This is a genomic window from Stenotrophomonas sp. YJH_SMC_6 (assembly GCF_059371335.1).
In genome coordinates, this window is record NZ_JCAFUM010000015.1 from 53,418 (window position 1) to 111,088 (window position 57,671).

The 57,671-nt window shown below is 65.4% G+C and carries 49 protein-coding genes and 1 pseudogene (2 of these 50 cut by a window edge); 38 read left to right on the plus strand and 12 right to left on the minus strand.

Annotated elements, in window-relative coordinates; genetic code table 11:
* The 24 genes and pseudogenes from AC5P9N_RS17305 to AC5P9N_RS17420 form a co-directional block, all read left to right on the plus strand.
* Positions 1–1,607: the 3' portion of a DUF5906 domain-containing protein gene (locus tag AC5P9N_RS17305; RefSeq protein ID WP_495223857.1), read on the plus strand. Its footprint begins 787 nt before the window's first position; the window shows 1,607 of its 2,394 coding nt (coding positions 788–2,394); its start codon lies off the left edge, out of view; it ends in the stop codon at positions 1,605–1,607.
* A gap of 342 nt (positions 1,608–1,949) precedes the next feature.
* On the plus strand, positions 1,950–2,594 hold the full coding sequence (locus AC5P9N_RS17310; RefSeq protein ID WP_495223858.1) for a hypothetical protein: 645 nt from the start codon (positions 1,950–1,952) through the stop codon (positions 2,592–2,594).
* Positions 2,591–4,516, plus strand: coding sequence for a phage terminase large subunit family protein (locus tag AC5P9N_RS17315; RefSeq protein ID WP_495223859.1), 1,926 nt, complete (start codon positions 2,591–2,593; stop codon positions 4,514–4,516). The genes AC5P9N_RS17310 and AC5P9N_RS17315 overlap by 4 nt, the downstream gene beginning before the upstream one ends.
* A complete protein-coding gene (locus AC5P9N_RS17320; RefSeq protein ID WP_199157845.1) occupies positions 4,513–4,830 on the plus strand; it encodes a helix-turn-helix domain-containing protein in 318 nt (105 codons plus the stop codon). Before AC5P9N_RS17315 ends, AC5P9N_RS17320 begins: the two co-directional genes overlap by 4 nt.
* A 79-nt stretch (positions 4,831–4,909) precedes the next feature.
* Positions 4,910–5,125 (plus strand): phage head-tail joining protein, encoded by a 216-nt coding sequence (locus AC5P9N_RS17325; protein ID WP_053451656.1) that lies wholly within the window; start codon positions 4,910–4,912, stop codon positions 5,123–5,125.
* Between the two features lies 1 nt (position 5,126).
* A complete protein-coding gene (locus AC5P9N_RS17330) occupies positions 5,127–6,617 on the plus strand; it encodes a phage portal protein (RefSeq protein ID WP_154348799.1) in 1,491 nt (496 codons plus the stop codon).
* Between the two features lie 2 nt (positions 6,618–6,619).
* Positions 6,620–8,596 (plus strand): prohead protease/major capsid protein fusion protein, encoded by a 1,977-nt coding sequence (locus AC5P9N_RS17335; protein ID WP_495223860.1) that lies wholly within the window; start codon positions 6,620–6,622, stop codon positions 8,594–8,596.
* Positions 8,597–8,618: 22 nt separating this feature from the next.
* Complete coding sequence (locus AC5P9N_RS17340) at positions 8,619–8,984, plus strand: capsid cement protein (protein ID WP_495223861.1); 366 nt, start codon at positions 8,619–8,621, stop codon at positions 8,982–8,984.
* 80 nt (positions 8,985–9,064) lie between these two features.
* The gene (locus tag AC5P9N_RS17345) at positions 9,065–9,496 is read left to right on the plus strand and encodes a structural protein P5 (protein WP_169448233.1); all 432 of its coding nucleotides are present in this window, start codon (positions 9,065–9,067) and stop codon (positions 9,494–9,496) included.
* Positions 9,493–9,831 (plus strand): hypothetical protein, encoded by a 339-nt coding sequence (locus AC5P9N_RS17350; protein ID WP_169448234.1) that lies wholly within the window; start codon positions 9,493–9,495, stop codon positions 9,829–9,831. Before AC5P9N_RS17345 ends, AC5P9N_RS17350 begins: the two co-directional genes overlap by 4 nt.
* Entirely contained in the window at positions 9,828–10,319 is a 492-nt protein-coding gene (locus AC5P9N_RS17355; protein WP_495223862.1) for a lysis system spanin subunit, read from the plus strand. The genes AC5P9N_RS17350 and AC5P9N_RS17355 overlap by 4 nt, the downstream gene beginning before the upstream one ends.
* Positions 10,316–10,660 carry a hypothetical protein gene (locus tag AC5P9N_RS17360; RefSeq protein WP_053451663.1) on the plus strand — a complete coding sequence of 115 codons (345 nt, stop codon included), beginning with the start codon at positions 10,316–10,318 and terminating at the stop codon, positions 10,658–10,660. The genes AC5P9N_RS17355 and AC5P9N_RS17360 overlap by 4 nt, the downstream gene beginning before the upstream one ends.
* Positions 10,653–11,135 carry a hypothetical protein gene (locus AC5P9N_RS17365; RefSeq protein ID WP_053451664.1) on the plus strand — a complete coding sequence of 161 codons (483 nt, stop codon included), beginning with the start codon at positions 10,653–10,655 and terminating at the stop codon, positions 11,133–11,135. Before AC5P9N_RS17360 ends, AC5P9N_RS17365 begins: the two co-directional genes overlap by 8 nt.
* Positions 11,136–11,148: 13 nt before the next feature.
* Complete coding sequence (locus AC5P9N_RS17370) at positions 11,149–11,949, plus strand: phage tail tube protein (protein WP_495223863.1); 801 nt, start codon at positions 11,149–11,151, stop codon at positions 11,947–11,949.
* Between the two features lie 71 nt (positions 11,950–12,020).
* A complete protein-coding gene (locus AC5P9N_RS17375; protein WP_169448236.1) occupies positions 12,021–12,671 on the plus strand; it encodes a hypothetical protein in 651 nt (216 codons plus the stop codon).
* On the plus strand, positions 12,664–16,413 hold the full coding sequence (locus tag AC5P9N_RS17380) for a Laminin subunit alpha-2 (RefSeq protein ID WP_495223864.1): 3,750 nt from the start codon (positions 12,664–12,666) through the stop codon (positions 16,411–16,413). Before AC5P9N_RS17375 ends, AC5P9N_RS17380 begins: the two co-directional genes overlap by 8 nt.
* Positions 16,413–16,829, plus strand: coding sequence for a hypothetical protein (locus tag AC5P9N_RS17385; RefSeq protein WP_053451668.1), 417 nt, complete (start codon positions 16,413–16,415; stop codon positions 16,827–16,829). Before AC5P9N_RS17380 ends, AC5P9N_RS17385 begins: the two co-directional genes overlap by 1 nt.
* 3 nt (positions 16,830–16,832) lie before the next feature.
* Positions 16,833–20,438, plus strand: a complete 3,606-nt coding sequence (locus AC5P9N_RS17390; RefSeq protein ID WP_495223865.1) for a hypothetical protein — start codon at positions 16,833–16,835, stop codon at positions 20,436–20,438.
* Positions 20,435–21,430, plus strand: coding sequence for a hypothetical protein (locus AC5P9N_RS17395; protein WP_495223866.1), 996 nt, complete (start codon positions 20,435–20,437; stop codon positions 21,428–21,430). The genes AC5P9N_RS17390 and AC5P9N_RS17395 overlap by 4 nt, the downstream gene beginning before the upstream one ends.
* A 1,169-nt stretch (positions 21,431–22,599) precedes the next feature.
* Positions 22,600–23,625 carry a hypothetical protein gene (locus tag AC5P9N_RS17400; RefSeq protein ID WP_495223867.1) on the plus strand — a complete coding sequence of 342 codons (1,026 nt, stop codon included), beginning with the start codon at positions 22,600–22,602 and terminating at the stop codon, positions 23,623–23,625.
* Positions 23,615–23,848, plus strand: coding sequence for a hypothetical protein (locus AC5P9N_RS17405; protein ID WP_495223868.1), 234 nt, complete (start codon positions 23,615–23,617; stop codon positions 23,846–23,848). The genes AC5P9N_RS17400 and AC5P9N_RS17405 overlap by 11 nt, the downstream gene beginning before the upstream one ends.
* A gap of 255 nt (positions 23,849–24,103) precedes the next feature.
* Complete coding sequence (locus AC5P9N_RS17410; RefSeq protein WP_495223869.1) at positions 24,104–24,757, plus strand: hypothetical protein; 654 nt, start codon at positions 24,104–24,106, stop codon at positions 24,755–24,757.
* Positions 24,754–24,942 (plus strand): annotated as a pseudogene (locus AC5P9N_RS17415) (helix-turn-helix domain-containing protein); the annotation flags it as partial. The gene AC5P9N_RS17410 and the pseudogene AC5P9N_RS17415, both read left to right, overlap by 4 nt.
* Before the next feature lie 102 nt (positions 24,943–25,044).
* Positions 25,045–25,962 (plus strand): ImmA/IrrE family metallo-endopeptidase, encoded by a 918-nt coding sequence (locus AC5P9N_RS17420; protein WP_495223870.1) that lies wholly within the window; start codon positions 25,045–25,047, stop codon positions 25,960–25,962.
* A gap of 295 nt (positions 25,963–26,257) precedes the next feature.
* Here AC5P9N_RS17420 and AC5P9N_RS17425 read toward each other — a convergent pair whose 3' ends face one another.
* Complete coding sequence (locus AC5P9N_RS17425) at positions 26,258–26,596, minus strand: hypothetical protein (RefSeq protein ID WP_043035103.1); 339 nt, start codon at positions 26,594–26,596, stop codon at positions 26,258–26,260.
* A 174-nt stretch (positions 26,597–26,770) separates the two neighbouring features.
* On the opposite strand from AC5P9N_RS17425, the gene AC5P9N_RS17430 reads away from it, so the two are divergent.
* Both AC5P9N_RS17430 and AC5P9N_RS17435 read left to right on the plus strand, forming a co-directional pair.
* Positions 26,771–27,613, plus strand: a complete 843-nt coding sequence (locus tag AC5P9N_RS17430) for an alpha/beta hydrolase (RefSeq protein WP_043035102.1) — start codon at positions 26,771–26,773, stop codon at positions 27,611–27,613.
* Between the two features lie 82 nt (positions 27,614–27,695).
* Complete coding sequence (locus AC5P9N_RS17435; protein ID WP_099484105.1) at positions 27,696–28,634, plus strand: alpha/beta hydrolase; 939 nt, start codon at positions 27,696–27,698, stop codon at positions 28,632–28,634.
* A gap of 8 nt (positions 28,635–28,642) precedes the next feature.
* On the opposite strand, the gene AC5P9N_RS17440 is transcribed toward AC5P9N_RS17435, so the two are convergent.
* A complete protein-coding gene (locus AC5P9N_RS17440) occupies positions 28,643–29,065 on the minus strand; it encodes a response regulator (protein ID WP_005414268.1) in 423 nt (140 codons plus the stop codon).
* A gap of 92 nt (positions 29,066–29,157) precedes the next feature.
* On the minus strand, positions 29,158–29,925 hold the full coding sequence (locus AC5P9N_RS17445) for a CPBP family glutamic-type intramembrane protease (RefSeq protein WP_099484104.1): 768 nt from the start codon (positions 29,923–29,925) through the stop codon (positions 29,158–29,160).
* Between the two features lie 149 nt (positions 29,926–30,074).
* Between AC5P9N_RS17445 and AC5P9N_RS17450 the strand changes: the two genes are divergently transcribed.
* The gene (locus AC5P9N_RS17450; RefSeq protein WP_043035098.1) at positions 30,075–30,383 is read left to right on the plus strand and encodes a TFIIB-type zinc ribbon-containing protein; all 309 of its coding nucleotides are present in this window, start codon (positions 30,075–30,077) and stop codon (positions 30,381–30,383) included.
* Positions 30,384–30,456: 73 nt separating this feature from the next.
* On the opposite strand, the gene AC5P9N_RS17455 is transcribed toward AC5P9N_RS17450, so the two are convergent.
* The 6 genes from AC5P9N_RS17455 to AC5P9N_RS17480 form a co-directional block, all read right to left on the minus strand.
* Entirely contained in the window at positions 30,457–30,969 is a 513-nt protein-coding gene (locus AC5P9N_RS17455; RefSeq protein ID WP_043035097.1) for a GNAT family N-acetyltransferase, read from the minus strand.
* A gap of 81 nt (positions 30,970–31,050) precedes the next feature.
* Complete coding sequence (locus tag AC5P9N_RS17460) at positions 31,051–32,076, minus strand: copper resistance protein B (RefSeq protein ID WP_043035096.1); 1,026 nt, start codon at positions 32,074–32,076, stop codon at positions 31,051–31,053.
* Positions 32,073–33,881: a copper resistance system multicopper oxidase gene (locus tag AC5P9N_RS17465; RefSeq protein ID WP_099484103.1), complete on the minus strand. Its 1,809-nt coding sequence runs from the start codon at positions 33,879–33,881 to the stop codon at positions 32,073–32,075. Before AC5P9N_RS17465 ends, AC5P9N_RS17460 begins: the two co-directional genes overlap by 4 nt.
* Before the next feature lie 75 nt (positions 33,882–33,956).
* Positions 33,957–34,337, minus strand: coding sequence for a CopL family metal-binding regulatory protein (locus AC5P9N_RS17470; protein ID WP_099484102.1), 381 nt, complete (start codon positions 34,335–34,337; stop codon positions 33,957–33,959).
* 154 nt (positions 34,338–34,491) lie between these two features.
* On the minus strand, positions 34,492–36,297 hold the full coding sequence (gene recQ / locus AC5P9N_RS17475) for a DNA helicase RecQ (RefSeq protein ID WP_043035090.1): 1,806 nt from the start codon (positions 36,295–36,297) through the stop codon (positions 34,492–34,494).
* A gap of 561 nt (positions 36,298–36,858) precedes the next feature.
* Positions 36,859–37,407 (minus strand): Dps family protein, encoded by a 549-nt coding sequence (locus tag AC5P9N_RS17480; RefSeq protein WP_005410730.1) that lies wholly within the window; start codon positions 37,405–37,407, stop codon positions 36,859–36,861.
* 86 nt (positions 37,408–37,493) lie between these two features.
* Here AC5P9N_RS17480 and hrpA point away from each other — a divergent pair, with 86 nt between their 5' ends.
* On the plus strand, positions 37,494–41,579 hold the full coding sequence (gene hrpA / locus AC5P9N_RS17485; RefSeq protein ID WP_043035706.1) for an ATP-dependent RNA helicase HrpA: 4,086 nt from the start codon (positions 37,494–37,496) through the stop codon (positions 41,577–41,579).
* Positions 41,580–41,652: 73 nt separating this feature from the next.
* On the opposite strand, the gene AC5P9N_RS17490 is transcribed toward hrpA, so the two are convergent.
* Positions 41,653–42,189 carry a hypothetical protein gene (locus AC5P9N_RS17490; protein WP_005410728.1) on the minus strand — a complete coding sequence of 179 codons (537 nt, stop codon included), beginning with the start codon at positions 42,187–42,189 and terminating at the stop codon, positions 41,653–41,655.
* Positions 42,190–42,319: 130 nt separating this feature from the next.
* On the opposite strand from AC5P9N_RS17490, the gene AC5P9N_RS17495 reads away from it, so the two are divergent.
* From AC5P9N_RS17495 to tsaB, 8 genes are all read left to right on the plus strand, one after another.
* Positions 42,320–44,476 (plus strand): bifunctional (p)ppGpp synthetase/guanosine-3',5'-bis(diphosphate) 3'-pyrophosphohydrolase, encoded by a 2,157-nt coding sequence (locus tag AC5P9N_RS17495; RefSeq protein ID WP_032965949.1) that lies wholly within the window; start codon positions 42,320–42,322, stop codon positions 44,474–44,476.
* Between the two features lie 30 nt (positions 44,477–44,506).
* Positions 44,507–46,078, plus strand: a complete 1,572-nt coding sequence (locus AC5P9N_RS17500) for a hypothetical protein (RefSeq protein WP_099484100.1) — start codon at positions 44,507–44,509, stop codon at positions 46,076–46,078.
* A 63-nt stretch (positions 46,079–46,141) separates the two neighbouring features.
* Complete coding sequence (locus AC5P9N_RS17505; protein WP_043035703.1) at positions 46,142–47,032, plus strand: SDR family oxidoreductase; 891 nt, start codon at positions 46,142–46,144, stop codon at positions 47,030–47,032.
* A gap of 73 nt (positions 47,033–47,105) precedes the next feature.
* Entirely contained in the window at positions 47,106–48,158 is a 1,053-nt protein-coding gene (locus AC5P9N_RS17510; RefSeq protein ID WP_209536382.1) for a glycosyltransferase family 2 protein, read from the plus strand.
* Between the two features lie 84 nt (positions 48,159–48,242).
* Positions 48,243–50,678 (plus strand): penicillin-binding protein 1B, encoded by a 2,436-nt coding sequence (mrcB, locus tag AC5P9N_RS17515; protein ID WP_024958764.1) that lies wholly within the window; start codon positions 48,243–48,245, stop codon positions 50,676–50,678.
* On the plus strand, positions 50,675–51,211 hold the full coding sequence (locus AC5P9N_RS17520; RefSeq protein WP_005414256.1) for a hypothetical protein: 537 nt from the start codon (positions 50,675–50,677) through the stop codon (positions 51,209–51,211). The genes mrcB and AC5P9N_RS17520 overlap by 4 nt, the downstream gene beginning before the upstream one ends.
* Before the next feature lie 592 nt (positions 51,212–51,803).
* The gene (gene yoaA, locus AC5P9N_RS17525; RefSeq protein WP_164212763.1) at positions 51,804–53,852 is read left to right on the plus strand and encodes a DNA repair helicase YoaA; all 2,049 of its coding nucleotides are present in this window, start codon (positions 51,804–51,806) and stop codon (positions 53,850–53,852) included.
* 9 nt (positions 53,853–53,861) lie between these two features.
* A complete protein-coding gene (tsaB, locus tag AC5P9N_RS17530) occupies positions 53,862–54,575 on the plus strand; it encodes a tRNA (adenosine(37)-N6)-threonylcarbamoyltransferase complex dimerization subunit type 1 TsaB (RefSeq protein ID WP_076739940.1) in 714 nt (237 codons plus the stop codon).
* Positions 54,576–55,080: 505 nt separating this feature from the next.
* Here tsaB and AC5P9N_RS17535 read toward each other — a convergent pair.
* Together AC5P9N_RS17535 and gshB are read right to left on the minus strand one after the other, a co-directional pair.
* Entirely contained in the window at positions 55,081–55,965 is an 885-nt protein-coding gene (locus AC5P9N_RS17535; RefSeq protein ID WP_005410719.1) for an energy transducer TonB family protein, read from the minus strand.
* Complete coding sequence (gene gshB, locus AC5P9N_RS17540; RefSeq protein WP_005410718.1) at positions 55,965–56,912, minus strand: glutathione synthase; 948 nt, start codon at positions 56,910–56,912, stop codon at positions 55,965–55,967. Before gshB ends, AC5P9N_RS17535 begins: the two co-directional genes overlap by 1 nt.
* Before the next feature lie 240 nt (positions 56,913–57,152).
* On the opposite strand from gshB, the gene pilG reads away from it, so the two are divergent.
* Positions 57,153–57,554: a twitching motility response regulator PilG gene (gene pilG / locus AC5P9N_RS17545; RefSeq protein ID WP_005418455.1), complete on the plus strand. Its 402-nt coding sequence runs from the start codon at positions 57,153–57,155 to the stop codon at positions 57,552–57,554.
* An 18-nt stretch (positions 57,555–57,572) separates the two neighbouring features.
* Positions 57,573–57,671 carry the 5' portion of a response regulator gene (locus tag AC5P9N_RS17550; protein WP_005410717.1) on the plus strand. It continues 264 nt past the right edge of the window, so 99 of the gene's 363 nt are visible here — the first part of the coding sequence; the start codon lies at positions 57,573–57,575; its stop codon lies off the right edge, out of view.

Consider the following 57,671-nt stretch of genomic DNA (forward strand, 5'->3'; position numbering starts at 1 on the left):
TGGTGCTGGCCGACCATCCGCAGTTCTGCCCATCGTGCGCGCAGCCGCATGGCGCGTCGAATGCCGGCCTGCTCGGTGCAGAGGCCGCTGCGCTAGACGTGGGCGGCGCGGTGCTGCACCCGGTCTTCGCCGACGAGACGGCCAGGCGTGATCGCTTCATCGACAACGGCCGTAAGGTCAGCGACTTCAACGATCTGCACGCACAAGAGGGCCTGCATGTCGTGCGGGCGCAGGTCGAAGCCCGTCTCACGGAGCTTTCATGGCGGGTGCCTGCAGAAAAACGCGCGCCTTCCATCACCAACGACGGGGGCGAGGGGAATGATCGCTTGGCCCCCATCCATTCGCTAACCGAGCTGCTCGAGCGCTTCGCGCTTGTCTATGGGCAAGGCGGCACGGTGTTCGACCACAAAGAACACATGCTGGTTGCCCTGGGCGACATGCGCGATGCCTGCGCGCGTAAGGAACTGCATCGGGCATGGATGGAGCACTCGGATCGGTCCATCGTACGTGTGCGGGAAGTGGACTTTGACCCGTCGTGCGAGAAACCTGGGGTGACCTGCAATCTCTTCGCCGGGTGGCCGACCGTACCGCAGGAGGGCAACTGCGATCGGCTGTTGCAGCTGCTCTGGCACATGTGCGGAAACGAGGCCAACCAGAAGGCGCTGTACGACTGGGTGGTCAAGTGGCTTGCGTACCCGCTGCAGCATCCTGGCGCCAAGATGAAATCGACCATCGTCATTCATGGTCCGCAGGGTACCGGTAAGAACATGTTCTTCGATGAGTACATGAAGCTCTACGGTGACTACGGTCGCGTGCTTGACCAGGCGGCGCTGGAAGACAAGTTCAATGACTGGGCAAGCCGTAAGCTGTTCCTGCTGGCCGATGAGGTGGTTGCACGCACCGAGGTGTACCACCTCAAGAACAAACTCAAGGCGCTGATCACTGGCGACCGCATCCGCATCAACCCGAAGAACATCCAGGCCTACGAGGAGGACAACCACGCGAACCTGGTGTTCCTCTCCAACGAGGCGATGCCTGTCGTGCTGGAGGAGGATGACCGGCGCCACGCAGTGATCTGGACGCCGGACAAGCTCAGTCAAGAGTTCTACGCCGAGGTGCTGGCCGAAATCCGCAATGGCGCCACGGCTGCGCTGCACCACTACTTGTTGCAGGTGGATCTGACCGGCTTCACCAATGGCACCAACCCGCCGATGACCCAGGCGAAAGAGGAGCTGATTGGCCTGAGCCAGGATAGCCCGCAGCGATTCCTGGACGAGCTCTACGGCGATGACATCCCGGGGTTAAAGCCCATGCCAGCGCTGTCGAAAGAGTGGTACGAGGTCTACAAGGCCTGGTGCGCGCGTGAGGGCTTGCCGCGCCCGGCACCTTCGCCAAAGTTCATCAATGCGCTGGTGCGCAAGCGCCAGATCATCCACCCGGACAGAGCGCGGAAGCGCTACCAGATCGAGCAGAGCGTGAACGGGCCTCACGGCTTCCTGATGCTCGGCAACTGCACCGTGCCAGACGGCAAGACAGAGGCGGCATGGCTGGGTGATCAGGTCGTGTCGTTCCGTCGCATGTTCTCCGACTACAAGGGGCGCGCGTGATCCCTATGGCCATCAATGTGCGGTGTGTGCGGGATGTGCGGGCAGATGTGCGGGCACTGAATTGCTGTGAATCGCTTGCAGCAGTATGCGCGTGCGGGACGTGCGGGCATCGGCCTACATGGGCGTGCGCGGGCGCGAACGGGTATCCAACTGCCACATCAGGATGCGCCTCGCGTGCGTATGTAGGTGGCCGCACATCCCGCACACGCCGCACACGCCTTGTGTCACAGCAATCTGGCGTTCGTCGTGTCCCGCACACGCCGCCGCACAGCCCGCACATGCTCGTGCGCGCGCAATTTTCCGTTTTAGCGGTCTTCGAAGGAAATGGAGTAGGGGGTAGCAATGGCTGAGGATGACGTGACGATCACTGGGAAAGAGCTGGCCTCCCTGATCGGCTGCAAGCCGTCCTACGTGGTCGAGCTCAGGAAGAAGGGAAGGGTGGTGGTGGGTGCTGGCGGGAAGGGATTCCTGAAGAACGCCTCCCTGGAGCTCTACGCTCGCACCGCTGATCCGGTCTATGCCGGCGTAGCCCAGCGCCACGCAGATGAGCGTGGCAGCTCGCTGGTGGGGAGCATGGAGGGTGCAAATGCCCTCGACGCCGACATCGACGACGATGAAGAGGACGGTGACGACGACGATGCCAGGCCACCGCGCCCCGGCCGCCCACAAACACCGGATTCCGCGCGCAAGGCCAAGGCGCTGGCTGACAAGGCCGAGACCGACGCGCACATGGCCCACATCGCGCTGCAGAAGGAGCTGGGGCTGCTGCTGCCCCGCGCAGACGTGGAGGCTTTCCTCGCTGAGCATGCAACGACGTTCCGGGGTGCGATGGAACGTCTGGCCGACACGCTGGCGCCACAGCTCGCGGCAACGCTGGATGAGGCCGGTTGCCGGCGCCTGGTCTGGGATGAGGTGAGCCATGCCTTGGAGGAGCTGAGCCAGGGCTTCCGAACGCTGGCGGCCAAGGCGGCGGAGGCTGCGGAATGATGGAGGCACAGAGCTGCCTGGCGTCGGTGCTGGCGCGCTCGCTGCAGCCGCGGCGGCCGATGAGCGTGTCTCAGTGGTGCGATGAGCACATGCGGTTGTCCACCAAGAGCGGCAGCAAGCCTGGCCGGTGGGTGACGGATCGGAATCCGCCGCTGCGGGAGCCGATGGACAACATGTCCGCCCGCAGCCCGGTACATGACCAGGTCTGCATGTTCCCGATCCAGTTCGGCAAGAGCCAGCTGGCGACTAATGCCATGGCCTACTGGATGGACTATGCGCCAGGCCCGATGATGTACGCGCTACCGGGTGAGGTGTCCATGAACAAGTGGATCGCCCAGAAACTCAACCCGATGATCGAGGTGTGCGCAGCGGTCAAGAAGGCACTGACCAGCACTGCCAGCCGCGACAGCGCCAACCAGCGCACGTTCAAGGACTTCGCAGGCGGCCAGCTGTTCGTGGAGCACATGGGTAGCCCGCAGCGCCTGAAGTCATCGACGGTGAAGTACCTGCAGGTGGATGAGATCGATGAGGCGCCGCAGCAGCTCTCCACGGGCGACGATCCTGTGAAGATGCTGGACGGCCGCACGTCGTCCTTCCCGACGACCTACAAGCGGCAGTACATCAGCACGCCTGGCATCGCCGGGCTCAGCCGCATTGCCAAGCTGTACGACAAGAGCGATCAGCGCCGGTATCACGTGCCGTGCCCCCACTGCGGCCATTTTCAGGCGCTGCAGTGGAGTGGCCTGGTGTGGTCGCCCGACAAGAGCCACGCATGGTATGCGTGCTGCGAGTGCGGCGTCGCCATCGAGGAACACTTCAAGACCGAGATGATCGCCAACGGGCGCTGGGTCCCGGCCAATCCTGACTCGCCCATTCGCGGCTACACCATCAACTGCCTCTACTACCAGTTCGGCCTGGGGCCGCGCTGGTTGGACCTGGTGAAGGAATGGCTGGAGGCGCAGGGCGATCCAGCTTCCCTAAAGACCTTCGTCAATGATCGCCTGGCCGAGACGTGGGAAGACCCTGCAATGCGGGCAGTGAAGCACAACGTCATCAAAGATCGTGCCGAGCCCTATGCGCTTCGCTCGGCTCCGCAAGGTGTGCTGGCTATCACCGTAGGTGTCGATACGCAGGACAACCGTCTTGCTGTTCACGTCGTCGGCTGGGGACGGGGTATGACCGCATGGACGTTGGACTATGTGGAGCTGCAGGGCGATCCAGCCGAGGAAGCGGTGTGGGTAGCCCTGACGGATTTGCTCAACCGCGCAATCGAGCGCGAAGATGGCGCGCTGCTCCGGCCGATGGCAGTGGCCATCGACGCTGGTGGCCACCGCACCGAGGCCGTCAAGAACTACGTCCGTCAGCGGCGCATCACCCGACCAATGTGCATCTTTGGTGCTGTACCCAACAACGCTCCCGTGCTGTCCAAGGGCAAGCTGGCTGACGTCACCTGGAAGGGCAAGACTGACAAGCGCGGCATCACCATCAACCACGTGGGTACCGTTGCGGCCAAGCACTACCTCTACAGCCGCCTCTCGGCTGATGCAGAGCGCAAGCCCGAGAATCGGATGGTCCACCTCAGCGACCAGTTGCCGGAAGAGTTCTTCCCGGGCCTGGTGTCTGAGGTCTACAACCCTGTGAAGAATCGCTTTGAGAAGAAAGTGACTAGAAATGAGCCTTTGGACACATGGGTCTATGCCTACGCTGCGACCCATCACCCAGAGGTTCGAATCAACCGCTTCACGCGTGCGGATTGGGATTTGCTGGAACAGAGGCTCGCCGGCCCTTCTAGCGTGAACGTTCCACGCGAAACGCCCCCCGAAGTGACTGACGACGCCGCGCGTGCCGATTCCCGTGAAACATCGAGCTTGCCTCGCCGGCAACGTCCCGCGCAGCCTCGCAGCACGGGGAGGCAGTGGTGAGCAGGAACACGGTCCGAAACAAGGTACGAATCAGTGAGCTGACGGAGGAGCTCGCGGTCGGCGCCGCGCTGCGCCTGCGATGTGACAGCGACGATATACGCAGCGTAGTGGAGGCCGTGGTGGCCTACCTTGTCGAGGAGTACCCAGCACAAGACCTGTACATCCCTGCCAGCATGCAGATCAGTGCCTACCCTGTGGATGAGATCCGAAAAGGGATGCAGGAACAGGAGTCTGTACGGTCGCTGTGCAGGAGGTTCAGGATTGACAGACGGACGCTGTACCGCTTGCTTGATGAGCCTTGCGCCAATGAGTAGGGGGTGCGGGTGAGTTCCCCGAGACTCACCCGCACTTGATCAGGAAACTGGCATCCATGATTTCGCGGATGCCTCACTGATGAGCTGGACCAAAGACGATGTGCAGAGGCTGAAGGCCGCCATCGCCAGCGGTCAGTTGTCCGTTCGGCATGGTGATCGTCAGATCACGTATCAGTCCGTCGAAGCCATGTTGACGGCATTGGACCGCATGGAAGCTGAGGTTGCCGTCACGACGGCTGGCCGACGGAAGTCGGCCACACGCCGCTACCGCTTCACGACGCTGAGGGGCTTCTGACATGGCGGCCTCGCTGCTGGACAGGGTCATCGGCGCCATTTCTCCGCAGGCAGCCCTGAAGCGTCACCGCGCCAGGGCAACGCTGGATGCGGTGCGTGCCTACGAGGGCGCCTCGCGCACTGACGGTTGGCGTGTTCGTAGGGCGGGGGCCAGCGCGAACACCGATCACCTGGCAGACGCCCGCGAGCTGCGCAACCGCGCTCGGGCGCTGGTGCAGAACGTTCCGTACTGCGCGCGGTCCCTCCAGGTGCTGGTGAGCGCAACGATCGGGACCGGCATTACTCCCAAGGCCGAAGGCCCAAACGCTTCCGCGCTGGACATCCTGTGGGGCCGCTGGGCTGATGTGGCGGACGCTGATGGAAAGTCGGACATCTACGGCCTCATGGCTACCGCGTATCGCGCGATGGAGCAGGACGGTGAGGTCATGATTCGCCGCCGCACCAGGCGTCAGTCGGACGGTCTGGCAGTCCCGCTGCAGCTTCAGGTACTGGAGATCGACTGGCTGGACGGGAACAAGAACGGGTCTGCGTCGGGCGGTGGTCAGATCATCAACGGCATTGAGTACGACGCGATCGGTCGGATTCGCGGCTACTGGTTGTTCGGAGCGCATCCCGGTGAGGCTGTGCGTGGCTCTGTACGCTTGAGCAGTTCGTTGGTGCCGGCATCCGACATCATCCACCTCTACAACCCCGTCCGCCCCGGGCAGGGACGCGGCATTACGCGCTTCGCCCCGGTGATCGCGCGAGTGCGCGACCTGATGCTGTACGAAGACGCCGAGCTGGCGCGGAAGAATCTGGAAGCGCGGCTTGGTGTGATCGTTAGTGGCGACATCGACTCGATGTCCAACGCGGACGATGACGGCCCTTCGCAGCTCGGCTCAGATCGCGACCAGGTCACCGACCTTGGGCCACTGCCCAGCGGTGGCGTCACCCACATCACTGGTGCAACAGCCTTCCAGACTGTCGAGCCAAAGCCGGCAGGGGGCTACGTCGAATATTGCAAGTTTAACGCGCACATCATTACTGCCGGCATCGGTGTCCCGTACGAGTCGGCCACCGGTGATATGCGTGAGGTGAACTTCTCCAGTGCCCGCATCCGGCAGATGGAGTTCCGTCGTGATTGCGAGCAGATGCAGTGGCTGGTGCTAGTCCCGCAGATGTGTAAGCCAATCTGGCGCTGGTTTGACGAAGCAGCTGCGCTTGGCGGTGGGGTGCGTTCCACGGGAAGCACTGCCGACTGGAGCACGCCCCGCTGGGACTACGTCAACCCCAAGCAGGACATCGAGTCGGAAATCGCAGCGATGGGCGCCGGTCTCAACTCACCCAGTGAAGCGCTGCGTCGGCGTGGCTACGACCCGGATGCGGTCTATGTCGAGATGGGCAAGGACTTCAAGCGGATGAAAGAGACCGGCGCCCTCGGTCTGATGACTTTCCTTCAATCCAGTGGCGCCCGGACCGGCCTGGTCGACGCCTCAACAACCAACGAGGAATGACCATGCCCCAGCCAATCCAGGCTTTGACGCAGGACGGTACGACACGCCTCATGCCCCCGCAGTTGCGTGAGGCCGAGTTGCAGCCGACCAGCTTCGATAGCGAGGCACGCACGATCGAACTCCAGTGGACCGCCGGTACCCGGGTGCGCCGCTATGACTGGTGGAACGACACGTACTACTGGGAGGAGCTGGTCGTTGATGAGGCTGCCTGCAACATGGAACGTCTGTCGTCTGGCGCTGCACCGGTCCTGGACAGCCATAACACCTGGGGCATCGGCTCACAGATGGGAGTGGTTGATCGCGCCTGGCTCTCCAATGGTGCAGGCCACGCCCTTATCCGTCTCTCCGGTCGCGAGGAGTTGGCCGGCGTAATCGCCGATATCGGTGCAGGAATCATTCGCAATATCTCGGTTGGTTACACCGTGCAGCGCTATGAGATCGAGCGCGCGGTCAACCCCGGTGATTTGCCGATCTACCGCGCAGTGGAGTGGACGCCGAGCGAGATCAGCTTCGTCACTGTGCCGGCCGACCCGGCAGCAGGTACCCGCAGCAATCAAACCGCACAGGGGACCCCCTGTGTATTCACCCGTAGCGCATCGTCGCAGGAGCACACCATGCCTCAGCCCGCCGCCCGCGCCGCCGAATCGGCGGTCCAGCAGGAACCCATCAACAACACCCCGGCTCCGGTAGCGCCGGCCGCAGCTCAGGCTCCGGAAGGTGACACGCGCGCAGCCGACATCGTGGAGCTGGCAACCCGCCACGGCCAGAGCGAGCATGCAGCTGGCTGGATTCGCGCTGGTCACTCGGTCGACCACGTGCGTGGCCTGATCTTGACCACGTTGGAGCAGCGCGACGCTGCTGCTGGCGGCAACATCAACCGCATCAGCGTCACCGAGGACGAGCAGGATCTGCAGCGCTCCGCTGTGACGCACGCGCTGCTGCACCGAGCCCAGGTTATCGATCCCGCAACCAAGCGGATCTTCGCGCTCACCGGTGACAATCCAGTGCGCGGCCTGACCCTGATGGACCTGGCTCGTCGTAGCCTGGAGCACTGCGGTGTACGCACCGATGGCATGGCGAAACTGGAGCTGGTCGGCCGCGCGTTCACGCAGAGCGGTAGTGACTTCCCGGTGCTGCTCGAAAGCACGATGCACAAGGCGCTGCAGGCGGCCTACGCGGTTGCGCCGGACACCTGGTCCCGCTGGTGCGTCACCGGCACCGTCAGTGATTTCCGCGAGCATTCGCGCTATCGCGTGGGCAGCATTGGCAACCTGGACAAGCTGACCGAGTCTGGCGAGTTCAAGAACAAGAAGATCCCGGACGGCGAGAAAGCAACGATCACCGCTGGCACTAAGGGCAACACCATCAACCTGACGCGTCAGGCGATCATCAACGACGACCTGGGTGCGTTCCTCGGCTTGGCGACCGCCTTCGGTCGGGCCGCAAAGCGGACCATTGAGGCCGACGCGTATGCGTTCCTCGCCAGCAATCCGAAGCTCGATTCCAACAAGACGCTGTTCCACGCCGACCACGGCAACATCCTGGCGGCAGCAGTGCCGAGCGTCGCCTCGGTCGACGCGATGCGCGTCCAACTGGCCCAGCAGAAGGACGTGGGCGGGAATGATGTGCTGGATCTGTCGCCGGCACTCTGGCTCGGTCCGACCAGGTACGGCAGTGCCGCGCGTGTCACCAACAAGGCCGAGTACGACCCTGACGCTGAGGGGAAGCTCCAGCGCCCGAACGCGGTGCAGGGTCTCTTCCGCGACATCGTCGACACCGCGCGCATCAAGGACGACAAGTGGTACCTGTTCGCCGATCCGAACGACTGCCCGGCCATCGAGGTCGCATTCCTCGATGGGATCACCGAGCCCTTCCTGGACTACGAGGAAGGATTCACCGTCGACGGTGTGCGCTGGAAGGCTCGCCTCGACTTCGGCATCGCTGCCCTCGACTATCGCGGCGTGCAGCGCTGCGGCTGATCCCCAACTGGAGCACTGAGACATGGCACAGAACTTCGTATCCGATGGGGACGTGATCCCCTGGACCAACACCACCGAACAGCAGGTTGCATCGGGTCAGGCGGTTGTCGTCGGTCATCAGCTGGGGGTTGCCCTGGTCAACATCGCGGTCGGTGCAACCGGTAGCGTGGCCCTGGGCGGCGTGTTCACGTTGCCGAAGGTGCAGACGGCAGTCTTCGAACAGGGTGAAAAACTCTTGTGGAGCGCAAGCGCCAAGGCATTCGACGGAAGCGCTGCGACAGCTGCTTCCGGCGACATCACTGGTGCGGCGTTTGCCTGGGCTGCCGGCTCCGCCGGTCAGGCGACGGCCGAGGTGCGGCTCTCGCCGGGCAACGCCACAAAGGCGTAACCGAACAGACCGGCACCGCTCAGAAATGCCAAGGAGGCGAGAGCGGTGCCGGTTCTTCCACAGCGACAACGGGGAATCGCATGGTCACCACCAGCACGCCGCGCGGCGTACGCAACAACAATCCTGGCAACATCGACCGTACCAGCACGCCGTGGCAAGGTGAGGATCGTTCCGTCGCCGCTATCGCCCGCGAGCAGCGCTTCTGCGTGTTCCTGACTCCGCAGGCCGGGTTCCGTGCTTTGGGGAAGACCCTTCTGACCTACCAGCGCAAGCACGGCCTGCGCACGGTGAAGGAGATCATCGGTCGCTGGGCCCCCCCTGTGGAGAACGACACCGGTGCCTACGTCCAGCAGGTTGCCACTGCAGTAGGTGTGTCGCCGTCCGAAGTCATTCGCCTGGACAATCCGGTGACATTGGGGCGCCTCGCGACCGCCATCGCAAAGCATGAGAACGGTGGCATGTACTGGAACAATGACGTGGTTGCGGCAGGCATCGCCGAGGCGCTCAAGTGATCGGGGGAGTCGAAGGAAACGGCGCTCCTTGGTGGCTGGCTGCCAGCGCAGTCGCGCTGTGGCTGCTCAGGGAGACGTGGGGCGCCATTCTGGCGCGCCGGAAAGAGCGCACCGAAACCGATGCCAATGTGGATCTGCTCAACGGGCTCGTTGAGCGGGTGAAGTCCCTGGAGACCTCCCAGGCGGAGGTGGTGAAGCAGTACAACGAGGAGGTTCGCTTGCGCATGAAGGCGCAGGAGGACGCTCATCGGTTGAGGCTTCGCGTCATCTCGCTGGAGTCAGCTCTGAAGCAGTTGGGAGTAGTCGTCCCGCCTGTCGAGGAGCCTGTGTCATGAATCGGGTGATTCTGGCGCTGCTGCTTGGCTTGAGTGCCCTGGTCATCTGGCAAAGGGGTTCGGTTGCCCAAGCGCACCGAGCTGCCGATATCGCCTCGGCTGCCCGAGACAAAGCTCGTGATGAGCTTGACGCCGCTGCGGCAGCACTGGCTGATGCAAACGCTGTGCTGGCGCTGGAGCGTGCAAGTGCTCAAGCAGCCAATCGCCTGGCTGCCACATACGAAAAGGAAAAGGACGATGCACAGAAAGACTCTGATCGCCTTGTCGCTGACCTCCGCGCTGGCAATCAGCGCTTGCACCAGCGCTGGCAAGCGGTCGTCGCCACCGCCGAGCTGTCCGCAGCCGCCGCTGCCGCCAGCCAGCCTGATGGTCGAGCCGACGACCGAATTGAGAGTGCGGGCAGAGCTATTGGCGCCGCAGCCCAGTGCGACGCACAGGTGAGGGCGCTGCAGGCATACGCGCTGCTCTGCACGGGAGGTTCAAAGTGAGCGAAGTCGAGTTCCTGCGGGATCTGGATGCTTCCCTGCATGCAGCTTTCGCCGTTGCCGGCATGGCATCGATTGGTACGCATACAGCGAAGAAGGACGGTGCGGTGACGGCAAACGTCCGCGTCTACATCGCCCGTGACGTTGAGACCATCGGAGAGCTTCGTCAGTTCGTTGCCGGGCGGGTCGAGATCGCTTACCTGCGTGCTGACGTTGAGCCAGAGCAGGGCGACCGCCTGGAAGTGGGAGTAGCAGGGAGCGGGCTTGGCGTGGAGGTGTTCGTGAACAGCAAGAAGCTCAGCGACGACGGCTCCCGCAGCCGGTGGCTGGTGAACCGTGGTTGACCTGGCCGAGCCGCTGTCCTGGCAGCTGGTCGAGTTCCTGCGCGGCCGCGTGGAGCTGATCCGGGAGAGTGCTGGCTTCCGCACCGACATCGGCACCGGCTTGATCGTCGTTGACGACAGCGAAGTTGATGAAGACTTCGAGGGCCCGGCCACATTGATCTCTGTCAGGCAACTGTCGCGAAGTGGTGGGGGAAGCGCGCAGGTTACCTCGGATGCCGCGATCACCATCGAGTTCGAAGTCCCGCGTACCAGCAACCTCGCGAATCCGCGGCTGCTAGTGCACCGTGCCAGGCACGACTTGATCCGCGCGCTTACGTTCAACGTGAAGACGCTGCCCAAGGGCATTACCAGTTTCGATCTGCTTGAAACCCAGATGGCATCCCTGGAAGACGACGCAGGGCATTCCGCTGTCGTCGCTCAGATCACCGCGCGGGCTGGTCTGACCGAGACCTTTGAGCCCGTCCCCAACCCGTAGGAGAAGCACCACCATGGCACAGCCCAAGGTCCGTAAATTCGCAGGCGATCTGCGCTTCTGGGAGCACGGCGCGAACGGCGCCAGGATTCCCGTCATCCCCGAGCCCACTGACAAGTTCGGCAATCAGCCCCTGGAGCAGTCGTCGTTGACGTTCAGCTATGAAGCTGGCGACTCGGTGGAGATCAAGAGCAAGCGCCGTGATGCGCGCTATCAGCAGATCATCCACAAGGATTCCAACCCCGGCGTCACCAGCGTTTCGATCACCGCGTTGGAAGTGCCGCCGGCCATCCTGGCCCGCATGTTGTACGGCACGTTGGTGGCCACCCAGGTTGCGGCCGGCACCGCCGCCGACGTTTCCGTGGCCGTGGGTAGCGTGGACACGCCGGTGAAGCTGCCGCACAACTTCCTTCTGGCCGACACCGAGCCGACTTTCAAGAAGGGGGCCATCGACCTGGTCAAGGGCACCGATTACACCCTCGATCCGGCGCACGGCCTGCTGATTCCGAAGTTCGGCGGCCAGTTGCAAGCGGGCGATACCGTTGTGGCGAACTACAAGTACGACGCGTACCTGGAAACCGCCATCAGCGGCGGCACCACGCCGAGCAAATCCTTCCAGATCCTGGGCGACATGCAGGACCGCATCAGCGGTGACGAGGGTCTGCTGACCATCCCGAACGTCGACCTGACCGTGGACGGTGACGTGGACTGGTTCAGTGATGAGCCAATCCAGGTGACCCTGACCGGCCCGGTGATCTTCCAGGCCGGCGAGATCGACCTGTACACCTTCAAGATCGCGGCGCTGGCAGCCGGCTGATCGCCGGGTTGACTTCAGCATGAGGAGGGCGCCAGTACGGCGCCCTCCGGATTCGAACCAGGAAGGGTGCCATGGCGTCCAATCGCAACAACAACCTGCTCAAGTTTTTCGTCAGCGGGCGCCGTGCGAAGGGCCTCCATGGCTTGACCAATCTTGCTGGCGACGTTCTCAACCGCTACGACCTGTCAGTGCAAAGGGCCTTCATCGGCCTGCAGCGACGGGCAGGCCCTGCGACCACGCAAGAGGTGCGGGGGTCCTACAACATCCGCGCGGCCGCGCTGAGGGGGAAGTACCGCGTGGAGACCGGTGAGCGCGGCTACTCGACGGGCAAGCGCGGTAGGGATGACTTCCTTTCGATCTGGGCGAGCACCCGGCAAATCTCGCTTCTCGAATTCGGTGGCCGTTGGGCTGGCAGGCGATCGGTCGGCGCAACGGCCAGCATCGGTCTCGGCGAGACCAGAACTTATGACGGAGCGTTCATCGCCACAATCAAGGGCCGAAGGGCCATTCGAGTGCGAAGTTGGGACCGTGCGACCCAAAGGCGGGCGGGGCGAGGCCCTGTTCGGATTCTTCGGGGCCCAAGCCCCTTCGAGATGCTCTCAGGCGCTGACGGCAACAGCCGGGCTCTCGCAGCGCGCAGACGCTTGATCGAACGTTTTCATACCACGTACCTGACTGAGTTGCGCCGCCAGTGGCGCGTCAATGGAAAGAGCAATGGCTGACCGGCTGGAAGAAGCAATCAGGGTTGTCATTGAAACCCAGGGGCGCGAAGGTGTGGATGACCTGCGCTCGGCATTTGGCGAGCTGGGTGATGTCTCGGTCGAGACGGCGGGAAAGACTTCTAAGCTGCTCGATTCTCTGACGGGCTTGACCTCAGCGGCGGCAAAGGCCGACGCATTCGAGGCGATGCTGGACCAGTTGGGCGAGCTGGAGCGGGAGTTCAACGCCAACCAGCGGGCGGCGCTTGAGCTGAGCCTCAGCATCGGTGAGATGGAGAAGCCGTCGCGCGAGGTGTTGGCGTCACAGCGCGATCTGCGCAAGGAAGGGGAGCGCCTGAAGAGGGCGCTGAACGAGCAGTGGGCCGAAGTTAGCAAGGCAGATTCGGAGTTGGCGGCGCTGGGGGTCAGTACAGCCGACCTGGCCGGCAGCCAGCAGCGCCTGCGGTCTGAGGCAGCGCGGACCACAGCGGCGCTGAGCGCGCAGGCAAAGGCAGTCAGCGATGAGGCGACCGCCAACCGCCGTCGCACGCAGCAACTCGCGGAAGGCGACGCCGCGATGCGCAAGCAAGCGGAGACGACTCGCGCAGCGCAGAGGGCTCTGGCGGAGTACCGCGAGCGTGCTGACGATGCTGCTGCTGGGAGCGCAAACCTGGCCGGTGCGACCGAAGGCGCGGCAGGCTGGCTGGGTAAGCTGAAGGGCCTTGCCGCCGGCGCGATCGCGTTCGTCGGCTTGAACCGAGTGGTTGACGGCATCAAGTCGATCATCAAGGAAGGAAGTGACGCGGAGCAGGAGGTCAACCAGCTCGATGCCGCCATCCAGGCAGCTGGTCGTAGCAGTGAGTTCACTGCTGAAAAGCTGCTTCAGCTTGGTAAGCAACTGCAGACTGGCCTTTTCGACGGAGGGCAGGTCAACAGCGCGATGGTGCGCATGTTGTCCTATACCAACATCGTCGGCGATCAGTTCCCCGCCGCGATGCAGATCACCATTGACCAGGCACAACGTCTTGGCTTGTCACTGGAGTCGTCGGCGGAGATCGTAGGCAAGGCGCTGCAGACGCCATCGAAGGCGATGGAGAGTCTTAGCAAGCAAGGCTTCACCCTGTCCGACAGCCAGAAGGAGTTGATCAAGAACCTCGAGGCAACCGGTCGCGTTGCAGAGGCGCAAACCATCATTCTCGACCTTCTCACCGAGTCCTACGGTGGCGCAGCGGCGGCAGCCAAGGTCGGAACGATCGCGGGCCTCTGGAAGGAGGCCACCGATCGCTTCAAGGACTGGAAGCAGGAGGTCGCGGACCAGGGCGTGCTTGCCTACTTCAAGGATCAGCTGACGACACTTCTGGCGACGCTGGATCGTTTGGCGCAGGATGGGAGCCTTACCCGCTGGGCCAAGCAGACCTCGCAGGCCATTATCGGGATGGCGGAGGTGGTCAAGGGGGCTACGCGATGGGTGGCTGACCATGCGCGTGTAATTGGCCTCATGGCTGCGGCCTACGCCCAGTTCAAGGTCGTAGGCGCGCTGCTTCAGCTGAACGCGTGGAGGGCGGCGTTGCTTGCGACCACGCGCGCGCAGCTGGCAAACAACGCTGCAGTTGCCGCCGGCAGTTCTGGCATCGGGCGCTTTGGGCTGTTGCTCAGGGGCCTACCGAAGGCGGTTCCTATCGCGGTATCGGTGCTGGGGCTGGAGGCCGCGATGGGTGGCCTTGGCGTGCTCAAGACTGTTGCTCAGGACATCTGGAAGCAGCACGATCCTGCCCTGAAGCGAGCCGGCGAGGCACAGCGTGCGTACATCAGCCAGGTTCGGGACTCCGCATTGGAGCTTCGCCGCCAGGCCGTCTCGTTCATTGAGTACCGCGACGTGGTGGTTAAGACCACTGAGGAAGTCGCTCGAATGGGGCAGGCTGAGCGGGAAGCCTATGCACAGCGCCTGGCAGGGCTTGAGCAGTACCTGACAGCCCAAGAGGGATTCCTGCTGATGCAGCAAAAGGCGGGCGTTGCTACGGCCGCTCAACTGCAGGAACTTGGCCTTGTGACGCAGCAGCTGCTGGCCGTGTCTACGGGGTACGCAGGACTCTCCAAGGCGGTGAACATCGCTGCGGATGCCATGAAGAGTGGTATCGGGGGCGCGGCACAGCTGGTGGTCGAACAGCTTCAGGGCGTGCAGAGCAATGCGCGCCTCGCCACCGATTCGATCAGCAAGATGATGGCGGGGCTCAATTTTGCTGACACGGGTAGCTTGGCCGCCGTTGGCACGGCGCTGGGGTATGTGGCGTCGCAGGGCGCTGCTGCGGAGCGCAATGTTCGGGATGGGCTCCTGGAATCACTGCGGAAGCTCTCCGGTGAGGAGTTGGCAAGGTTTCAGGCTGCATCCCAGGCGGCATTTGAGGCGCTGCCTCAAGGTGCTGCCAATGCAGCCGCAGTCCTGCAGACGACGTTGCTTGCCGCGATGGAGAAGCTGGGCGTCTCCGCATCCAGATTGGGTGTGCAGTTCACCGGAGCCGGCCGGGACGCGATCGCCGCGTTCGGTGCCGTAACCGAGAGCGCTGTTGCGACTGGTGTTCAGATCGAAGAGGCGTTCAAGGCAGCCCTTGGGAAGGTCGCTACGCTGGACGAGGCGAGGGCCTTGGGCGCCCTGCTAGAAGCAGCGGGAACGCAGGGCAAGATCGGGTTCGACGCGGCGGCGCGTTCTGCTGCGGCACTCAACGCCCGAATTCGTGACATCCAGGCATCGGTGAACCCTCTGGCCGATGAGTTCGCCCGCCTCGGCATTCAGTCGCAAGAATCCCTGAACAATGCCCGTGATTCTGCGAAGGCAGCGTTTGAGGCGATCCAACGGGGCGCTTCGCAGGGCAAGGCCAGCATTGAGGACGTCCGCCGAGCATTCGAGGCCTATGCGAGCACTGCTCGCGCAGCGGTGGCCGATAGTGATAGCTGGCGCCGGGGTCAGGTGGAGTCACAGCTCGAGGTGCAGGGGAAGATCCTTCAGACCGGGCAGCACCTGAAGGAGATGGGCGGAAGCGGAAAGTCTGCAATGCAGCAGGTCCAGGCCGGCGCACAGGAAGGTAAGCAGGCCGTGGGGCAGTTGGCTCAGGAAACGTCCCAAGCTGGCAATCAGATGGAGAACCTCGGCAATCGAGCGGAGAAGTCTGGACAGCAGATGGGCAGCGCTGGGAAGGCGGCCCAGAGCATGGCGTTCAGCATCGGCGAGGTTTCCGATGCAGCGCTCAAGGCGATGCGCAACCTGAGTGGTCCGAATCCGCTTCAACAGTTTGCGAATGCCCTGAATAAGGTCACCGCCCAGCGCAAGCAGTTGGCGGCGTACAAGAAAGAGCTTCAGGGATTGGCGGAGACCGAGGACGAGTTTGCCTCCTCCGCAAAGAGCCGATTGGAGTATCAGTACGACTTCCTCGGCAAACAGGAGGTTGCCGAGGTCGCGGCGCTGGAAGCCCAGGTGCAAAGAAAGCGTGCCGAGCAGGATCGTGCGGCCGCTGATGCGATGAAGGAGCGGCGCAGGGCCGCTCAGGCCGAGGCAGATGCGCAGGCGAAGCTCGATGCGGGGCGGATACAGGCAGGCGCCGACAAGGAACAAGTGCTGATCATCGACTGGAAAGTGCCCAGCAAAGAAGTGGTGGCCGGGGCGACCGCCCAAGAGCTCCAGCAGGCCCAGAGGATCGCGAACTTGGTGACGCCGATGGTGCTGACTGCTGTCCAGAAAAGCCGCTCGGTTTCGGTCAGGGGGCGGCGCTGATGACCCGCATTCTGCTCGCCGGGATTGAGCTGCCGGCCGATCTCCAGTGGACCGATGAGTTCACAGCATGGAGGGTGGGGCAGCAGGTTCGAAACAGCCTCAATGGGGCAATGATCGTGCAGGAGTCCGCGCGGCAGGCCGGTCGCCCCATCACGCTGCAGACAACCCGCGACGGCACTGCGTACGTCGGTGTGGTTGCCTTGCCCATCGTCCGCGCACTTCAGGCCAGTGAGAGCGAGGCGCGCCTGTCGCCTCTGGAGTTGGTCATGCCTGCCCATAACGGCGGCGATCGCACTTTCCAGGTTCGGTGGCGCCGTGTCGATGGGCCAGCTATCGAGGTCGAGCCCACTCGATTCGCTGTTCCCGCGCTGGATTCGGATCTTTTCTCAATCACTCTTCGCCTCATGACGGTGTAACTAATGCCCATTTCCGCAACCGACATCAAGCTCCGCCAGTCGCAGCGCCTCACAGACAATCCGGATGGTGGTGGCCGGATGATCCAGGCTGAAGTTCAGGACGGCGCCATGAACAATCTTTTCCCTGACATCGGCGATGAGGAGCGGACGACCGGTCGTGCCACGCTGCGCAAGATGTTCGTGCACGTGGACACTTCGAACGTTGATGTGCTGAAAGATGCTATCGGCGTCCTCATTGAGCCGCCGTCTGACCCGAAGGTGACGGTGAGCATGTTCGCAACGGGGTCCTACAGTGATGTGCGCTTGGACGCCAAGAACAGGGTTGAGAGCTACATCACCCGTGGAACCGAGTCGCGATTCATTCTGATGGGGAACCACTTCATCGGCCAGATGACGCTGCTGGTGTACACGACCGCAGATGCGCCAAGCCCTGACATCAATGACAACCTGTCGCTGTTGACGCCCGCCAGCTCGGGGCATGATGAGGGCGAGCAGTACGTGCGGGTAAAGTCGGTGCTCTCGCGCACGACCCGAACCTTCACGGACGATCAGGGTGCTTTCGAGCGGGACGTTCTGGTCATTGAGCTGGTGAATGCCCTGCTGCGGAATTTCTACGGTCAGGAAGTCGTCCGCTACACCGCAAGCAAGCCGGCCACCCGTGTCTACGAGACGAACGTGGTGGATGCCAACAGTTATCACAGCGTGAAGCGCCTTACTGCTGCCGGCAAGCCTGGCGATCTCTCCGTTCTGGTGGATACGCCGTACGTTCCGATCGTACCCACGTCTACCGCTGAAACCCCGGTGAGCGACGTGCTTGCCGGTCTGGGCATGATGAGTTTCGTTCCTTCCGGCGCGGCGGGAAGCCTGGCGCTCAACTTCGCGTCCAGCTTCCAGGCAGGCGTACCGGTCACCCGCTACCTGGGCACAGGAATGGCAGTCGGCAGCGTGAAGGTAGTTGCCGGGAGCGTGGAGCTGTCCGACGATGGTTCCGGATCGTTGACCTCGGTGGCGGTCACGCCCTGGGGCGGAACGGTCGACTATCAGGCTGGCGTGATATCCGTCACCCATGCTTCTGGTGCGAGCGCAACCTCCATCAGTGTCACGGCGACCCCGGCCGGCGCGATCCCCATGCAGGGCTTTACCGACGAGATCGCGGTGACGCAGAACAACCAGGGCATGGTGTGGCTGATCCAAGCCACGCCATTGCCCGCACCTGGAACGGTGATCGTCGACTACCGGGCACTCGGTCGCTGGATACGCCTGACCGACAATGGTCGCGGGCAGCTTGTTGGCAAGCCGGGGCAGGGTAGTGGCACGGTCAATTATTCGACTGGGTCCATCGTGCTCACTGCCGGTGCGTTGCCCGATCTGAAAAGCAGCATCATTGCCGCGTGGGGTACGCCTGTGATCGCTGAATCCCGTGTGGGGGATGCGGCCATCCAGCCGCCGGCATTGCACTTCGTTCTGGGCGAGGGCTCGGCTGTCCCGGGCACCGTCAGCATGACCCTGCGGATCGGTGGTGCAGACGTCGCGGTCACCGACAATGGGGTGGGCGGCATGCTGATCGGCGGTCAGGTGCGCGGGTCAATCGCGTACTCGACGGGTGAGGTATCGCTGCGGCCTGGCACCCTGCCGGATGCCGACAGTCGCCTGGCAATTACCTACGATTGGGGGCAGCCGCTACATGCTGCTCCGCAGCCGGTACCGGACGCGTCAGGCATCGTCTCCTTCACCTTGCCGCAGGGGCCGGTGCGCGCCGGCTCCGTTCTTCTCGATTGGTTGATCAGCGTTACCCGTGATCGGGACGACCTGACCTCTGCTCCTCAGCCGATGCGCGTTGTTGCCAAGGACGATGGGAACGGCAACATCGTGGCCGTGTCAGTGGGCGACACCGCATCCACGACGGTGCTCGGGTCCGTGAACTACAGCACCGGCGCGGTGTCCGTGCAGGCCGGAAAGTTCATGGTGCGCCAGGTTTCCTATCCGCAGTACGAGAACAGGTCCGGGCGGCTCAGAGTTGTAGGGTACGGCCGACTGGACGTGCTTTCACAGTTCTCGGCAGGCACGATCATGTCTGCGGCGTGGCTGCTTGCAGGGGAGAGTTCGCAGCAGGCGCAGGAATCATTGCCGCTGCCCGCCATGCAGCTGCAGCTGACACCGACTATCAGCGACAGTGTTGTGCCCGGCAGCGTGCGCTTTGGCTTCCGTGGCAGGACCTACATCGACCGGAGCGGTGGGCTGTACCACAGCATCGACCCACAGACTGGTGCCGGCGTCTACGCCGGCACTGTGGACTACACGTCGGGTATCGTGAACCTCACTCAGTGGCAGCCAGGTGGCGGCAACACCGTACAGGTGCTTTCGCTGCTGACCCGGATCGCCGACCCGGGCGTGGCGTTCTCTTTCTTCCGCGCGCCAGGCTCACCGCTTCGTCCGGGTATGTTCACTCTGCGTGCCAACCGACTGGACGGCGAACTGCTGACGGCGACAGCCGACATCAACGGTGACATCACCAGCGCCCAGATCCGCGGCCACGTGGATTGGGAAAGCGGCGTTGCGAAGGTGAAGTTCGGTCAGCTGGTGCCGGTCGCCGGTAATGAAGGCCAGCCGTGGTTTGATCCCGGCCAAGTGGAAGGCGACCAGGTCTGGCGCCCGGCTCTCGTACTAGCCGGCTCAATCTACATGGGGGCGGTGGTTTACCGGTCCATTCCGCTCTCCGAGGTGGTAATCGGCCTGTCGTCGGTCCGCTTGCCCAGTGATGGACGTGTGCCGGCATTCAAGCCCGGCCAAACGGTGCTGATTCATCACACCGCCAAGCACAGCGTCACGTCGCCGCAGGCGGGCCAGGTCGTGTCTTTCGGACGCACGCGAATCGCCGGTGTCGAGGTTAGGGACTCCAAGGGGGCTCCGGTCGACAGTGCTTGGTATGCAGTGGATCCCGCGTTGGGTCGGCTGACCTTCAGCGACCCTCTGAATCTGTCCGCCTACACCCTGCCCATCGTGATCAGCGAGCGTGTCGAGGATCGCCGGCTGGTAGTCCAGCCTCAGATCACAGGGGAAATCGAGATCAACAGTGGGCTGACGCATGATTTCCCGGCCGGGGAGGCCATGATCAGTGCTGCGCTACGACTTGGCGAGGCCAACGGATCACTGGATCTGCAGGCACGCACGGTGAACCTGTTCGACCAGGCGGCCTGGACTGGTGTGTGGAGCGACCTGCTTATCGGCAGCGCGGCACCTGGCACGTTCAACGACACCGACTACCCGCTGTTGGTCACCAACGCGGACGCCATTACCGAACGGTGGGCCATCCGCTTCAACAGTTCAACGACGTTTGAGGTGATGGGGGAGACAGTTGGCACCATCACGACAGGGGCGGTTACTTCTGACTGCGCGCCCATCAATCCACGCACGGGGCGTCCCTACTTCACCATTCCGCGCTCAGGTTGGGGCTCCGGGTGGTCGACCAACAATGTTGTTCGCTTTAACACAGTCGGCGGCTTGGCGCCGATCTGGATGGTGCGGACCACCCTCCCAGGTACGCCTGAAAGCGTCGTGGATTCGACTCGCTTCCAGGTCATTGGCAACGTCGCAGGAGTTCAAGCATGAGTCTCGTTCCAACTGTTTATCGAAGCACCGATGTGGGTGCCCCCCTGCTTTCCGGTGTGCCCGGCGCAATGCTTGCGCTGCTGGATGCCATCTTGGTCAATGGCTACGGCACCGGCGCCGGACGAAAGGATGGGCTCGGCTGGACAAAGGAGTTCGGGGCCGTCAACGTGCGTGTCTACCGCAACTCGCCTGTCTCGGGCACGGGCTACTACTTGAGGGTGGATGACACGGCTGCAAAGTCATGCTTGCTCCGTGGGTACTCGTCAATGAGCGACGTTAATACTGGCGAGGATGCCACGCCTTCGCTGGCGCTCAAGGCAAGCGGGTCGATGTGGGAGAAGGCGAACTCTGCCAGTAGTGCGATCCGTCATTGGATCGCGATCGGCACTGAGCGGTTCTTCTATCTCTTTGTGGATACGGCTGGCTACTACGGAACCCAGGGCATGGCTGGTGCGCACGGCCACTACGCCGGCGATATCGCATCGATGAAACCTGGCGACAGGCACCACTTTGTTGTGTCGTATAAGGGGAGCGACTCCGAGGGGAGCAGTTCGGTTGGATATGCGTTCAAAGCTCGCTCCTGGAATGACTTCGGCAATGCGGATACCCAGACGGCGGCCTTCATTGGTCGTTCTATGTCGGGCATGCCAGGGTCGGTTCGTTCGTTTGTCTCTGCTGCAGCCATAACTGCAAACGTGGCACTGGGTAACCAGTCCAACTATCCGTCTTATCCATACATCGGGAATGGAGGACTTCTCTACTCGACCGTGGATATCCTGGAGAACAACATGCAGCCGCGTGGATTTCTGCCGGGCATCTACGCTCCTATCCACCGCAGGCCATTCCCAGAATTGACCGTCGTGACCGACGTGGATGGACTGCCGGTCGGCACTCAGCTCCTAGCCAAGTGCGTAACGGTGGACAACATGAACGGGTTCAATGAAACCTATTCTGGACAGATTCTGATCGACATCACGAACGCGTGGGGGTGATGGTGGCAATTCCTGCTGCTAGATATGGTGCGAGGTCGGCGCGTGTCTCTTGGAGTGTTCCACGTGCAGCGATGCGTTTCGGGGCTCGGAGCTCAGCCGGCCAACTGTGGGCGGGCCCCGGCTACTTGGCCGGTGAGGCCCCCAAGACGAGCGACCCCGCTGAGCCGGATGGGCGGCTACGCATTCTGAACCAGCCTGCGCAGGGCCGCATCATGGTCTTTGAGCGGGGCGGCGGTGTCTGCGTGGCTTCAACAATGAGTCGCCCTGACGGAACGTGGAGAGTAGATCGTCTCCATCCGGCATTCCGTTTCACGGTGGTCGGATTCGATGACCTCGGTCGGCAGAATGCTGCAATCCAGGATTGGATTGCGCCGGCGGCGCGCGAGTAGCGAATGGACCAGCTGGGCAACAGGGTAGTGCTGAACCTGGGTCCGCCCGCTGCGGCGGGCGGTGCGCTGGTCGGGCTGAATCTTGGCGTCGACTGGTGGACGGAGGAGCCGCCGGAACCGGAGCGCGCCTACCTTCGGACGAGTTCCTCGCTCTCATGGTCGGTAGCTCGCCCGCACGCAGCCATGATTCTGGTTGGTTGGGGAGGCGCGGCTAGTGCATCGATTGTGGCCTCTTCCGGTTGGCGTGGCGCGCGGCGCCTGGAGGGGAGCGCCACAGCTACGGGGTGGGGTCTCACTCCACTGCTGAGCCGTGGGGGAGCCCTGCGGTGGTGGACCTCGCAGGGCGTTCTTCGGAGGTCAAATGCCCAGCCGTGGCGGTCCATGGACTTCGAGAGCGTGTCGCTACTGTCCCGATGGGGCACGCCAGGCATCCTCGGCGTGGGCGGCGCTTTGCGCTGGTCTTCGCAGGGGCAGGTGAACGCGTCGACAGAGGCGCGTTGGCTTTCAAGCAACTCAGCGCGAAGCCAATGGCAGGGGACCTGGGGGTGTGGCGATCGTTTGCCCAGGTCTTGGCGGCTGCGTTGGGGGAGTGCAGCCAAGCTTCCATGGATCGTGCGGCCTCCAGTTCCACCTGATCCTGATCCCGAGCCCGGTTGGCCGGCCGGCAACATGGTCGGACTGAATTTGGGCTGCCCGGTGGTTGGTGGCTTCGGGGTTGTTCCACTCAATCTCGGCGTTGTCGCGTGCTACGCGGTGCGCCCGCAACGAAGGACGTATGTCGTGATCAACACCGTGTCATTCGTACGGCTGCCGGACCGAATGCCGATCGAATTAACAAGAATCACCCTGGAATCGGGCCGTAGCGCGTGGGGCTGGACGTTTGACTTTGAGCTTGCCGATCCGGGGCAGCTGGATCTCCTGAAACCCACAGCGGCAGGCCCGCGCCAGTTCGAGGTTGTGCTCAACGGCCATGCCTGGACTGGGATCGTGGAGAGCTATCAGAAGCAGCGCGAGTTCGCGGATGGGGCGGTACGCCTCAGTGGTCGGTCGCGCACCGCGCTTCTTGCTGCGCCCTACGCGCCAGCTCGGGTGAAGGTCACCGGCGATGATCGGAGCGTGTCGCAGCTGGTGGCGGAGGAGCTCGCCGATACGGGCTTCACAAGCCAGTACGGGACTGTCGACTGGATTGTTCCTGCGGGTGCGTGGTTCTATGACGCTAACACGCCTCTCGATGCCATCAGTGGCTTGGCCGGGGCAAGTGGCGCAGTGGTGCAGTCCGACCCAGCGCAGCCGGTGTTGCGGGTCAGGGCCAGCTATCCAGTCAGCCCGTGGCATTGGCGGGAATCACCTCCTGACCATGTTGTGCAGGAGGACATCGTCCTTACTGAGAGCCTCCAGATGCGCAGCGCGCCGCTGTACGATGCGGTGGTGGTCACCGGTGAGCTGCCGGGGAAGGGCATCACCTGCAAAGTGCGCAAGGACGGCGAGGCAGGTCAGCTGTTCGCGCAACAGGTCAGCAGCCCGCTGATCAATGTTGCTGCTGCTGGCGCCGAGCGCGGTCGGAACATTCTCAGTGATCGCGGTGAGCAAGCCGCTGTCGACCTCACTATGCCGCTGTTTCCCAAACCGCTTAGACCAGGTGAGGTCGGTCCTATCATGCCGTTGGACTTGGTGGAGGTCGTTGGCGCTGCGGGGAGATGGCATGGGCAGTGCGAGTCACTGCGCGTTGATGTTGTGATCGATCAGCAGGCAGTGGTGATCGAGCAGACCGTAACCCTTGAAAGGCACTACAGCGATGCGGACTGACCTCTGGGATCAATTTGGCGAACTGGTCAGCAGCAACCCTCGATTGCTGGCGACCGTCACCGCGCACAACAGTGATGGCACCAGCACGCTCACGACGTACGACGGTGTACAGATGCGGGCGTTTGGCCAGCTGCAGCAGGCCATCCCATACAACGTCTGGGTTCGCGGTGGTCGCCTGGTCGATGCGGCTCCCAACCTTCCGGTGATGGAAGTCACCATCTAGCAAGACAGGGCGCTGCCCAGATGCCTGCAAGCATCCAGACAGCGCCGCAACACAGGTGGTCTCAGCACCTGGCATTGGCCGTGGCCCCGTTGCCCTCGCGAGAGCGGCGGGATTGTCGGCTGCCGGCGGTGGGGCGTTGCCTCCGTTCCTAGCGGCAATTAGTAATTCTGCTAAAATGGCGGAACTGCCTTGATGGGGTGTTGTGGCGACAAAAAAAAGAGGTTAAATTCCGCTCAACGACAAGAGGATATTGACTTGAGCGCCAGCGGAACCGAAAACATTGCCGAATTGTTGTCGTCCCAGCTTGATCGCGGATTGCTTCTTGACTTGCAGCGTTTGGTCTTGCGAGCTTTGGAGCGGGCTCAGGAGGCAAGTGCGGATTTTGCAATCGGTCATCGGCCAACCGCCGAGGGCTTTCTGAGGCACTTGATTCTGAACGAGGCGATGGAGAAGGGGCTGGCTGAGGCGGACGTTCCGCGAACCCCTTTGAAGGGCAACTCAATCATGGTTGGCCAGGTCGGAATCGTGACGCTCGGTCGTGTCCATATGGGCAGCGGGAAGTGGAACAACGCCAGACGCAGTAAAGGAAAAGTTAAACTTTGCCGTAACAATGACGTCGTGCGACGGCTGGTTGAGCCGGATCTGTTTTCCGATGTCCGGGTTGATGACGTTCACCAGGTCGCGGTCTTCTTGGTGACCGAGACTGGCCGGGGCGAGGCTAGTGCGCGGATCTATCTGGCTGTCCCGGATGAGACTATGGATTTGAGGAATTGCGTCTTTAAAGAAGAGGTCTCGTTGTTCCTGCAGAGATACGCTAAGCCCACTGATGTTGTGGATAAGGTTGGTCCGAAGCTGAAAAGTGGGATCAAAAAGAAGCGCGATGGCGATGAAGATGAGCCAATGAGATGACACGTTCTATCCAGAATTTTGTACCTGAGCGGCTGACGCAAGCGTTGGCCGCTCGCGGTTTTTCCGCTACGGAATTGGCGGCGCGAGTTGGTGTCACGAGCACCACAATTAGCCGATGGCGAAATGCTGTCCAGATTCCATCTGCGGCCATGTTGGAGGCAATCGCATCGGAGTTGCGGGTGACCGCGGAGTGGTTGACTCGCCCAGTTCGAGAGTCTACTTCCCGGCCCTGCTATCGCGGCAGCATTGCTCAGTTGAAGCAGGATCGTGCGCTCCTTGGAACTCGCATGTCGTGGTTGGAGGAGTTGTCCTCGCAGTTAGAGGAGTATGTCGATTACCCCGAGGTCTGCATTCCGCAGATGGGGCCGCTGCGGCTGTCTGATATCACCAATGCTGTGGTCGAAGAGGCAGCTGAGCGTTGCCGCCGTGCGTGGGGCATGGGGGAGGGACCTGCCGGGGATATCCTCTTACTCTTGGAAAATGCTGGGGTGGTGGTGGCCCGAGAAGAGACCGGAGTTGCGCGCATCGAGGGCTTGTCAGCTTGGAGTGCTGGGGGGCGACCCTTGGTGCTTCTTTGTGCTGACAAGGGCAATGCGTTCCGGAGTCGATTCGACGCTGCGCATGAACTCGGGCATCTGGTACTCCATAAGGGTATAGATGCTCCTGGGGATGCTGCGACTCACAAGTTGATGGAGAGTCATGCGCATCGTTTTGCTGGAGCGTTTCTTCTTCCTGCAAAGGGGTTTGCCGCTGAGGTCAATACTCCAGTGACGCTCAATGGGCTGCTTTTTCTCAAGCAGCGATGGGGGGTCTCTGTCGGTGCGATGATCATGAGGCTGCGTAACTTGGGCATCATCGGTGAAGAGGATTACCTGCGGCTGATCAAACATCGTTCGGCAAAATGGGGCCAGCGCAGTGAACCTGGTGATGGTGATCGGGAGCCAGAGCAACCGCGCCTTTTGCGCCGAACAATGGAACTGTTGGCGAACGAGGGTGTTGTCGTGCCTGGGGCACTACCAGATCTTGTAGGCCTTTCCAGTCGAGATGTTGAGAGCCTGATGGGGCTGCCATTTGGCCATCTTTCAGGGCGCAAAGCCGACATCGTGGAGCTTTCACTGAAGCCGCGCGACCGTGTTGAGCGCGAAGTGCCTATCGATAATGGGACATCCGCTGCGATCCTTCCATTCAACCGAAGAGATGGTTGACAAATCGCGGTCGGGCTTAGAGAAGATGGTCGGAACTGGCATGCGGATCGTCCTGGCCCGCATGCCATCGTCCGTAAAACGCAAAATTACGCAGTTGGGGTGCAATGGCTACGGTTGCTCCTCTCCGTAGAATGAAACCATCTAACTGCATGATTTTACTTGAAAAGTAACGGGACTTTTAATCTTTTGGTCGAAGGTTCGAATCCTTCACGGCCCACCATTGCATCCAATGACCCATGTCATTCAGAAAGGCACCGTAATGCGGTGCCTTTTTTGTTGCCCTGGTCCGTGGCCTCTACTTCGCCCGCACTCCCTTGGCTTTTGCGGCCGCCGCGTCGGCAGCTTGCTGTGCGGCCGTCGCTGCCGCATTCGCGGAACGCACGGCTTCCGCTTGAGCCGCGTCAAAGTCAGCCCGGCGCTGCGCGCTGATCCGGCGTTCCAGTTCTGAATATGCGACGTAGCTCTCCGGATGCTTCGCGACGCAGGCCTGCTGCAGCAGCGGGATCGCGTGGTCGGACAATCCCGGTTGGAGGTGGGCGAGCAGGCAGTCCGCATACGCTGCGGATGCTGGCGGAGTGCTGCTGGACTGCGGTGAGGCGGCGGCAAGGGTGGTGGCGATCAATACACTCAACATGGGAACCTCCTTGTGGATATGAGCGTGGCGGCGACCAGTCTTTGAGCCAAGGTGCCCGTTGCATGGCCATCACCGGCTCCATGGTGCTCCAGTTCCGGCAGATCGGCAAAGTGCCGCGAACGACAGTGCCTCCGGCGGTCTATGCTCGGCATCTTTTCCAGGATGGGCCGTCCCATGCGTCTGATCATGCTGTCGCTGTTGTTGTCCGTCGTCTCCGCCGCGCCGCTGATGGCCGCCGAATCCGCGTCGCCCGCCGCCGCCACGCCGCTGGTCATCGGCGAGACCTTCACCATCGAGTCGAAGGCGCTGGGCGAGACCCGTCGTATCAACGTCTACCGCCCGCAGCCGTGGGGGCTGGACCCGAAGGCACCGCTACCGGTGCTCTACATGCCCGACGGCGGCATCGGCGAGGATTTCCTGCATGTGGCCGGGCTGGTGCAGGTGCTCAGCGGCAACGGCAGCATGCGTCCGTTCCTGCTGGTTGGCATCGAGAACACCGAGCGCCGCCGCGACATGACCGGCCCCAGCAAGGACCCGCAGGACCAGAAGATCGCGCCGCGCATCGGCGGCTCGGCGGCCTACCGTACCTTCCTGCGCGATGAACTGATGCCGCAGGTGCGCCAGCGCTACCCGACTACCGACGAACGCGCGTTGATCGGCGAGTCGCTGGCTGGCCTGTTCGTGGTCGAGACGCTGCTGCAGGAGCCGACGCTGTTCAACAGCTACATCGCGCTGGACCCCAGCCTGTGGTGGAACCGTGGCGCAATGCTGGCCGGCGCGGCCAAGCAGCTGCCGGCGGTGACGCGTGCGCAGCCGCGCGTGTTCCTGGCCAGCAGTGGGCAGCCAGAGCTGGCTGCGTCCGCCGCGCAGTTGGCCACGCTGCTGCAACAGGCGTCGCCGTCGCCGCTGGTGAAGTACCTGCCGTTGCCGGAGGAAACCCACGCCACGATCTATCATCCGGCCGCGTTGCAGGCGCTGCGCACGCTGTTCCCGGCGCCGCCGCCGGCCTCGCCCTGACCGCACTGGTACCCGCCTGCACACCATGCAACGATGCGGCAGCGGCGCCATCGGGTGCGCCGCCCGCAACGGGAGCGTGTGGATGCAGCGTGTGCGTGGATGGAGTGTGGCGGCCTGCCTGGCCGTGAGTGGCTGTGCGATGTCGGTGGCGCCGCCCGCAATGCAGAGTGAAGCGAAGGACAGTGCGCCGACTGCCACGCCGGGTGTGGTGCTGCCGGACACCGAAGCGCTGCGCGTGCACGACCCGGTCGGCCGCGACTATCCGGTCTGGGTGGCGCTGCCGGCCGACTATGCGGCGCATCCGGAAAAGCACTACCCGGTGCTGTACGTGACCGATGCGCTGTACAGCTTCCCGCTGGTGCGCAGCGTGCGCAACATGGTCGGGCAGAAGGGCGTCAACATCGAGGATTTCATCCTGGTCGGGCTGCCGCCGCAGGAAGGCCTGACCTCCAAGCAGAGCCGCTCGCGCGATTACACGCCCAGCGACCCGGTGCGTAACGATCCGCGTGATTACAGCGATGACGTCAGCTACGGCGGCGCGGCGCACTACCGCGATTTCCTCGCTGGGCAGGTACTGCCGATGATCGATGCGCGCTACCGCACCGATCCGGCGCGGCGTGCCTATGCGGGTCATTCCTATGGTGGCCTGTTCGGCGCCTATGTGCTGACCACGCGCCCGGACATGTTCCGCACCTACATCCTGTCCAGCCCATCGCTGTGGTTCGACGACCATCGGGTGCCGCGCATGCAGGCCGAAGCCAAGGCGCCGGCGCAGTCGACCACGGTGGTGCTGTCGGTGGGCAGCTTTGAAACGGTCAAGCCCGAACCGCGTTACTTCACCCGCAACGACATGCTGCGCCACAACGCCGAATTCGCCGAGCAGCTGCGCAGCAGCGGGCGATCGTTGAAAGTGGAGAACATGGTGATCGATGACGAGGATCACTTCACCGTCTACCCGGACATGATCACCCGCGCACTGCTGAAGGTGTTCCCGGGTACCGGACCGTACAGCAGCGGTTGATGAATGCCTCAGGCCGCCTGTGCATCCGGCCCGGTCAATACGCCCACATCGGCGTGCCGGAAGCACAGCCGGATGGCGTCGAGCAGCTCGCTCATGTTGTACGGCTTGGGCAGGAAATGGATGCCGTCGCGCAGCTGCGGCAGCACCTGGTGCTGGTCCATGCCCGACGTCACCAGGATCGGCAGCTGGGGATACAGGCCGCGGACCCGGTTGGCGGCTTCAATGCCACTGATCGCGCCCAGATTCACGTCGGTGAACAGCAGGTCGAAACGCTCACCGGCGGCCAGCAGGCCCAGTGCCGCTTCGGCAGAGCTCACGCCCACCACGTGGCAGGCCTGGCTTTCCAGCGCAAGACGGCTCAGCTCGCGGGTTTCCTCGGCGTCCTCGATGAGCAGGACGCGGGGTTCAACGTGGCGCTTGGACAGCAACATGACGCGACAACTCCGGACAGCAACGGTGAAAAGGCGCGCAAGTATGCGCAAGCCGGTAGTGATCCCGACGTGCACGGCAAGCTAAGCGGGCGTTACAGGCCTCTCTGGCGCCGGAGCCGCACGTGCCAGGCCAGCACCGCGACCGCGAGCAGGGCGGTGCCGATGCGCAGGCTGGTGGCCTGCCAGCCCAATGCGAGGGCGTCATCGAGGCTGAACACATTCCAGGCCAGGTTCATCGAAACATGCAGGACCAGGCCGCACCAGAGCGTGTTGCCGTCAAGGTGGTCGAGCCAGGCGAAGATGAAGCCGCCCACGGCGATCACCGCGCCGACGAACAGCGCGATGCCGCCGCCGTCGAACCCGCCGAAGCCGAGCCAGTGCACCATGCCGAACAACAGCGCCTGCGGCAGTGCAAGCCATGGCCAGGGGCCGCGCACGATCTTCACCAGCAGCACGAAGCCCAGGCCGCGGAAGAGCACTTCCTCGGCCAGCGGGAACAGCACCGCCAGCATGGCGGCATCCAGTGCATTCAGTGCCCTGTTCGGTGTTCCGAGCAGCGCCAGGCCCAGCCAGCACGGCAGGCTGGCCAGCAGCACCCACATGGGGCCGCTCCAGCCGTTGCCGCGCAGCCCCAGGCTGGCCATCAGGCCCATGTCACGGGGCCGCAGCAGCGCGGCCAGCAGCAGTGCCGCCAGTACCGCCAGCGCGTTGTCCAACAGGCTGCCGCCATAGGGGAAGGGCAGTGCGGGAATCGGTGTGCCGATGGCCGCGGCGATATCGCGCAGGTTCAGGCCAAGGCCGACGCCCAGCAGCACCAGCAACAGGCGTGCGGTGGTGGGCAGGCGGGACAACACGGTCATGTACGCATTCCCTGCGGAACAAGGGCGCAGTGTGCCCCGCGGTACGCATGTGGGCACACGCCGGAAGTCCCTGTGCCATCGGTCATGCGTTGCCGCACAGTCATCGCGGTGCAGGTACAGTCGAAACCAGACCGACAGGAGCAATGCCGATGCTGTGCCCCGTGTGCAAGACCCAGACGCTGCAGATGGCCGAACGCCATGGCATCGAGATTGATTATTGCCCGAGTTGCCGCGGTGTGTGGCTGGATCGTGGCGAGCTGGACAAGATCATCGAACGTGCGGGCGCCGGTGCTGCAGTACCTCCGCCAGCGCCCGTGCAGGCTCAGCCGACGTCCGCGCCGCCACCGGTGATGCACCGTGATACCCGCCACCTCGGCCAGCGCTACGAGGACAACCGGGGACACGGCTACAGGAAAAAGAAGAAGGACAGCTTCCTGTCGGAGTTGTTCGATTTCTAGTTTGTAGCGTCGAGCCATGCTCGACTTTTGGCGCTAACAGTCGAGCAAGCTTCACTCTACATGGGGCGCGTGATCACGGCCGCCGCAGGATGAACTCGCGGTCGTGCGTGTCACCGACGATGAAGTCGTACTCGCCAACCTTGCTGCAGCCATAGCGCGCGTAGAAGCGCTGCGCGCCGAAATTCTCTTCCCACACGCCCACCCACAGGGTGCGGCGCTGCGGCTGGTCCAGCCACGCCATGAACGCGTCCATCATGCGTGCACCATGTCCGCCGTTCTGGTGTGCGGCCAGGATGTAGAACCGCTTCAGTTCGATGTCACCCTCGCATGCATCCGTGTGCGGCAAGGTGTTGGCACCCGCGGCCAGGTAGCCGACCACGGCGTCACCGTCCAGCAACAGCCAGATGGCACTGCGTGGGTCGGACAGTTCGATGCGCTGCGGTTCGCTGCTGTAGTGCGCCTGCAGGAAATCGTGCAGCTCCTGCGGCGGATAGGAGTCGCCCCAGGTTTCGTTGTACGTGGCGATGGCGATCGCCGACAGCGCATCGACATCGGCAAGGGTGGCGCGGCGGATCTGCAACGACATGGCGGTGCCTGCATTGGAACGTGGCGAAGTGTAGCCGGCCCCGGCGGCTGCCGGGGCTGGCCATTGCTCACGATCCGCTGCTCAGAACCACATGCGCACGCCGGCCACCCAGCGCGTGTCGCGCGCGTGGTCACCGGCATAGTCGGCGGTGTCGCCAAAACTGCGTTCGTGACTGATGCCGATGTAGGGCGCGAAGCGACGGCTGAACTCGTAGCGCAGGCGCAGGCCGGCCTCTACCTTGTTCAGGCCACGGCCGATGCCGTACTCCTGCTCGTCCTTGGCCGCAACGGTAGCTTCCAGCAGCGGCTGCAGGATCAATCGGTTGGTCAGCAGCACGTCGTACTCGACCTCGGCCTTGGCCAGCACCTGGCCGCCGGAGCCCATGTACAGCGTGGCCGAGCTTTCGAACTTGTACGGCGCCAGACCCTGGATGCCGATGGCCGCCCATGTCCGCGAGTCGGACGGGCGGAAGTCCTGGCGCACGCCGACCAGCACATCCCACCACGGCGACACGCTGCGGCCATACAGTGCTTCCAGTGACGACGATTCGGTGCGGCCGCGGCTGCGTTCGCCATCGGTGCGCAGCCACAGGCGGTTGATGTTGCCGCCGACCCAGCCGGTGGCTTCCCATGCCTGGCCGTTGCTGCTCTTGCCATCCCAATGCTCAAGCCGGTCGATCAGCAGCAGGCTGTTGATCTCCGGCGCGTGTTCCATCGCGCCATGCGCGATCGGCGGGAAGGCCGCGGCGCGGTCGGCATCGGTCGGGACCGGGATCGGTTCGCGCGGTTCGGTGGGTGCAGGCGTGCCGTGGCCCATCGCCCCGTGGTCCATCTGCGAATGGTCCATCGCCGCTGGCTGCATCGCGCCATGGTCCATCTTCGAGTGGTCCATCGTGGAGTGGTCCATGCCGGCGTGATCCGCCGCACCCATGTCCATCTCCGAATGATCCATCTTTGAATGATCGACCGGTTCGGCCGGGGTCTTCGCGCTCTTCGCAGGCGCGTTCATCGCGCCCATGTCATGGCCGGCGTGCGACTGCGCGAACACCGGCAACGCGGCGGCGAGGCCCAGGGCCAGCAGGCTGGGGGAAAGCAGTGAGCGGCTCATTCTTCGATCCTCACTTCGCGCATCATGCCTGCTTCCATGTGGTACAGCAGATGGCAGTGGTAGGCCCAGCGGCCGAGTGCATCGGCGCGCACGCGATAGCTGCGGCGGGTGCCCGGCGGCATGTCGATGGTGTGCTTGCGGACCTGGAACTCACCTTGCGCGTTTTCCAGATCGCTCCACACGCCGTGCAGGTGGATCGGGTGCTGCATCATGGTGTCGTTGACCAGCACGATGCGCATGCGCTCGCCGTAGTTCAGCCGCAGCGGCTCGGCGCTGGCGAACGGGACGCCATCGAACGACCAGGAGAACTTCTCCATGTGGCCGGTCAGGTGCAGCTCGATCTCGCGGCTCGGCTCGCGGCCATCCGGGTCTTCGAACAGGCTGCGCATCGCGCCGTAGGTCAGCACCTGGCGGCCGTTGTCGCGCAGGCCGATGCCGGGGTCGTCCAGCTTCGGCTCGGTGGCCGAACTCTGCATGTCCACCAGCGGGTTGTTGCGCTCGCTGGCCGGATGCTTCGGTACCTTGCTGGCGGCACCGCCGCCGTGCGCACCGTGGCCCATGCTGGCGCCGCAGCTACCTTCCGTGCCCTTCATCGCGGCCATGTCGTGGCCACCATGGCCACTACTGCCCATGTCGTGCCCCATGTCGCTCATCGTCAGCAACGGGCGTGGGTCGCGCCCGGGAATCGGTGCCTGCAGCCCGTGGCGTACCGCCAGCGTGCCGGCGGCGTAGCCGGTGCGACCCATGTCCTGGCAGAAAATGGTGAACGCATCCTGGCCGGTGGGTTCGACCAGCACGTCGTAGGTTTCGGCGGGAGCGATGCGGAATTCGTCGATGCTGACCGGGTGGATGTACTGGCCGTCAGCGGCCACCACGGTCATCTTCAAACCGGGGATGCGCACGTCGAAGTAGGTCATCGACCCGCCGTTGATGAAGCGCAGCAGCACCTTTTCGCCACTGCGGAACAGGCCGGTCCAGTTGCCGGCCGGGGCGGTGCCGTTCATCAGGTAGGTGTAGGTATGCGCGTTGATATCGGAGATATCGGTGGGCGTCATCCGCATCCGGCCCCACATGCCACGGTCGGACAACGCCGCGGACCAACCGTCGCGTTTCGCGTCGCGCAGGAAGTCGGGCAGGGTGCGCTTGTAGTAGTTGTCGTGCTCGGCCAGCTTCTTCATGCGCCGGAACAGTGCGCCCGGATCCATGTCGGTCCAGTCGGACAGCATGATCACGTGCTCGCGGTCGTGGTGGTACGGCGCCGGTTCGGCCGGGTCGATGATCAGCGCGCCGTACAGGCCGGCCTGTTCCTGGAACATCGAGTGGCTGTGGTACCAGTAGGTGCCCGACTGCTTCAGCTGGAAGTGGTAGTGGTAGGTCTCGCCGGGGCCGATGCCGTTGAAGCTCAGGCCCGGCACGCCGTCCATGTTGGCCGGCAGCAGGATGCCGTGCCAGTGGATGGAGGTCGGGTGGCGTTCCAGCGTGTTGCGCACGAACAGGTCCACGGTCTGGCCTTCGCGCCAGCGCAGGATCGGGGCCGGCAACGAGCCGTTGACGGTGATCGCCGGGCGGGTGCGGCCGGTGAAATTGGCCAGCGATTCGCCGATGGCCAGTTCGATGCGGGTATCGCTGAGCACGGCGGGGGCACCGGCCAGCCGTGGGGCGGCAGTGGCGGCGGCGAGCGCGCGCTGCGGCACGCCGACAGCGGCGATGCCGGCGACCACGCCACCGGCGGCCAGGCCCTGCACGAACAGGCGGCGCGACGGCATGGGCACAGCGCCCGGACCGGGGGGATTGCGGGTATTCATGGTGGAGACTCCAGACACGGAAAGACGCCGGCAGGCGGCCGGCTACGGTGCGCAGGGCGCACGGTGCGTGTGGAATCAGCCGATGGGAGGGCGGGAGATCGGTGGCAGCGGCGGCGCCGGACGGCCGGTGGCCGGCATCGGCTGCGGGGCCAGCGACAACGCCGGGCCGGCCATGAACGGCAACGCCTGCACCACCAGCAGCGGGTGCTGGGCGCAGCTGCGCACGCATTCCTTGATCTGGCAGTGGGCGTCGTGGGCGGGGGCCTTGGCCTGCGGGGCCTGATCGGCGTGCATGGCGGCGTGGTGGTGGCAGTCGGCATTGCCGCCTTCAAGGGCGGCTGCCGCGTGGGCCATCCGGCCCATTTCCTCGTGACCGCTGGCCATGGCCGCGTTCAGCCCGTTGAGCAGCAGGCTGAGCATGAGCACGACACGGAGCAGGGTCGAGGCGAGGGACATGGCGCTAATCTAGCCGCAAGCGGCCGTGGATGCACTTCCGGCTGAATGGCCGGTTCAAGGTTGGACCTGCACCAATGTAGAGCCGAACCCGCGCTCGGCTGCTTCTGCGGCCACGGGAGCCGAGCGTGGGCTCGGTGCTACAGGGAGCCCGGCGTCAGCCTTCTTCGCGCACGATCTCGACCAGGCGCGGGCCGTAGCGGCTCAGCTTGGTGCCGCCGATGCCGCCGACCCGGGCCAGTTCATCCAGGCTGGTCGGGCGCTGCTCGGCGATGTTGCGCAGGGTGCTGTCGTGGAAGATCACGAAGGCCGGCACGTTCTGTTCGCGCGCCAGTTCGGCACGCAGGCCGCGCAGGGCGTTGAACAGTGCCAGGTCCTGCGGCAGTACCGACAAGCCGGTGCGCTGCGCACTGCGTTCGCGTCCGCTGGTGCTGCTGGCCGGGTCGCGGCGCATGCTGATCTGGCGGCGGCCGGTCAGTACGTCACGGCTGGCATCGGTCAGGCGCAGGCCACCGTGGCCCTCGCTGTCTACTTCCAGCAGGCTGGCGGCGACCAGCTGGCGGAACACGCTGCGCCAGGTGCGCGCATCCAGATCGCGGCCGATGGCGTAGGTGCTGAGCTTGTCGTGGCCCTGCTGCTTCACCTTCTCGTTCTCGCTGCCACGCAGGACGTCGATCAGGTGGCCGACGCCGAAGCGCTGGCCAGTGCGGTAGACACAGCTCAGCGCCTTCTGCGCCGGAATGGTCGCGTCCCACGAGGCCGGCGGCGTCAGGCAGTTGTCGCAGTTGCCGCACGGCTGGGGATAGGTCTCGCCGAAACCGGCCAGCAGCACCTGGCGGCGGCACTGCATGGATTCGCAGTAGCCCAGCAGGTGATCGAGCTTGCCCCGCTCCAGCTGCTTGCGTTCTTCGCCGGCCTCGGATTGTTCGATCATCTGCTTGAGCAGTACCACGTCGCCCAGGCCGTAGCACAGCCAGGCCTCGGCAGCTTCGCCATCACGACCAGCGCGGCCGGTTTCCTGGTAGTAGCCTTCCATCGACTTGGGCAGGTCGGTATGCGCGACAAAGCGCACGTCCGGCTTGTCGATGCCCATGCCGAAGGCGATGGTGGCGCACATGACGATGCCGTCCTCGCGCAGGAAGCGGCGCTGGTTGTTCGCGCGCACTTCCGGCGGCAGGCCGGCGTGGTAGGGCAGGGCGTTGAAGCCCTGGCCGCAGAGGAATTCAGCGGTCTCCTCGACCTTGCGCCGCGACATGCAGTAGACGATGCCGGCCTCGCCACGGTGGCCGCGCAGGAAATCGGTCAGCTGCTTGCGCGCGTTGTCCTTCTGCACCACGGTGTAGCGGATGTTGGGGCGGTCGAAGGAGCTGACGAAGTGGCGTGCTTCCTGCAGATCCAGGCGCTCGGCGATCTCGCGCTGGGTCGGCGGGTCGGCGGTGGCGGTGAGCGCGATCCGCGGAATCTGCGGCCAGCGCTCGTGCAGTACGGTCAGCTGGCGGTATTCCGGGCGGAAGTCGTGGCCCCACTGCGACACGCAGTGGGCTTCGTCGATGGCGAACAGGGCGATCTGGCTGCGCGACAACAGCGACAGGAAGCGGCCGGTCAGCAGCCGCTCGGGAGCGACATAGAGCATGTCCAGCTCACCCGCGAGCAGTTCGCGCTCGACGCGGCCGGCGGTCTCGGCATCCAGGGTTGAATTCAGGTATTCGGCACGCACGCCGAGCTGGCGCAGGGCTTCGACCTGGTCCTGCATCAGCGCGATCAGCGGCGAGATGACGATGCCACATCCGTCACGCAGCAGGGCCGGGACCTGGTAGCACAGCGACTTGCCACCGCCGGTGGGCATCAGTACCAGGGCATCACGACCGGCAGCCACATGCTCCACGATGTCCTGCTGCGGACCACGGAAATCGTCGTAACCAAAGACGCGTTGGAGCAGGTCGTGCGCGGGACGGGAAGCCATCCGGCTAGTTTACCCCGGCGGGGGTGTCTCGGCAGGGCTGCGCCCTGCACCTGCCGAAGCCTTCAAGCCAGAGCAACGTCAAAGGCGACAGCCGGCTCTGGGGTGTCTTCCGGCTGGGCGGGGCGGTGTGGGCTTGCAGGACACGCCGTAAACCCGTCCTTGGGGGCTCGATGGCGCCATCCATGGCGCCAACGGTCCTGCAAGCCCACACCGCCCCACCCCCGACAGTTTCCCGGTGACGGTGGATCCATCCACGCCATGCGTGGATGAAATCTGTCAGATATCGACAAACAAAATGGGGTCAGATCCGTTTTCCTGCGGAAAACGGATCTGACCCCAAGCAATGCCCTGGCAGATCGCGAAAATCTGTCGAAGGCGGGGTGGGTCCGGTTGAGGGGGTGTGAGCGGCATGGATGCCGCGACCAAGCCCCCATGGACGGGTTTACGGCGTCCCCCTCAACCGGACCCACCCCGCCAACCTTCAGGAAACTGGCTTTTGCTCTGGCTCTGGCTTGAAGGCTTCGGCGGGTGCAGGGCTGCAAGCCCTGCCGCCCCCAACCCTTACTGCAGCAGGGAACGCAGCATCCAGGCGTACTTCTCGTGGGTCTGCAGCCGCTGGGTCATCAGATCCTCGGTCGGGGCGTCGTCCCCCTTGGCCGCCACCTCCAGCACTTCACGTGCCGTACGGCAGACCGCTTCGTTGGCGACCACCAACTGGCGTACCATTTCACGCCAGTCCGCACTGTCGGTCAGGCCCGGTTCCTCGGCGATCGAGGTCAGCGCAGCGAATTCCCGGTAGGAGCCCGGGGCATTGAAGCCCAGCGCGCGGATGCGCTCGGCCACGTCGTCCAGTGCCGCCCACTGCTCGGTGTACTGCGTCTCGAACATGGTGTGCAGCGAGTTGAACATCGACCCGGTCACGTTCCAGTGGAAGTTGTGCGTCTTCAGGTAGAGCGTGAACGCATCGGCCTGGAAGCGCGACAGACCGTCGGCGATCTTCTTGCGGTCGCCCTGGGTGATCCCGATATCGATGTTCGGTGCCGACGGTGCCGCCGCAGCAAGCTTCTGCTTGCCGGTCTTGGCCTTGGTCGTGCTCTTGGTCTTCGCCATGGGGTTCCTCCTTGTGGAATCGTTGGCCTTCACAATAAACCGGTCGTGATGACTGGTCGCTTTCAAAGTTTTGAACGAACCGATTGATGAACTCTATCGATAAAAATCCATCGCCCCGCCTGCGCCAACAGCGTGCCGCCATCGACGGCGCCATGAGCCGCGACCGGGGCCGTTTGCTGGGGATGCTCTCGCGCTGCCAGGCCAAGCCACAGGATGCGGCACTGGCCGCCACCTTCGAGCAGGCCTTGCAGGCGTCGGTGCAGCGCCGGCAGGTGCGGGCGCAACAGCAGCCGTCCATTACTCTGGACCCGCAGCTGCCGATTGCGCGTGAAGCCGACGCCATCATCGGGCTGATCCGCGAACATCAGGTGGTGGTGATCGCCGGTGAAACCGGCTCGGGCAAGACCACCCAGCTGCCGAAACTGTGCCTGGCCGCCGGCCGTGGCCAGGCCGGCATGATCGGCTGCACCCAGCCGCGACGGATTGCCGCACGTGCGGTGGCCAGCCGTGTCGCACAGGAACTGCAGAGTGAACTGGGCCAGCTGGTCGGCTACCAGGTGCGCTTCAATGACAAGGTCAGCGAAGACAGCCGCATCAAGTTCATGACCGACGGCATTCTGCTGGCGGAGATCGCCAGTGACCGCTGGCTGTCGAACTACGACACGATCATCGTCGACGAGGCGCACGAACGCAGCCTCAACATCGATTTCCTGCTGGGCTACCTGAAGCAGCTGCTGCGCAAGCGGCCGGACCTGAAGCTGATCGTCACCTCGGCCACCATCGACACCGAACGCTTCGCCCAGCATTTCGACAATGCGCCGGTGATCAGCGTCGAAGGCCGTACCTATCCGGTGGAAGTGCGCTACCGCGCGCTGGAAGGCGAGGGCGAAGACCAGGGCGAACGCACCGTCAACGACGCCATCGTGTCGGCCATTGACGAGATCACCCGCCTGGATGCGCGCGGCGACGTACTGATCTTCCTGCCGGGCGAGCGCGAGATCCGCGATGCGCACCAGTCGCTGGAGCGGCGCAAGTACCGTAATACCGAGGTGCTGCCGCTGTACGCCCGCCTGTCCAACCAGGACCAGGACCGGGTGTTCAACCCCGGGCCGAACCGGCGCATCGTGCTGGCCACCAACGTGGCGGAAACCTCGCTGACGGTGCCGCGCATCCGTTACGTGGTCGATCCGGGCTTCGCCCGCGTCAAGCGCTACAGTCCGCGCAACAAGCTGGACCGCCTGCACATCGAGCCGATCTCGCAGGCCAGCGCCAACCAGCGCAAAGGTCGCTGCGGACGTATCGCCGAAGGTATCTGTTACCGCCTGTACGCCGAAGCCGATTTCCAGGCGCGGCCCGAATTCACCGATCCGGAAATCCGCCGCTCCAGCCTGGCCGGGGTGATCCTGCGCATGCTGCAGCTGGGCCTGGGCCGCATCGAGGAATTCCCGTTCCTTGAGGCGCCGGACGAGCGTGCGGTGGCCGATGGCTGGCAGCAACTGACCGAACTGGGCGCGATCGACGCCGAGCGGCGCATGACTACCATCGGCAAGCAGATGGCACGCCTGCCGGTGGACGTGAAGCTTGCGCGCATGCTGGTGGCCGCGCAGGCCGCAGGCTGCCTGCGGCCGATGCTGGTGATCGCCTCGTTCCTGGGCATCCAGGACCCGCGCGAACGCCCACCCGAAGCGCGTGGTGCGGCCGACAGCGCGCACGCGCAGTTCGCCGATGGCCGCTCCGAGTTCGTTGGCGTGCTGCGCCTGTGGGATGCCTACCGGCAGGCCCATGAAGACCTGACCCAGTCCAAGCTGCGCGACTGGTGCGGACGTCATTTCCTCGGCTTCCTGCGCATGCGCGAGTGGCGCGAGCTGCATCGCCAGCTGCGGCTGCTGTGCGAGGAACTGGGCTGGAAGGAGGAGGCCAGCGAGGCGTCGATGGCGCCGTTGCTGGCCGGCAGCAGTGCGCCGGCCCCGGCGCGTGATGACGCGGCGGCGGTGAAAGCCACCCGGGGCCAGCTGCACCGCGCCGCGCGCCTGGCCCGCGAAGGCAAGGCGGAGACTGCACCGGCGCCGGTGGCCGTGCGCGCGCAGAAGGAACAGGCGCCGGTTGGCGGCGGTTTCAGCGAACGCGTGCGCGCCGCTGCCTACCAGACCCTGCACCGGGCGCTGGTGGCGGGCCTGCCGACGCAGATCGGCCACCGCACCGAGAAGGGCGATTTCCAGGCGCCACGCCAGCGCCGCTTCCTGCCGTTCCCGGGTTCGGCGCTGTCCAAGCGGCCGCCGCCGTGGCTGCTGGTGGCCAATCTGCTGGATACGCAGAAGGTGTGGGGCATGACCCTGGCCGCGATCGAACCGGACTGGGTGATTGCCGAGCTGCCGCACTTGCTGCTGCGCAAGCACTTCGATCCGCACTGGTCGCGCGCGCAGGGACAGGTGCTGGCCTCCGAGCAGATCAGCCTGTTCGGCCTGGTGCTGGCGCCGAAGAAGCCGGTGCATTACGGCCGCATCGAGCCGAGCGAGGCACATGACATCTTCGTGCGCCAGGCATTGGTGACCGGCGAGATCAACACCCGCGCCAGTTTCGTGGCCGACAACCAGAAAGTGCTGGAGGTCGCCCGCGAGGAGGAAGCCAAGCTGCGCCGCGCCGGCATTGTTGCCGACGAGGACTGGCAGGCGCGCTGGTACCTGGACCGGGTACCGCCGCAGATCCATTCGGCGGCGGGGCTGGATACCTGGTGGAAGGGACTGGCACCGGAACAGCGCAAGGCGCTGCATTGGTCGCTCGCAGACTTGCTGCCCGGCGAGGGCAGTGAGCAGGAGCGCTACCCGAAATACCTGGCGCTGGGCCAGGCGCGGTTGCCGCTGCACTACCGCTTCGAGCCGGGTGCCGACGATGACGGCGTGACCCTGGACGTGCCGCTGCACCTGCTCAATGCATTGGACCCGGTGCAGCTGGGCTGGCTGGCGCCGGGCTTCGTCGCCGACAAGGCCTCGGCACTGATCCGCAGCCTGCCCAAGGCAATGCGTCGCAACTACGTGCCGGCGCCGGACTTCGGCCGCGCGTTCTATGAGGCGTTTCCGCAGCCCAGCGCCGATGCCATCACCGGCGAACTGGCGCGTTTCCTGTCACGTGCAACCGGTGCCACCGTGACCGCGCTCGATTTCGAGCCCGGTTCGATCGAGCCGCACCTGCACATGAACCTGCGGCTGCGCGACGAGCAGGGCAAGGTGCTGGCCACTTCGCGTGATCTGGACGCACTGCGCGCGAAATTCGGCGGTCGTGCCGGCGATGCCTTCGCTGCACGCGCTGGCCGCGAGATGGCGGCCGATGGCCTGCGCACGTTCCCGGCCACGCCGATACCGTTGCAGGTGCCCGGTGAAGCCGGCGTTCCGGCCTATCCGGCATTGCTGGACGAGGGTGACAGCGTGGCGCTGCGCATCTTCGCCGATCGGCAGCAGGCACAGGAGGCTCACCCGCTGGGCGTGCGCCGGCTGCTGGAGATCGCCCTGGCCGAGAAGGTCAAGCAGGCGCGCAAGCAGCTGCCGGTGGGCGCCAAGACCGGCCTGTTGTATGCGGCGATCGAGTCGCAGGAGCGCCTGCGTGGTGACCTGGTGGATGCGGCGATGAACGCTGTGTTGGCGGAGGGCCTGGAAGACATCCGCGATGCGGCGGCCTTCGAACAGCGCCGTGAGCATGCGGCCAAGGCCCTGTTCGGCGAGGCCATGTCGCGGCTGAAACTGGCCGAAACCATCCTGGCGCTGGTGGCGGAACTGAAGCCGATGCTGGAAGCACCGTTGATGGGTTGGGCGCGCGGCAACCTGGACGACATGGAAGCGCAGCTGTCCGGGCTGATCCACCCCGGTTTCCTGCGCGATACGCCGGCCGACGCGCTGGCGCAGTATCCGCGCTACCTGAAGGCCATGATCCTGCGCACCGAACGCGCCAAGCGTGATCCGCCACGTGACCAGGCACGCATGCTGGAACTGCATCCGTTCCTGGAAGCGCTGGAAACGGCAGAGCAGCAGGGCCTGCGCGATCGCCCGCAATGGCAGGCGCTGCGCTGGGATCTGGAAGAGCTGCGGGTGTCACTGTTCGCGCAGGAGCTGGGGGCACGTACCGGCATTTCGGCGAAGAAGCTGGCGCAGCGGGTGACGGCACTGCGCCAGGCCTCGTAACCCGCGACCCGACCCCGCCGGACGATGACCGGCGGGGTACGGTGGAATGTCATCCACGCGTGGCGTGGATCCACTACTTGGAGCGGCGCACCTTGGGCTGGCTGTTCACGCCTTCCACCTTCATGTACCACACGCCCATCACGCCGGGCTTGATGCTGACCTTGGGCGATTGCTTGCGCACGCCGACCACGCTGGTGCTGTCGGTCTGCTCCCATTCCTGGCCGTTGTCCAGCACGTAGACGCGGCCCTTGCCGAAGCCACGGAACTCGCCCTGCAGCACGCCGGTGATCGGCTCGCTGCTGCCGAAATCGAAGAACCCGCGGTTCTTCACGATCACTTCCTGGCGGCCCTGTTCGCGGGCTTCTTCGCGTACCGCTGCCACAGCCTGGGTCGTCGCCGCTTCAACCTTGCCCTGCAGCCAGCGGTTGAGCGTGGCCAGTTCCTGCGCGCTCAGCTTGTCCAGGCCGGCCGCCTTGAATTCGGTCGGCGACATCTGCTGCTGCAGGTCACCGTCCACCACGCGCTGGGCCAGCGCAGGCGCCGACAGGGACAGCAGCAGTGCGGCGCAGGCCAGCAGCCGTGGACGGAAACGTGGGGCGATCGAGGGCATGGCGGAACTCTCCTGGGTTTGCCGGCGAGTGTAGCGGCATGTCTTCATGCCGGGTGATGGTGGCTGCGGTGATTGTCCCTGAACGGCGCCGGCGCTAGTGTAGGAACCTCTGTCTTGCCTGCTCGATGCTGTGAACCGCGCTTCTGTCCCCGGCCTGGATGCCTTGTTGAACCGTCCCTCCGCCGCGGTGCTGCCCGCTCCGCTGCGCCAGGCCCTGCGCGAACACTGGGAAGCACCGGAGTGCGACCACCAGATGCGCGCCAGCTGGTCGGTGCTGGGAGATACCCTCGATGCACTGTCGATGCTCTCGGCCGACGAAGGCGCGGTGGTTGCCGCGCTGTTGTTCGACCTGCCCGGCCTGCGCGCCAGCCTGGACCAGCTGCCGCTGGGCAACCACAAGGCGGCGGTGATCGGCCTGCTCGACGGCCAGGACGCCGCCGATCCGGTCTGGGCGCTGCATGCTGGCCGCGAGGCCGGGCGCAACAGCGAGGGCCTGCGCCGCCTGCTGCTGGCGATCATCCGCGACCTGCGCGTGGTGCCGATCCTGCTGGCCCGGCAGCTGGCGAGAATGCGCGCTGCCGACAAGCTGGACGACGAGCAGCGCCGGGCGCTGGCGCAGCTGACCCGCGACATCCATGCGCCGCTGGCCAACCGGTTGGGCATCTGGCAGCTGAAGTGGGAGCTGGAGGACCTGGCGTTCCGCCACCTGGAGCCGGAAACCTACCGCCGCATCGCGCGCGAAGTGGACGAAACCCGCGTGGCGCGCGAGCGCTACGTGCAGAACGTGAAGAAGCAGCTGTCGCGCGAGCTGGCCGCACAGGGCATCCATGCCGAAGTGAGTGGCCGCCCCAAGCACATCTACAGCATCTGGCGGAAGATGCAGAAGAAGCGGCTGGCGTTCGACCAGCTGTACGACATCCGCGCGGTGCGGGTGATGGTCGACGACGTCGCCGCCTGCTACGCCGCGCTGGGTGTGGTGCATGCGCTGTGGGCCCCGGTGCCGAGCGAGTTCGACGATTACATCGCACGCCCGAAGGCCAACGACTACCGTTCGCTGCACACCGCCGTGGTCGGCCCGGAAGGGCGCACGATCGAAGTGCAGATCCGCACCCACGAGATGCATTCCCAGGCCGAGCTGGGCGTGGCCGCGCACTGGAAGTACAAGGAAGGCGGCAAGGGCGCGGAAAAGTCGTTCGATCGCAAGATCACCTGGATGCGCCAGCTGCTGGAGCAGGCGCAGGACGGGCAGGGCAATGAACTGGCCGGGGCACTCGACGCCGAGCTGACCGAGGACCGGGTCTATGCGCTCAGCCCGAAGGACGAGGTGCTGGACCTGCCCCAGGGGGCCACGCCGCTCGATTTCGCCTACCAGGTACATACGATGGTGGGCCACCGCTGCCGTGGCGCCAAGGTCAATGGCCGCATCGTGCCGCTGACCTATCGCCTGCGCAGCGGCGACCGTGTCGAGATCCTCACCGGCAAGGAGGCCGACCCCCGCCGCGACTGGCTGATGCCCGCGCTGGGCTTCCTGGCCAGCAACCGCTCGCGCGAAAAGGTGCGCAGCTGGTTCCACAAGCTGGACCGCGCGCGCAACGTGCAGGCCGGGCGCGAACTGCTCGAGCGCGAGCTGAAGCGCCTGGGGCTGCAGCATTCGGATCTGGCGGTGGCGGCGAAGAAGTTCCATGCCGACAGCGTTGACGACCTCTACATCCAGGTGGCGCTGGGCGACACCGGCCCGAACCAGGTCAGCCGTACGCTGCTGGAGGCAGAGCGCGCGGCCAGCCAGCCGGCCCCTGCGCCGGCGCTTCCGCGCCCGACCGCCCGCCGCGAGAACCTGGGCAAGTCCAAGTTCACGGTGCAGGGCGTGGGCAATCTGCTGGTGCAGCTGGCGCGCTGCTGCCAGCCGGTGGCCGGCGAACCGATCGTCGGCTACCTCACCCGTAGCCGCGGTGTCACCGTGCACCGGGCAGACTGTGCCGCGCTGGCCCGGCTGGCGGCCACCAGCCCGCAGCGCATCCTGCCGGTGGAATGGGGCCAGGCCGGGGGCGGCTACGAGGTGGACGTGGTGGTCGATGCGGTCGACCGCCGCTGGCTGCTGAAGGACATCACCAACCTGATCGCCCAGGAAGACGCCTACGTGCTCGACATCCACAGTGACAACGTGCGCAACAGTGGCCGTGCCCATCTGCGCCTGAGGCTGAAGGTCAGCGACTACGACCAGTTGTCGAACCTGCTGGGCAAGCTGGACGCGCTGCCGGGCGTGAGCGAGGCGCGTCGCCTCGGCTGAGCTTCACGCCGCCCCGGCTACCCTGCACGCATGGAACGCGAGCCCCCGCATCGCCCGCATGGCGCTGAACACCCTGCGCTGGATCGCGTCCGCCGCGAAGGCCGCTGGTGGTGGCTGCAGGCACGTCATGCGCGGCGGGTCTGGCGATGGGCGCTGGTCGCGGCGCTGGCGGTGTTCGTGCTGCTGGTGCTGCTGCGCAAGCCGCTGGCCGACTGGTTCTGGGACGAGCCGCAGATCGAACAGCTGCTGGTCGAAGGCGATCGCGCGCTCGCCGCCGGCCGGCTGAGTGCGGCCGACGGCAGTGGTGCGCGGGAGCGCTACCAGGCGGTGCTGGCACTGGATGGCGATCGGCCGCAGGCGCGCCAGGGCCTTGCGCGAACCGCCGCGGCAGCACTGCAGCAGGCCCGCGACAAGCTGCAGGGCGACGATCTGGAGGGCAGCGCGCAGTCACTGGCGCTGGCCCGCGAGCTGCAGGTGCCGCAGGGCGACGCCGACGCCGTGGCCCGTCAACTGCAGGCGCGGCGTAGCGCCGGCGCCGGTATCGGCGCGTTGCTGGCCCAGGCCCGCAATGCGTTCGCGGCCGGCCGGCTGGACGATGGCGACAGCAGTGCGTTGCCGCTGTTCCAGCGCATCCTGGCACTGCAGCCGGACAACCTGCCCGCTCTGGAAGGGCGCGAGGATGCACTGAGCGATCTGCTGCAGCACGCGCGCGCCCTGGCCGGACGCGGGGAACTGGCTGAAGCCGCTGCGACGTTGCAGCGCGCGCGCCTGTTCGATGCAGGCCACGCCGATCTTCCCGCCAGCCAGGAGGCCCTGGCACGGGCGGTCGACGAGCGCTTGCGGCAGGCACAGCGCGCACTTCAGCGACAGCAGCTGGAACGTGCCGCAAAGGGGTTCCTGGCCGTGCTGGCGGTGGCGCCGGACGATCCCACTGCCCAGCGGGGCCGCGAGCAGGTGCTGCAGGCGGTGCTGGCGCGAAGCCAGATCCAGGCCGACGATTTCCAGTTCGAGGCGGCGCAGCGTGATGCCGTGCTGGCCGAAGCACTGGGCGCTTCGCAGGCGGCACGACAGCAACTGGTGCAGCGCCTGCAGCGTGCACGGCAGGCCCGGGAGGCACTGCAGCAGCCCGCAGTGAGCAACGCGCAGCGTGAACGCGAGCTGCGCGATCACCTGCGCCGGATAGAACGCGCCGAGCGCGCAGGCCAATGGATCAGCCCGCCGGGGCACAGCGCATTCGATGCCCTTCGCGAAGCACAGGCGCTGGCACCGCGCGATTCACGTGTGAAGGCCGCGGCCGCGCGCCTGCTGCCTGCCAGTCGCCGTTGTTTCGACGACAATCTCCGGCAGAACCGGGTGCAGGCTGCAGGTGCCTGCCTGCAGGCCTGGCAGACGTTGTCTCCCACCGCTGGCGGCCTGCCTGCGGCCCGCCAGCGCCTCGCGCAGCGTTGGATTGCGATTGGCAGCGAACGATTGGGCAACGGAGATGTCGCCTTTGCCGAACGTGCGCTCCAGCAGGCGGGCGAGCTTGGCGTCGGCCCTTCCAGCAGCGAGTACCAGCAGTTGCGGCAGCGCCTGCGCGACATCGGGGTGTCGTCGCCCTGAGCCCGCCGCTGCCGGAGGGACCGCTATAGTAGCCACCCCTCGCAACATCCCCACGGAGTGCCGATGACCGTCCTTGTTTCCGGAGCCACCAGCCAGATCGGCCGGTTCCTGCTGCCGCGCCTGGTGCAGGCGCATGGGCGGGTACAGGCGGTGAGCCGGCAACCGCAACCGGCACAGGACGGCGTGCAGTGGCTGTGCGGGGACCTGGCGGCTGCGCTGGACAGCGTGCCGTCTCCGGACTGGCAGGCGATTGCCAGCTTCGGCCCCCTTGAAGCATTGGCGCAGTGGTTGTCGCGGCAGACGGCGGCCCCCGCGCGGCAGGTCATCGCCACCAGTTCGATGAGCGTGCTGAGCAAGCAGAATTCCGAGCAGGCCGACGAGCAGGACGTCGTGGCGATGCTGCAGCGGGGCGAAGCGGGCCTGATCGCGCAGGCCGAGCGTCTTGGCATGGGCTGGACGATCCTGCGGCCGACCCTGATCTATGGGGCCGGCATCGACCGCAGCATCACCCCGATCGTGCAGCGTGCGCTGCGTCTGCGCCTGTTTCCGATTCCGCTGGTGGGAGGCCTGCGCCAACCGGTGCATGCCGACGATATCGCCCGCGCCGTGGTGGCCTGCATCGCCACCGGTGCAGCGTCGGCACGGGTGCTGGAAATCGGCGGTGGCGAGCGCCTGCCCTATCACGCGATGTTCCGCCGCGTGCACGCCAGTCTGGCACAGCCGACATTGGCGCTGCCGTTGCCGGGCGCGGCACTGCGGGGCCTGGCCGCGGTGCTGCCGCGGGCGCGTGGTCCGGTGTCACGCCTGCAGCAGGATCTGATTGCGGACAATGGCCCACTGCAGGCGCTGCTGGATGTACATCCGCGGCCGTTCCAGCCCGACGCGGACACGTGGCGACCGATGAGCGCGGCCCTGGCCGTGCAGCGGATCGCTGCGTATCCCGGCAACGGCTAGCCAGCCACCATATCCATCCTCTTGGGGGGGCTCTGCTACCATCCCCTGGCCCTTGTTTCCGCGAGTACGTTCGATGCCTGACGCGCCATCCCGATCGGCCCCTGCCGAGCGCATTGGCGTCGCGCTGTGCACCTACAACGGTGCGTGCTACCTGCAGGCGCAGCTGGACAGCATCCTCGACCAGGATCTTCCGGTGAACGAAGTCATGATCGGCGATGACGGTTCCAGCGACCAGACGCTGCAGCTGCTGCAGGCCTTCGTGCCGCGTGCACAGGCGCTGAGCATCCGTGTCGAGATCGTCCAGCACGCGCGCAATCTCGGCTATGTGCGCAATTTCGCCGATGCACTGATGCGTTGCCAGGCCGACATCCTGTTCCTGTGCGACCAGGATGATGTCTGGCATGCGGGGCGTGTCCGCCGCTATGTTCAACGCTTCCAGGCAGACCCGGCCCTGTTGCTGCTGCACAGCGACGCATGGCTGGTGGACGCGCAGGGTGCGCCGCTTGGCCAGCGGCTGCTGGAGGTACTGGTGGTCCATCCGGCCGAGGTCGAGCTGGAACGCTCGGGCCTTGCGATCGACGCGATCCTGCTGCGCAACTTCATCACCGGTGCCACCTGCGCGCTGCGCCGCGGGCTGCTGGCCGGATCGCTGCCGGTCCCGCCGGGCTGGAGCCACGACGAATGGCTGGCGGTCCACGCATCGCTGCGTGGAGGATTGGACATGCTGGCCGAACCGACCATCGACTACCGGCAGCATGGCAACAACCAGATCGGTGCCAGTCGCCGCGGTTTCCTGCAACGCCTGCGCCATCTCGATCTGTTCGATTCACAGGCGCGCCAGCGCACGGCCGGGCGCCTGCTGGCCCTGGCCGATCTGCTGGGGCAGCGCGGCGTGGTGGTGGCGCCGGAGCGCTTCCAGGGACTTCACGCGCTCGCCTGGCGCATGGCCTGGTCGCGACTGCAGCTGTATCGCCGCGTGGATGTGCCGGCAGGCTGGATCGCCCATGATGCGCCGCGGTTGATCGCACGCCTGGCCAACGTCTGCCTGGCGGGGGGCGGCTGGAAAGGGGGCTGGGCAGCGCTTGCGGGTGCGTGGGCCGGGTGGCGGGCGCCGCGCGCTGCTTGAACTGCAGTGAAACCGCGGGCCATCGCCTGCCAGCCACCGCGGCGCCTGCGTTAGACTCGCCAGACCCTACCTGCCTGCATGCCCGTGCCCCGACGCTACGATTCCGACGACATCGACGATTTCGACGACGACCAGCAGGACGACAGCCCGCTGTGGCGGCGTCGCCTGATCACCTGGAGCATGGCTGCGGTCGCGTTGGGATTGGGCTTCCTGATCCCTTATACGCTGTACCTGAACCAACAGGTGACCCAGCGCTTCGGTGAACTGCGCTGGCAGATCCCGACCCGGGTATATGCGCGGCCGCTGGTGCTCACACCCGGCAAGGCGATGGACGCGGCGACCCTGAAGACCGAACTCGCCGCATCCGCCTACCGCGATGACGGGCAGGGCAAGGAGCCGGCGACCTATGCGGTGAACGGCGGGCGCTTTGTCATTTCCAGCCGTGGCTACAACGATGTGGATGGCCGCGTCGCACCGCGTCGGCTGGAACTGTCGCTGGCAGACGGTGCGGTTGCGTCGCTGCGTGATGCCGACAACCGCAAGGCGCTTAAGGCTGCGCGCCTGGACCCGGCACGTATTGCCACCCTGTACGGGCAGAAGCAGGAAGAACGCCGCCTGATCCGCATGGACGAGGCGCCGGACCTGCTGGTAACCGGCCTGCAGGCGGTGGAGGACAAGGACTTCAACCGTCACCACGGCATCGATCTGTCCGGCATCGCGCGCGCGGTGTGGGTGACGGTCCGTTCCGGTGGCCAGAGTCGCCAGGGGGCGTCCACGCTGACCCAGCAGCTGGCCCGCAGCGGCCTGCTCGGGATCGGCAAGGAACAGACGGTCACCCGCAAATTCAACGAAGTGCTGTACGCGCTGATCATGGAGGCGCGCTACGACAAGCGCACCATCTTCGAGGCCTATCTCAACCAGGTGTACCTGGGGCAGCGCGGCAGCCAGGCCATCCACGGCATGTCTTCCGGCGCCGAGTTCTGGTTCGGCCGTGACCTGCAATCGCTGGAAACCGAGCAGATCGCGCTGCTGATCGGCCTGGTCAAGGGCCCGTCCTACTACGATCCGCGGCGCAACCCGGAACGCGCGCTGGATCGCCGTAATTTCGTGCTGGGCAAGCTGCATGAGGCGACGCTGATCGACGATGCCGAGTACCAGCGTGCGTTGAAGGCGCCGCTGGGCGTGCCCAAAACGCCGGGCCTGGTGGCGGCCAACCGCTTCCCGGCCTATGTGGACCTGGTCCGTCGCCAGCTCGGCCATGACTATCCGGAATCGGCGCTGCAGGGCGCCGGCCTGAGCGTGATGACCGGCATGTCGCCGTCTGCGCAGGCCTATGCCGAAGGCGCGGTGACCCGCACCATCAAGTCGCTGGAAAGCAAGCGCCGTCCCGAACTGCAGGCCGGCATGGTGCTGACCGACGTGCACAACGGTGACGTGCTGGCGGTGATCGGCAGCCGTGAGGTGTCCGAGGTTGGGTTCAATCGAGCGATCGAAGCACAGCGCCCGGTCGGCTCGCTGTTGAAGCCGTTCGTGTACCTGCTGGCGCTGGCGCAGCCGGACCGCTACTCGCTGGCCAGCTGGGTCGACGATTCGCCGGTGACGGTGCAGCTCGGCCGTGGCCGCAACTGGAGCCCGGGCAACGCGGACAACCGCAGCCACGGCACCGTGCGCCTGATCGACGCGCTGGCGCATTCCTACAACCAGGCCACGGTGCGCGTGGGCATGCAGGTCGGCCCCGAGCGTGTGACCCAGCTGATCCACGTGCTGGCTGGCATCAAGGCCGAAGCGAATCCGGCGGTGATCCTCGGTTCGACCGACCAGAGCCCATACGCGATGGCACAGCTGTACCAGTTCCTCGCGTCCGGTGGCGAAATCCAGCCATTGCATGCGGTGCGTGGCGTGCTCGATCCGCAGGGCAAGCTGCTCAAGCGTTACGACAAGACCCCGGCACCGGCCCAGGAAGGCGATTCGATTGCCGCCAACCTGATCAGTGTCGGCCTGCAGCAGGTGGTTGCCAGCGGCACCGCGCAGCGGCTCAACGCCGATGGCCTCAGCCGCCTGCAGCCGGCCGGCAAGACCGGTACCACCAACGATGGTCGTGACAGCTGGTATGCCGGTTACACCGGGGATCACCTGGCGGTGATCTGGATCGGCAACGACCAGAACGAGCAGGCTGGCCTGTACGGTGCTACCGGCGCGATGCGGGTCTGGTCGGGTATCTTCCAGCGTCTTCCCAGTGCGCCGCTGCGGGTCAGCAACAAGGGCCTGGACTGGCAGTCGGTGGCCGCCAGCGGCCTCAACACGACCGACGAAGGCTGCCCGGGAGCGCGCCGCTTCCCGTTCGTGGTCGGCTATGCGCCGGCCTATGCGCCCTGTGCACCGGCGGTGTCGCCGGACGGGCAGGGCGAGGCCGAAGGCGAGGGTGGTGGCTGGCGCAGCTGGTTCGGCCTGGACCGCAAGCCGGAAGCGCCTGCCGAACCTGCCGCGACGCCCGCCGCCACTCCTCCCCCGAGCCGATGATGCCGATGAACATGCGATCCCTGCTGCAGCCCCTGGCCCTGACCGGCCTCAGCCTGGCCCTGGCCGCCTGCGTGAGCAGTGCACCGCCGGTGGTCAAGCCGGTCGATACCACCACGCCGGCGCAGCGCCTGGCCGCAGTTGACGCAGCCGCTGGCCCGGATGACAAGGAGCTGTCGGTGCAGCCGTTGCGTGACTCGCAGGTGGAAGATCTGCGGGTGACCGCGCAGGCACAACGCCAGGCCAACGATCTGGCCGGTGCCGCCAGCAGCCTGGACCATGCGCTGGAGATCGTCGCTGGTGACCCGGCGGTGCTGCAGGAGCGCGCCGAGCTGGCGCTGCTGCAGGGGCAGTGGGCGCAGGCGGAGGCGTTCGCGCGCAAGGCGGTCGACCTGGGCTCGAAGACAGGGCCGCTGTGCCGCCGGCATTGGGCGACGATCGAGCAGTCGCGCCTGGCGCGGGGCGAGAAGGAGAATGCGGTGTCGGCGCATGCGCAGATTGAGGGCTGCACGGTGCCGGGGATCAAGCGGTACTGAGTTTCCAGCCAACGGCGCAGCCCCTCGTGGCTGGCTGCTTGGCCGCGTAAAGCAAAAGCCGCGCTTGGCCGGGTGGGGTGGGTTCGCGGGGGACGCCGTAAACCCGTCCTTGGGGGCTTGGCCGCGGCATCCATGCCGCGGACACCCCCGCGAACCCGCCCCGCCCGACCTCTGACAGTTTCCGTGTGCTGCCAGCCACGGAAGAGAAAAAGAAAATCAAAAGCGGGTCGCGCGCTGCGCGCACTCGTTGTGGGGTCGGATCCGTTTTTCGCAGGAAAACGGCTCCGACCCCTTCTTGTTTCCGTTCCACCCACCGCTTCTGAAAGGGCAGTCGAGCAAGCTCGACTTTGCGAAGCACGTCCCTCCGTCACCGGGAAACTGTCGAAGGCGGGGACTGTGGGTTTGCGGGGTGTCCGCGGCATGGATGCCGCGGCCAAGCCCCCAGGGACGGGTTTACGGCGTCCCCGCAAACCCACAGTCCCCCGCCAGTCCCCAGTACAACCCAGAGCCATGAACACCGCTGTTGCTGTTGCTGGTGCTCCGGCTTGAAACGGGTGCCGGGCAGCGCCCGGCCGGGTATCCTTTCCCTCTGATGTCCGACCTTGTCCATGCCAGCCGCGAAGCCCTCAGCGACGGCGGCGCGCTCGCCTCGCACCTGGATGCCTTCGTCCCGCGTCCGGCACAGCTGCACCTGACCGAAGCCATCGCCGATGCGCTGCAGCAGCGTGACCTGCTGCTGGCCGAGGCCGGTACCGGCACTGGCAAGACCTTTGCCTATCTGGTGCCGGTGCTGCTGTCCGGGCTGCGTACCATCATTTCCACCGGAACCCGCGCGCTGCAGGACCAGCTCTACCACCGCGATCTGCCACGGGTGCGTCAGGCGCTGGGTGTCGGCCTGCGCAGTGCGCTGCTGAAGGGGCGCGCGAACTACCTGTGCCGCTATCGCCTGCAGCAGGCGCGTGGCGAGCCGCGTTTTTCCAGCCCCGAACAGGCGGCGCAGTTCCAGCGCATCCTGGCCTGGTCCGGTCGTTCGGAGTTCGGTGACATCGCCGAACTGGAAGGCCTGGCCGATGATTCGCCGCTGCTGCCGATGGTCACTTCCACTGTCGACAACTGCCTGGGTACCGACTGCCCGTTCTGGGACGACTGCTTCGTGGTGCGCGCGCGGCAGCGTGCGCAGGCGGCCGATGTGGTGGTGGTCAACCATCACCTGCTGCTGGCCGATCTGGCCCTGAAGCAGGACGGTTTCGGTGAACTGCTGCCGGGGGCGCAGGCCTTCGTCATCGACGAGGCACACCAGCTGCCCGAATTGGCCGCGCAGTTCTTCGGCGAAGGATTCGGCATGCGCCCTTGGCAGGAACTGGGCCGCGACTGCCTGGCCGAAGCGCGTGGCGTCGGCGGCGCGCAGTCGGCGCTGCAGGAACCGGTCGACCAGTTGCAGCAGGCGCTGCTGGCCCTGCGTTCGGCGATGGAGGGACTGCCGCCGCGTGGCACGCAATGGCGCGCGTTGGCGATGCCGCAGGTGCGCGATGGATTCGATACGGTGATGGCGGGGTTGGTGACGCTGGAGCAGGCACTGCAGCCGCTGCGCGAAGCCGCGGCGGGCCTGGATGCCTGCCATGCGCGGGCGCGCGAGGCGGTCTCGCGGCTCAGCCGCTGGCTGGGCGATGACGAACCTGCCCTCGATTTCGATACCGACCCGGCGGAAACCGCCACTGCCGCTGATGTGCTCTGGTACGAGCTCACGCCACGTGGTTTTCGCTGCCAGCGCACGCCGATGGATGTGTCCGGCCCGTTGCGTGAGCATCGCGAACGCAGTCGCGCGGCATGGATCTTCACCTCGGCGACGCTGACCGTGGGCGGTGGCTTCGACCACATCGCCACCCGCCTGGGCCTGGATGACCCGCATACGCTGGTCCAGCCAAGCCCGTTCAATTGGCCGGAGCAGGCGCTGTGCTACGTGCCCGAAGGCCTGCCTGATCCGGCTGCGCGGGGCTTTGGTACTGCGTTGATCCAGACCCTGCGGCCCGTGTTGCAGGCGTCGCAGGGCAGGGCATTCTTGTTGTTTGCCTCGCACCGTGCATTGCGCGAGGCCGCCGAGGCACTGCGTGATGGGCCATGGCCGTTGTTCGTGCAGGGCGAGGCGCCGCGCGCGACGCTGTTGCAGCGCTTCCGCGAGTCGGGCAATGGCGTGCTGCTGGGCTCGGCCAGTTTCCGCGAGGGCGTGGACGTGGTGGGCGAGGCGCTGAGCGTGGTGATGATCGACAAGCTGCCGTTCGCGGCACCGGACGATCCGGTGTACGAGGCACGGCTGGAGGCGATCCGCAGCCAGGGTGGCAATCCGTTCCGCGATGAGCAGCTGCCGCAGGCGGTGATTGCGCTGAAACAGGGCGTCGGTCGCCTGATCCGCAGTGAGAGCGACCGTGGTGTGTTGGTATTGTGCGACCCGCGCCTGCTCAACCGTGGCTATGGCCGGGTCTTCCTCGATTCACTGCCGCCATTCCGCCGTACCCGCAGCCTGGCCGATGTGCAGGCCTTCTTTACGCCACAATGGGCGCCCGTGGCCGATGATGCGGCTGCCCCGGCCGCCGTTGCGACCGGCCCCGAGCCGGCGCCCGGTGCCACGTTCCCCCTGTTCTGACCCGATCCGATGAAACTGCTCGCCTTTGACACCGCCACCGAAGCCTGTTCCGTTGCCCTGCATGTCGATGGGCAGGTGCTGGAACGCTTCGAGATCGCCCCGCGCCGGCATGCCGAACTGAGCCTGCCGTGGGCGGAGGCGCTGCTGGCCGAGGCCGGCATCAGCCGCCGGCAGCTGGACGGTATCGCGCTCAGCCGCGGCCCGGGTGCGTTCACCGGCGTTCGCCTGGCGATCGCCATCGCGCAAGGCATTGCGCTGGCACTGGATCGGCCGTTGCTGCCGGTCTCGACACTGCAGGTGCTGGCGCTGCGGGCACCGGCGGACGAAACGCAGATCCTGTCGGCGATCGATGCACGGATGGGCGAGCTGTACGTCGCGCGCTTCGAACGTGTAGACGGCCTGCCGGTGGCACGCGATGCCGAGCGCGTGTGCGCACCCGCTGCGGTCGCGCTGCCGGAAGGGATGTCGGCCTACGGTGTCGGCACCGGTTTCGGCGCAGCCGAGGGGGCACTGGTGACCCAGCTGGGCACCGGCCTGCGCGGCTTTGATGCGACGGCGCTGCCGCGGGCGTCGGATGTATTGGCACTGGCGCTGCCGGCGTTCGCTCGCGGCGAAGCCATTGCACCGGAGAAGGTCGAGCCGGCGTACCTGCGTGACAATGTGGCGCTGACCCTGGTCGAGCAGCAGGCCGCTCGCGAGGCGAAGGCGAAGGCCAACGGCTGAGCCCCTCGTGGCAGACGGTAGAGTCGACTGTTAGTCGACTGGCATCGTGAGAGGGCCGGGCGGGTGGGCTGCGCAGGGGACGCCGCAAGTACGTCCCTGTAGGCTCGATCGCGCCATCCATGGCGCTCACGCCCCTGCGCAGCCCACCCGCCCGGCCTTTGACAGTTTCCGTGTGCGTCCGCCACGGAAAATCAAAAAGAAAATCAAAATCAGAAGCGGGTCGCTTCGCTCGCATCCACGCATGGCGTGGATGTGTGTCGACCAAGGTCGACACCTACCAAAAGCGATGATGCGCCGCGATCTGTCGGAGGTGGGGCGGTGTCGGGTGGCGGGGTATCCGCGGCATGGATGCCGCGGCTAAGCCTACAGGGACGTACTTGCGGCGTCCCCGCCGCCCGACACCGCCCCGCCAAGCCCAGCATCCTGACCGCTGCTGTTGACGTTGATTTTGACGTTGCTCCAGCCTTGCAGCGGGTCCCGGGCCGCAGGCCCGGGCACCAAAACCCTATCGGTCGTCGTGCAGGGTGCCGCCCGGCAGGAACACCCACGTACGGGTAACCTGCAGGATGTCGATTTCGTCTTCAGTCTTCGGCAATGGCGGGAACGGCTGGGCCAGCTGCACCACCCGCAGTGCGGCCTCATCCAGCAATGGCGTCCCGCTCGAACGCAGGATCCGGCTGCTCTCCACGCTGCCATCGCGACGCACGCCCACGCTGATCACTACCTGGCCGCCGAGGCGGCGCTGCCGCGCCTCATCCGGGTAATTCAGGTTGCCTACCTTCTCGGCACGGTCGACCCAGGCGCGCAGGTAATTGGCATAGGCATACTCACGCGTGCTGGCCGACACGAACTTGCGGTTCGGGCGCTTGGCGTACTGCGCCGAGCGCAGATGTACTTCGGCAGCCAGCCGCGCCATCTCCACGTCGCGCTGTTCGCGTGCGCTCAAGGGCGCATCCGGTTCGGGCTGATCCGGCGTGGGGCGGGACTGCGCCTGCGCCACCACCTCTTCGCCATTGCGGCTGCTGACCACCCGTGCCTGTGGCGGCGGAACCGGCGCGGCCGATTGCTGCTGCTGTGGAACCGGGCTGATTCCGGACTGGGCCTGCGGCACGATGCCGGCCTGGTTGTCGCGCGGACGCTGTGCGCGGTCGTGCTCGCCACCGCCCTCCTGGTTGGCCGCGGCCAGAAAATCGGCCTGCTTCGGGGTCAGCGCGGTGCGGGTCTGGCTGAAAATGACTTCCAGTGTCGGCACCAGCGGCGCATCGCCCTTCACGGCGAAGCCCACGCCCAGGATCAGCAGGGCGTGGACCAGCACCGACAGCGCGATGGTCGCCCCCAGCCGTTGCGCTTCGCGCGGCGGCGGGGGCAGGACGGCAGGTGCGGCAGACATCAGCGCAGGCCGGCCTCGAGTGCGTCGAACAGGGTGCCGGCGATGTTCAGGCCGTACTGCGCGTCCAGTTCGCGCACGCAGGTCGGGCTGGTCACGTTGACCTCGGTCAGGTAATCGCCGATCACGTCCAGGCCGACGAAGCGCATGCCGCGGCGCTTCATCTCCGGGCCGACCTGGGCGGCGATCCAGCGGTCGCGCTCGCTCAGCGGGCGGCCTTCGCCGCGGCCGCCGGCGGCCAGGTTGCCGCGGAATTCATCGCCCTGCGGGATGCGCGCCAGGCAGTAGTCCACCGGTTCGCCATCGACCAGCAGGATGCGCTTGTCGCCGGCGGTGATGTCGGGAATGAACTTCTGGGCCAGCGCCAGCTTGCGGCCGCCGTCGGTCAGGGTTTCCAGGATCACGTTCAGATTCGGATCGCCCTGGCCGCTGCGGAAGATCGAGCGGCCGCCCATGCCGTCCAGCGGCTTCAGCACGGCCTGGCCGTGCTCCAGCGCAAAGGCCTTCAAGACCTTCGCGTCGCGGCTGACCAGGGTCGGCGGACAGCACTGCGGGAACAGCAGCGCGGCCAGCTTCTCGTTGTAGTCGCGCAGGCCCTGCGGGTTGTTGACCACGCAGGCGCCAGCCGCTGCGGCCACGTCCAGCACCTGGGTGTCGTAGATGTATTCGGCGTCGACCGGCGGGTCCTTGCGCATCAGCACTATCTGGCCGGGGCCGAACTCGGTGCGGCTGAATGCGCCCAGCTCATACCAGCCGGCCGGGTCGTCGCGCACCTGCAGCGGCGCGGTCTGGGCCACCGCTACGCCACCCTCCAGGGCCAGGCCGCCCGGGCGCACGTAGTGCAGGGCATGGCCGCGGCGCTGGGCTTCCAGCAGCATGGCGAAGGTGGTGTCCTTGGCGATCTTGATGTGGGCGATGGGATCCATCACCACGATGACGTTCAACGGCATGGGCGCACCTGTCAGGCAAGGCGTTGATGGTAGCGGCAACGCCGCTCGCGCGCCTCCCCGCCGTCCTGCAACGCAGCGTCCGCCCGGCGGTCGCGCACGCATTGCGAAACCCGTCACGTTCAGGAGGGTGCCATGCCCCGCGCCATGGGGCGGCCTTGAAGCGGGCGCGGAAAGTGCGATATAGATACGCTTTCGTAGCGGCCCCCGCCAGAGATCGGGCCGTGCGCTTGGGGATAGGCAATGACTGAAAACACGACTGCGGGCGGGGAACTCGCAGGACTCCGGGTGATGGTCATCGATGATTCGAAGACCATCCGCAGGACTGCGGAAACGCTGCTCAAGCGCGAAGGCTGCGAGGTGGTCACCGCCACCGACGGCTTCGAAGCGCTTGCGAAGATCGCAGACCAGCAGCCGCAGATCATCTTCGTCGACATCATGATGCCGCGCTTGGACGGGTACCAGACCTGTGCGCTGATCAAGGGCAACCAGCTGTTCAAGGCGACCCCGGTCATCATGCTCTCGTCCAAGGATGGCCTGTTCGACAAGGCGCGGGGACGCATCGTCGGCTCGGAGCAGTACCTGACGAAGCCTTTCACGCGTGAAGAACTGCTGGGTGCCATCCGCACATACGTCAACGCCTGACCAGGGGGGAAAGGCACAATGGCTCGTATCGTTCTGATCGAGGATTCACCGACCGACCGCGCGGTGTTCACCCAGTGGCTGCGCCGTGCCGGCCACGAGGTGCTGGAGGCGGACAAT

Coding starts and splice junctions, on each gene's coding strand:
- AC5P9N_RS17310 (WP_495223858.1), top strand. CDS start 1,950: ATGGCTGAGGATGACGTGACGATCACTGGGAAAGAGCTGGCCTCCCTG.
- AC5P9N_RS17315 (WP_495223859.1), top strand. CDS start 2,591: ATGATGGAGGCACAGAGCTGCCTGGCGTCGGTGCTGGCGCGCTCGCTG.
- AC5P9N_RS17325 (WP_053451656.1), top strand. CDS start 4,910: ATGAGCTGGACCAAAGACGATGTGCAGAGGCTGAAGGCCGCCATCGCC.
- AC5P9N_RS17330 (WP_154348799.1), top strand. CDS start 5,127: ATGGCGGCCTCGCTGCTGGACAGGGTCATCGGCGCCATTTCTCCGCAG.
- AC5P9N_RS17335 (WP_495223860.1), top strand. CDS start 6,620: ATGCCCCAGCCAATCCAGGCTTTGACGCAGGACGGTACGACACGCCTC.
- AC5P9N_RS17340 (WP_495223861.1), top strand. CDS start 8,619: ATGGCACAGAACTTCGTATCCGATGGGGACGTGATCCCCTGGACCAAC.
- AC5P9N_RS17345 (WP_169448233.1), top strand. CDS start 9,065: ATGGTCACCACCAGCACGCCGCGCGGCGTACGCAACAACAATCCTGGC.
- AC5P9N_RS17355 (WP_495223862.1), top strand. CDS start 9,828: ATGAATCGGGTGATTCTGGCGCTGCTGCTTGGCTTGAGTGCCCTGGTC.
- AC5P9N_RS17370 (WP_495223863.1), top strand. CDS start 11,149: ATGGCACAGCCCAAGGTCCGTAAATTCGCAGGCGATCTGCGCTTCTGG.
- AC5P9N_RS17375 (WP_169448236.1), top strand. CDS start 12,021: ATGGCGTCCAATCGCAACAACAACCTGCTCAAGTTTTTCGTCAGCGGG.
- AC5P9N_RS17380 (WP_495223864.1), top strand. CDS start 12,664: ATGGCTGACCGGCTGGAAGAAGCAATCAGGGTTGTCATTGAAACCCAG.
- AC5P9N_RS17385 (WP_053451668.1), top strand. CDS start 16,413: ATGACCCGCATTCTGCTCGCCGGGATTGAGCTGCCGGCCGATCTCCAG.
- AC5P9N_RS17390 (WP_495223865.1), top strand. CDS start 16,833: ATGCCCATTTCCGCAACCGACATCAAGCTCCGCCAGTCGCAGCGCCTC.
- AC5P9N_RS17395 (WP_495223866.1), top strand. CDS start 20,435: ATGAGTCTCGTTCCAACTGTTTATCGAAGCACCGATGTGGGTGCCCCC.
- AC5P9N_RS17405 (WP_495223868.1), top strand. CDS start 23,615: ATGCGGACTGACCTCTGGGATCAATTTGGCGAACTGGTCAGCAGCAAC.
- AC5P9N_RS17420 (WP_495223870.1), top strand. CDS start 25,045: ATGTCGTGGTTGGAGGAGTTGTCCTCGCAGTTAGAGGAGTATGTCGAT.
- AC5P9N_RS17425 (WP_043035103.1), bottom strand. CDS start 26,596: ATGTTGAGTGTATTGATCGCCACCACCCTTGCCGCCGCCTCACCGCAG.
- AC5P9N_RS17430 (WP_043035102.1), top strand. CDS start 26,771: ATGCGTCTGATCATGCTGTCGCTGTTGTTGTCCGTCGTCTCCGCCGCG.
- AC5P9N_RS17435 (WP_099484105.1), top strand. CDS start 27,696: ATGCAGCGTGTGCGTGGATGGAGTGTGGCGGCCTGCCTGGCCGTGAGT.
- AC5P9N_RS17440 (WP_005414268.1), bottom strand. CDS start 29,065: ATGTTGCTGTCCAAGCGCCACGTTGAACCCCGCGTCCTGCTCATCGAG.
- AC5P9N_RS17445 (WP_099484104.1), bottom strand. CDS start 29,925: ATGACCGTGTTGTCCCGCCTGCCCACCACCGCACGCCTGTTGCTGGTG.
- AC5P9N_RS17450 (WP_043035098.1), top strand. CDS start 30,075: ATGCTGTGCCCCGTGTGCAAGACCCAGACGCTGCAGATGGCCGAACGC.
- AC5P9N_RS17455 (WP_043035097.1), bottom strand. CDS start 30,969: ATGTCGTTGCAGATCCGCCGCGCCACCCTTGCCGATGTCGATGCGCTG.
- AC5P9N_RS17460 (WP_043035096.1), bottom strand. CDS start 32,076: ATGAGCCGCTCACTGCTTTCCCCCAGCCTGCTGGCCCTGGGCCTCGCC.
- AC5P9N_RS17465 (WP_099484103.1), bottom strand. CDS start 33,881: ATGAATACCCGCAATCCCCCCGGTCCGGGCGCTGTGCCCATGCCGTCG.
- AC5P9N_RS17470 (WP_099484102.1), bottom strand. CDS start 34,337: ATGTCCCTCGCCTCGACCCTGCTCCGTGTCGTGCTCATGCTCAGCCTG.
- recQ (WP_043035090.1), bottom strand. CDS start 36,297: ATGGCTTCCCGTCCCGCGCACGACCTGCTCCAACGCGTCTTTGGTTAC.
- AC5P9N_RS17480 (WP_005410730.1), bottom strand. CDS start 37,407: ATGGCGAAGACCAAGAGCACGACCAAGGCCAAGACCGGCAAGCAGAAG.
- hrpA (WP_043035706.1), top strand. CDS start 37,494: ATGAACTCTATCGATAAAAATCCATCGCCCCGCCTGCGCCAACAGCGT.
- AC5P9N_RS17490 (WP_005410728.1), bottom strand. CDS start 42,189: ATGCCCTCGATCGCCCCACGTTTCCGTCCACGGCTGCTGGCCTGCGCC.
- AC5P9N_RS17500 (WP_099484100.1), top strand. CDS start 44,507: ATGGAACGCGAGCCCCCGCATCGCCCGCATGGCGCTGAACACCCTGCG.
- AC5P9N_RS17505 (WP_043035703.1), top strand. CDS start 46,142: ATGACCGTCCTTGTTTCCGGAGCCACCAGCCAGATCGGCCGGTTCCTG.
- AC5P9N_RS17510 (WP_209536382.1), top strand. CDS start 47,106: ATGCCTGACGCGCCATCCCGATCGGCCCCTGCCGAGCGCATTGGCGTC.
- AC5P9N_RS17520 (WP_005414256.1), top strand. CDS start 50,675: ATGATGCCGATGAACATGCGATCCCTGCTGCAGCCCCTGGCCCTGACC.
- yoaA (WP_164212763.1), top strand. CDS start 51,804: ATGTCCGACCTTGTCCATGCCAGCCGCGAAGCCCTCAGCGACGGCGGC.
- tsaB (WP_076739940.1), top strand. CDS start 53,862: ATGAAACTGCTCGCCTTTGACACCGCCACCGAAGCCTGTTCCGTTGCC.
- AC5P9N_RS17535 (WP_005410719.1), bottom strand. CDS start 55,965: ATGTCTGCCGCACCTGCCGTCCTGCCCCCGCCGCCGCGCGAAGCGCAA.
- gshB (WP_005410718.1), bottom strand. CDS start 56,912: ATGCCGTTGAACGTCATCGTGGTGATGGATCCCATCGCCCACATCAAG.
- pilG (WP_005418455.1), top strand. CDS start 57,153: ATGACTGAAAACACGACTGCGGGCGGGGAACTCGCAGGACTCCGGGTG.